The 57,671-nt window shown below is 41.3% G+C and carries 65 protein-coding genes (2 of these 65 running past the window's edge); all 65 read left to right on the top strand.

Annotation, left to right across the window (positions count from 1 at the left end; translation table 11 throughout):
- A protein-coding gene (gene smc / locus AC25Y5_RS05085) for a chromosome segregation protein SMC (RefSeq protein ID WP_488139385.1) crosses the window boundary here: on the top strand, positions 1-457 show its end. Its footprint begins 3,101 nt before the window's first position; the window shows 457 of its 3,558 coding nt (coding positions 3,102-3,558); its start codon lies beyond the left edge, outside the window; the stop codon is at positions 455-457.
- A 14-nt stretch (positions 458-471) separates the two neighbouring features.
- Positions 472-1,473, top strand: a complete 1,002-nt coding sequence (gene ftsY / locus AC25Y5_RS05080; RefSeq protein WP_488139384.1) for a signal recognition particle-docking protein FtsY — start codon at positions 472-474, stop codon at positions 1,471-1,473.
- A gap of 67 nt (positions 1,474-1,540) precedes the next feature.
- A complete protein-coding gene (locus AC25Y5_RS05075) occupies positions 1,541-1,879 on the top strand; it encodes a putative DNA-binding protein (protein WP_482100415.1) in 339 nt (112 codons plus the stop codon).
- Between the two features lie 12 nt (positions 1,880-1,891).
- Positions 1,892-3,247 (top strand): signal recognition particle protein, encoded by a 1,356-nt coding sequence (gene ffh, locus AC25Y5_RS05070; RefSeq protein WP_488139383.1) that lies wholly within the window; start codon positions 1,892-1,894, stop codon positions 3,245-3,247.
- Between the two features lie 92 nt (positions 3,248-3,339).
- Positions 3,340-3,612, top strand: a complete 273-nt coding sequence (gene rpsP, locus AC25Y5_RS05065; protein WP_482100417.1) for a 30S ribosomal protein S16 — start codon at positions 3,340-3,342, stop codon at positions 3,610-3,612.
- Between the two features lie 15 nt (positions 3,613-3,627).
- Positions 3,628-3,861 carry a KH domain-containing protein gene (locus tag AC25Y5_RS05060; protein ID WP_179391376.1) on the top strand — a complete coding sequence of 78 codons (234 nt, stop codon included), beginning with the start codon at positions 3,628-3,630 and terminating at the stop codon, positions 3,859-3,861.
- 262 nt (positions 3,862-4,123) lie between these two features.
- Entirely contained in the window at positions 4,124-4,639 is a 516-nt protein-coding gene (gene rimM / locus AC25Y5_RS05055; RefSeq protein ID WP_482100418.1) for a ribosome maturation factor RimM, read from the top strand.
- Positions 4,639-5,382, top strand: coding sequence for a tRNA (guanosine(37)-N1)-methyltransferase TrmD (gene trmD, locus AC25Y5_RS05050; RefSeq protein WP_488139557.1), 744 nt, complete (start codon positions 4,639-4,641; stop codon positions 5,380-5,382). Before rimM ends, trmD begins: the two co-directional genes overlap by 1 nt.
- A 125-nt stretch (positions 5,383-5,507) precedes the next feature.
- On the top strand, positions 5,508-5,852 hold the full coding sequence (gene rplS / locus AC25Y5_RS05045; protein WP_482100419.1) for a 50S ribosomal protein L19: 345 nt from the start codon (positions 5,508-5,510) through the stop codon (positions 5,850-5,852).
- A 104-nt stretch (positions 5,853-5,956) separates the two neighbouring features.
- A complete protein-coding gene (gene lepB, locus AC25Y5_RS05040) occupies positions 5,957-6,520 on the top strand; it encodes a signal peptidase I (protein ID WP_488139382.1) in 564 nt (187 codons plus the stop codon).
- Between the two features lie 17 nt (positions 6,521-6,537).
- Positions 6,538-7,401 (top strand): ribosome biogenesis GTPase YlqF, encoded by an 864-nt coding sequence (ylqF, locus tag AC25Y5_RS05035; protein ID WP_488139381.1) that lies wholly within the window; start codon positions 6,538-6,540, stop codon positions 7,399-7,401.
- Positions 7,402-7,737: 336 nt separating this feature from the next.
- Positions 7,738-8,529, top strand: a complete 792-nt coding sequence (gene rnhB / locus AC25Y5_RS05030; RefSeq protein WP_488139380.1) for a ribonuclease HII — start codon at positions 7,738-7,740, stop codon at positions 8,527-8,529.
- Positions 8,526-10,493 carry a hypothetical protein gene (locus tag AC25Y5_RS05025; protein ID WP_488139379.1) on the top strand — a complete coding sequence of 656 codons (1,968 nt, stop codon included), beginning with the start codon at positions 8,526-8,528 and terminating at the stop codon, positions 10,491-10,493. Before rnhB ends, AC25Y5_RS05025 begins: the two co-directional genes overlap by 4 nt.
- Positions 10,490-10,774, top strand: coding sequence for an EscU/YscU/HrcU family type III secretion system export apparatus switch protein (locus AC25Y5_RS05020; RefSeq protein WP_488139378.1), 285 nt, complete (start codon positions 10,490-10,492; stop codon positions 10,772-10,774). Before AC25Y5_RS05025 ends, AC25Y5_RS05020 begins: the two co-directional genes overlap by 4 nt.
- 122 nt (positions 10,775-10,896) lie before the next feature.
- Complete coding sequence (sucC, locus tag AC25Y5_RS05015) at positions 10,897-12,057, top strand: ADP-forming succinate--CoA ligase subunit beta (RefSeq protein ID WP_482103940.1); 1,161 nt, start codon at positions 10,897-10,899, stop codon at positions 12,055-12,057.
- A gap of 18 nt (positions 12,058-12,075) precedes the next feature.
- Positions 12,076-12,978 carry a succinate--CoA ligase subunit alpha gene (sucD, locus tag AC25Y5_RS05010; protein ID WP_488139377.1) on the top strand — a complete coding sequence of 301 codons (903 nt, stop codon included), beginning with the start codon at positions 12,076-12,078 and terminating at the stop codon, positions 12,976-12,978.
- A 65-nt stretch (positions 12,979-13,043) separates the two neighbouring features.
- Positions 13,044-13,931, top strand: coding sequence for a DNA-processing protein DprA (gene dprA, locus AC25Y5_RS05005; protein ID WP_488139376.1), 888 nt, complete (start codon positions 13,044-13,046; stop codon positions 13,929-13,931).
- Between the two features lie 114 nt (positions 13,932-14,045).
- A complete protein-coding gene (gene topA / locus AC25Y5_RS05000; protein ID WP_488139375.1) occupies positions 14,046-16,118 on the top strand; it encodes a type I DNA topoisomerase in 2,073 nt (690 codons plus the stop codon).
- A 298-nt stretch (positions 16,119-16,416) separates the two neighbouring features.
- Positions 16,417-17,727: an FADH(2)-oxidizing methylenetetrahydrofolate--tRNA-(uracil(54)-C(5))-methyltransferase TrmFO gene (gene trmFO, locus AC25Y5_RS04995; protein ID WP_488139374.1), complete on the top strand. Its 1,311-nt coding sequence runs from the start codon at positions 16,417-16,419 to the stop codon at positions 17,725-17,727.
- 307 nt (positions 17,728-18,034) lie between these two features.
- Entirely contained in the window at positions 18,035-18,934 is a 900-nt protein-coding gene (gene xerC, locus AC25Y5_RS04990; RefSeq protein WP_482100431.1) for a tyrosine recombinase XerC, read from the top strand.
- A gap of 9 nt (positions 18,935-18,943) precedes the next feature.
- Positions 18,944-19,489, top strand: a complete 546-nt coding sequence (gene hslV, locus AC25Y5_RS04985; RefSeq protein ID WP_488139556.1) for an ATP-dependent protease subunit HslV — start codon at positions 18,944-18,946, stop codon at positions 19,487-19,489.
- Positions 19,489-20,886: an ATP-dependent protease ATPase subunit HslU gene (hslU, locus tag AC25Y5_RS04980; protein ID WP_488139555.1), complete on the top strand. Its 1,398-nt coding sequence runs from the start codon at positions 19,489-19,491 to the stop codon at positions 20,884-20,886. The genes hslV and hslU overlap by 1 nt, the downstream gene beginning before the upstream one ends.
- 85 nt (positions 20,887-20,971) lie before the next feature.
- Positions 20,972-21,748, top strand: coding sequence for a GTP-sensing pleiotropic transcriptional regulator CodY (gene codY, locus AC25Y5_RS04975; RefSeq protein WP_482100432.1), 777 nt, complete (start codon positions 20,972-20,974; stop codon positions 21,746-21,748).
- A gap of 299 nt (positions 21,749-22,047) precedes the next feature.
- The gene (gene flgB, locus AC25Y5_RS04970) at positions 22,048-22,440 is read left to right on the top strand and encodes a flagellar basal body rod protein FlgB (protein WP_488139373.1); all 393 of its coding nucleotides are present in this window, start codon (positions 22,048-22,050) and stop codon (positions 22,438-22,440) included.
- A 2-nt stretch (positions 22,441-22,442) separates the two neighbouring features.
- Complete coding sequence (flgC, locus tag AC25Y5_RS04965; RefSeq protein ID WP_488139372.1) at positions 22,443-22,904, top strand: flagellar basal body rod protein FlgC; 462 nt, start codon at positions 22,443-22,445, stop codon at positions 22,902-22,904.
- A 75-nt stretch (positions 22,905-22,979) separates the two neighbouring features.
- Positions 22,980-23,237, top strand: a complete 258-nt coding sequence (gene fliE, locus AC25Y5_RS04960; protein WP_482100612.1) for a flagellar hook-basal body complex protein FliE — start codon at positions 22,980-22,982, stop codon at positions 23,235-23,237.
- A gap of 62 nt (positions 23,238-23,299) precedes the next feature.
- Positions 23,300-24,892, top strand: a complete 1,593-nt coding sequence (fliF, locus tag AC25Y5_RS04955) for a flagellar basal-body MS-ring/collar protein FliF (protein ID WP_488139371.1) — start codon at positions 23,300-23,302, stop codon at positions 24,890-24,892.
- A gap of 14 nt (positions 24,893-24,906) precedes the next feature.
- Positions 24,907-25,920 (top strand): flagellar motor switch protein FliG, encoded by a 1,014-nt coding sequence (gene fliG / locus AC25Y5_RS04950; RefSeq protein ID WP_488139370.1) that lies wholly within the window; start codon positions 24,907-24,909, stop codon positions 25,918-25,920.
- Complete coding sequence (fliH, locus tag AC25Y5_RS04945) at positions 25,904-26,683, top strand: flagellar assembly protein FliH (RefSeq protein ID WP_488139369.1); 780 nt, start codon at positions 25,904-25,906, stop codon at positions 26,681-26,683. Before fliG ends, fliH begins: the two co-directional genes overlap by 17 nt.
- A 2-nt stretch (positions 26,684-26,685) precedes the next feature.
- Complete coding sequence (gene fliI / locus AC25Y5_RS04940) at positions 26,686-28,017, top strand: flagellar protein export ATPase FliI (protein WP_482100613.1); 1,332 nt, start codon at positions 26,686-26,688, stop codon at positions 28,015-28,017.
- The gene (gene fliJ, locus AC25Y5_RS04935) at positions 28,014-28,463 is read left to right on the top strand and encodes a flagellar export protein FliJ (protein WP_488139368.1); all 450 of its coding nucleotides are present in this window, start codon (positions 28,014-28,016) and stop codon (positions 28,461-28,463) included. Before fliI ends, fliJ begins: the two co-directional genes overlap by 4 nt.
- 4 nt (positions 28,464-28,467) lie before the next feature.
- Positions 28,468-29,073 carry a MotE family protein gene (locus tag AC25Y5_RS04930; RefSeq protein WP_488139367.1) on the top strand — a complete coding sequence of 202 codons (606 nt, stop codon included), beginning with the start codon at positions 28,468-28,470 and terminating at the stop codon, positions 29,071-29,073.
- 40 nt (positions 29,074-29,113) lie between these two features.
- On the top strand, positions 29,114-30,304 hold the full coding sequence (locus AC25Y5_RS04925) for a flagellar hook-length control protein FliK (protein ID WP_488139366.1): 1,191 nt from the start codon (positions 29,114-29,116) through the stop codon (positions 30,302-30,304).
- 3 nt (positions 30,305-30,307) lie between these two features.
- Positions 30,308-30,955, top strand: coding sequence for a flagellar hook assembly protein FlgD (gene flgD / locus AC25Y5_RS04920; protein ID WP_488139365.1), 648 nt, complete (start codon positions 30,308-30,310; stop codon positions 30,953-30,955).
- Positions 30,956-30,990: 35 nt separating this feature from the next.
- Complete coding sequence (locus tag AC25Y5_RS04915; protein WP_488139364.1) at positions 30,991-31,371, top strand: TIGR02530 family flagellar biosynthesis protein; 381 nt, start codon at positions 30,991-30,993, stop codon at positions 31,369-31,371.
- A gap of 84 nt (positions 31,372-31,455) precedes the next feature.
- The gene (gene flgG / locus AC25Y5_RS04910; RefSeq protein ID WP_488139363.1) at positions 31,456-32,331 is read left to right on the top strand and encodes a flagellar basal body rod protein FlgG; all 876 of its coding nucleotides are present in this window, start codon (positions 31,456-31,458) and stop codon (positions 32,329-32,331) included.
- Between the two features lie 83 nt (positions 32,332-32,414).
- Positions 32,415-32,636, top strand: coding sequence for a flagellar FlbD family protein (locus AC25Y5_RS04905; RefSeq protein WP_488139362.1), 222 nt, complete (start codon positions 32,415-32,417; stop codon positions 32,634-32,636).
- Positions 32,626-33,051: a flagellar basal body-associated protein FliL gene (gene fliL, locus AC25Y5_RS04900; protein WP_488139361.1), complete on the top strand. Its 426-nt coding sequence runs from the start codon at positions 32,626-32,628 to the stop codon at positions 33,049-33,051. The genes AC25Y5_RS04905 and fliL overlap by 11 nt, the downstream gene beginning before the upstream one ends.
- Positions 33,052-33,097: 46 nt before the next feature.
- Positions 33,098-34,096 (top strand): flagellar motor switch protein FliM, encoded by a 999-nt coding sequence (fliM, locus tag AC25Y5_RS04895; RefSeq protein ID WP_488139360.1) that lies wholly within the window; start codon positions 33,098-33,100, stop codon positions 34,094-34,096.
- Positions 34,089-35,264, top strand: a complete 1,176-nt coding sequence (fliY, locus tag AC25Y5_RS04890; protein ID WP_488139359.1) for a flagellar motor switch phosphatase FliY — start codon at positions 34,089-34,091, stop codon at positions 35,262-35,264. The genes fliM and fliY overlap by 8 nt, the downstream gene beginning before the upstream one ends.
- A gap of 19 nt (positions 35,265-35,283) precedes the next feature.
- Positions 35,284-35,646 (top strand): response regulator, encoded by a 363-nt coding sequence (locus tag AC25Y5_RS04885; RefSeq protein WP_482100448.1) that lies wholly within the window; start codon positions 35,284-35,286, stop codon positions 35,644-35,646.
- A 16-nt stretch (positions 35,647-35,662) separates the two neighbouring features.
- A complete protein-coding gene (locus AC25Y5_RS04880; protein ID WP_488139358.1) occupies positions 35,663-36,358 on the top strand; it encodes a flagellar biosynthetic protein FliO in 696 nt (231 codons plus the stop codon).
- A complete protein-coding gene (gene fliP, locus AC25Y5_RS04875; protein WP_488139357.1) occupies positions 36,351-37,016 on the top strand; it encodes a flagellar type III secretion system pore protein FliP in 666 nt (221 codons plus the stop codon). Before AC25Y5_RS04880 ends, fliP begins: the two co-directional genes overlap by 8 nt.
- Before the next feature lie 12 nt (positions 37,017-37,028).
- On the top strand, positions 37,029-37,298 hold the full coding sequence (gene fliQ, locus AC25Y5_RS04870; protein ID WP_488139356.1) for a flagellar biosynthesis protein FliQ: 270 nt from the start codon (positions 37,029-37,031) through the stop codon (positions 37,296-37,298).
- A gap of 4 nt (positions 37,299-37,302) precedes the next feature.
- A complete protein-coding gene (gene fliR, locus AC25Y5_RS04865; protein ID WP_488139355.1) occupies positions 37,303-38,079 on the top strand; it encodes a flagellar biosynthetic protein FliR in 777 nt (258 codons plus the stop codon).
- Between the two features lies 1 nt (position 38,080).
- Positions 38,081-39,163: a flagellar biosynthesis protein FlhB gene (gene flhB / locus AC25Y5_RS04860; RefSeq protein ID WP_488139354.1), complete on the top strand. Its 1,083-nt coding sequence runs from the start codon at positions 38,081-38,083 to the stop codon at positions 39,161-39,163.
- Between the two features lie 146 nt (positions 39,164-39,309).
- Positions 39,310-41,340 carry a flagellar biosynthesis protein FlhA gene (gene flhA, locus AC25Y5_RS04855; RefSeq protein WP_488139353.1) on the top strand — a complete coding sequence of 677 codons (2,031 nt, stop codon included), beginning with the start codon at positions 39,310-39,312 and terminating at the stop codon, positions 41,338-41,340.
- Positions 41,340-42,446: a flagellar biosynthesis GTPase FlhF gene (gene flhF / locus AC25Y5_RS04850; RefSeq protein ID WP_488139352.1), complete on the top strand. Its 1,107-nt coding sequence runs from the start codon at positions 41,340-41,342 to the stop codon at positions 42,444-42,446. The genes flhA and flhF overlap by 1 nt, the downstream gene beginning before the upstream one ends.
- The gene (locus tag AC25Y5_RS04845) at positions 42,439-43,305 is read left to right on the top strand and encodes a MinD/ParA family protein (protein WP_488139351.1); all 867 of its coding nucleotides are present in this window, start codon (positions 42,439-42,441) and stop codon (positions 43,303-43,305) included. The genes flhF and AC25Y5_RS04845 overlap by 8 nt, the downstream gene beginning before the upstream one ends.
- A 1-nt stretch (position 43,306) precedes the next feature.
- Complete coding sequence (locus tag AC25Y5_RS04840; protein ID WP_488139350.1) at positions 43,307-44,455, top strand: protein-glutamate methylesterase/protein-glutamine glutaminase; 1,149 nt, start codon at positions 43,307-43,309, stop codon at positions 44,453-44,455.
- A 13-nt stretch (positions 44,456-44,468) separates the two neighbouring features.
- Positions 44,469-46,526 carry a chemotaxis protein CheW gene (locus AC25Y5_RS04835; protein ID WP_488139349.1) on the top strand — a complete coding sequence of 686 codons (2,058 nt, stop codon included), beginning with the start codon at positions 44,469-44,471 and terminating at the stop codon, positions 46,524-46,526.
- Between the two features lie 16 nt (positions 46,527-46,542).
- Positions 46,543-47,010: a chemotaxis protein CheW gene (locus AC25Y5_RS04830; protein ID WP_488139348.1), complete on the top strand. Its 468-nt coding sequence runs from the start codon at positions 46,543-46,545 to the stop codon at positions 47,008-47,010.
- Complete coding sequence (locus tag AC25Y5_RS04825) at positions 47,000-47,632, top strand: chemotaxis protein CheC (protein ID WP_482100460.1); 633 nt, start codon at positions 47,000-47,002, stop codon at positions 47,630-47,632. The genes AC25Y5_RS04830 and AC25Y5_RS04825 overlap by 11 nt, the downstream gene beginning before the upstream one ends.
- A gap of 1 nt (position 47,633) precedes the next feature.
- Complete coding sequence (locus AC25Y5_RS04820; protein WP_488139347.1) at positions 47,634-48,128, top strand: chemotaxis protein CheD; 495 nt, start codon at positions 47,634-47,636, stop codon at positions 48,126-48,128.
- Positions 48,129-48,456: 328 nt separating this feature from the next.
- Complete coding sequence (locus AC25Y5_RS04815) at positions 48,457-49,239, top strand: FliA/WhiG family RNA polymerase sigma factor (RefSeq protein ID WP_488139346.1); 783 nt, start codon at positions 48,457-48,459, stop codon at positions 49,237-49,239.
- Positions 49,236-49,535, top strand: a complete 300-nt coding sequence (locus AC25Y5_RS04810) for an RNA polymerase subunit sigma (protein ID WP_488139345.1) — start codon at positions 49,236-49,238, stop codon at positions 49,533-49,535. The genes AC25Y5_RS04815 and AC25Y5_RS04810 overlap by 4 nt, the downstream gene beginning before the upstream one ends.
- Positions 49,536-49,540: 5 nt before the next feature.
- Positions 49,541-50,053, top strand: a complete 513-nt coding sequence (locus AC25Y5_RS04805; protein WP_488139344.1) for a hypothetical protein — start codon at positions 49,541-49,543, stop codon at positions 50,051-50,053.
- Positions 50,054-50,196: 143 nt separating this feature from the next.
- On the top strand, positions 50,197-50,925 hold the full coding sequence (gene rpsB, locus AC25Y5_RS04800; RefSeq protein WP_488139343.1) for a 30S ribosomal protein S2: 729 nt from the start codon (positions 50,197-50,199) through the stop codon (positions 50,923-50,925).
- Positions 50,926-51,011: 86 nt separating this feature from the next.
- Positions 51,012-51,896, top strand: coding sequence for a translation elongation factor Ts (gene tsf, locus AC25Y5_RS04795; protein ID WP_488139342.1), 885 nt, complete (start codon positions 51,012-51,014; stop codon positions 51,894-51,896).
- 77 nt (positions 51,897-51,973) lie between these two features.
- Positions 51,974-52,699 (top strand): UMP kinase, encoded by a 726-nt coding sequence (gene pyrH / locus AC25Y5_RS04790; RefSeq protein WP_482100467.1) that lies wholly within the window; start codon positions 51,974-51,976, stop codon positions 52,697-52,699.
- The gene (frr, locus tag AC25Y5_RS04785) at positions 52,699-53,256 is read left to right on the top strand and encodes a ribosome recycling factor (RefSeq protein WP_488139341.1); all 558 of its coding nucleotides are present in this window, start codon (positions 52,699-52,701) and stop codon (positions 53,254-53,256) included. The genes pyrH and frr overlap by 1 nt, the downstream gene beginning before the upstream one ends.
- A 404-nt stretch (positions 53,257-53,660) precedes the next feature.
- Positions 53,661-54,455: an undecaprenyl pyrophosphate synthase gene (gene uppS / locus AC25Y5_RS04780; RefSeq protein WP_488139340.1), complete on the top strand. Its 795-nt coding sequence runs from the start codon at positions 53,661-53,663 to the stop codon at positions 54,453-54,455.
- Positions 54,452-55,246 (top strand): phosphatidate cytidylyltransferase, encoded by a 795-nt coding sequence (locus AC25Y5_RS04775; protein ID WP_488139339.1) that lies wholly within the window; start codon positions 54,452-54,454, stop codon positions 55,244-55,246. The genes uppS and AC25Y5_RS04775 overlap by 4 nt, the downstream gene beginning before the upstream one ends.
- Before the next feature lie 18 nt (positions 55,247-55,264).
- Positions 55,265-56,410, top strand: coding sequence for a 1-deoxy-D-xylulose-5-phosphate reductoisomerase (locus tag AC25Y5_RS04770; protein ID WP_488139338.1), 1,146 nt, complete (start codon positions 55,265-55,267; stop codon positions 56,408-56,410).
- Positions 56,411-56,453: 43 nt separating this feature from the next.
- Positions 56,454-57,671: the 5' portion of an RIP metalloprotease RseP gene (gene rseP, locus AC25Y5_RS04765; protein WP_488139337.1), read on the top strand. It continues 48 nt past the right edge of the window; 1,218 of the gene's 1,266 nt are visible here — the first part of the coding sequence; the start codon lies at positions 56,454-56,456; its stop codon lies off the right edge, out of view.

The raw sequence follows: 57,671 nt of genomic DNA, 5'->3' as shown, positions 1-57,671 counted from the left end.
ATTCAATGCAGTACAGAACCGATTCAGACATGTGTTCAAGGAAATGTTTGGCGGCGGGGACGCTGATTTACATCTTACTCAACCTGATAATTTACTGGAAACAGGTGTGGAAATTGTAGCCAGGCCGCCAGGGAAGAAGTTGCAAAATCTAAGTCTGTTATCGGGTGGCGAACGAGCGTTAACAGCGATTGCATTGTTATTTTCAATCATTGAAGTACGACCAGTGCCATTTTGTATTCTCGATGAAGTCGAAGCGGCACTCGACGAAGCGAATGTCTTACGCTACAGTAAATACTTGAAGAAGTTTTCTGAGAAGACACAATTCATCGTAATTACACATCGGAAAGGAACGATGGAAGGTGCCGATGTGCTTTACGGTATTACAATGCAAGAATCAGGAGTATCCAAAGTCATTTCGGTCAAACTTTCCGATGTGCCTGCAGAAGCGATAATGTAAAGGAGAGGCTATAGTTGTCTTTTATAAAAAAAATTAAAGAAAAGATTACAGGTGCGAACGAATCAGTAACAGAAAAGTTTAAGGATGGATTATCTAAAACGCGTAATCAGTTTACATCTAAAGTAAATGACTTAGTTGCCCGATTCCGGGTGGTTGATGAAGAGTTCTTTGAAGAATTGGAAGAGTTGCTATTACAGGCTGACGTTGGATATGAAACTGTTATGGAACTAATTGATTTACTAAGAGTGGAAGTAAAACGTAAGAATATTAAAGATACTGCGGGAATTCAATCGGTTATTTCTGAAAAACTCGTTGAGATTTATCAAGCCGGCGAAGAACTCGACAATCGCTTGAATATACAGGAAGAAGGCTTGACTGTTGTGTTATTAGTAGGTGTCAATGGGGTCGGAAAAACGACCACAATCGGCAAGTTGGCGGCACGTCTAATGGCGGAAGGAAAGACTGTCATGCTTGCTGCTGGTGACACTTTCCGTGCAGGTGCAATCGATCAGCTAGTTGTCTGGGGAGAACGTGCTGGGGTTGAAGTGATTCGCCAATCAGAAGGATCTGACCCAGCTGCAGTCATGTACGACGCTATCCGAGCTGCTAAAAATCGTAAAGTCGATGTCCTTATCTGTGATACTGCTGGTAGACTTCAAAACAAAGTCAATTTGATGAATGAACTTCAGAAAGTACACCGCGTCATTAGCAAAGAGGTTGAAGGGGCTCCACACGAAGTACTGTTGGCTCTGGATGCGACTACAGGGCAAAATGCATTAATACAAGCCGAGACATTCAAGGAAGCGACAGACGTTACTGGAATTGTCTTGACGAAGCTAGATGGTACTGCAAAAGGCGGTATTGTCCTTGCTATTCGAAAGAAATTGAATATCCCAGTTAAATTTGTCGGTCTAGGCGAAGGTGTGGATGATTTACAACCCTTTGATCCGGAAAAGTATGTGTATGGTCTTTTTGCTGACGGCCTTGAACAAGAGGATACTGCAACAGACAAGTAAAATAGCTTGACAGTACTCTGCCATCATATTATGATGGCTTAGGAAGACAAGCGGGGAGGCAGAGCCTATGACGCTTGCAAAAACGACACGCATCAACTTCCTCTTCGATTTTTATCAGTCGCTTTTGACTGATAAACAGAGACTTTATATGCAGCTTTATTATTTGGAAGACCTTTCACTTGGTGAGATTGCGGGGGAATACGGCGTATCACGTCAAGCTGTTTATGACAACGTCCGCCGAACTGAAGCAATGCTCGAAGACTACGAAATGAAGTTGAACTTATTTTCGAAATTCCAGAAGCGAGCAGAAATTGTGGATTCTCTTGAAGAGCTCGTAACCGATGATAATGATGAAAAATCGGAAACAATCAGGGAATTATTAATCGCAATAAAAGATAATGAGTAGGAGGCTCTGTGCATGGCATTTGAAGGATTAGCCCAGCGCCTGCAAGGGACGCTACAGAAGATTAAGGGCAAAGGAAAGATTGATGAAACTGACGTTAAGGAAATGATGCGTGAAGTACGTTTTGCGCTAATTGAAGCTGACGTCAACTTAAAAGTGGTCAAAGAGTTTGTGAAAACCGTCAGCGAACGTGCTGTCGGACAAGACGTTATGAAAAGTCTTACACCCGGTCAGCAAGTTGTCAAAATCGTTAAAGATGAATTGACGAATCTGATGGGTGGCGAACAGAACCCAATCCAATTTGCGAGAAAATCACCGACAGTTATTATGATGGTTGGTTTGCAAGGAGCTGGGAAAACGACCACTACTGGGAAATTGGCGAGTGTTCTTCGAAAGCGTCACAATAAAAAGCCACTTCTTGTTGCGGCAGACGTTTATAGACCGGCTGCAATTCAGCAGTTGGAAACACTCGGAAAACAATTGACGATGCCTGTATTTGCACTTGGAACAGACATTTCACCTGTTGAAATTGTCCGCCAGGCGCTTGCAGAGGCGGAGAAAGAACACCATGATGTCGTTATCATCGATACAGCAGGAAGGCTGCATGTCGATGAAGTTCTGATGCAGGAACTTAAGGATATCCGTGAACTCAGTACTCCGGACGAAGTATTCTTAGTTGTCGATGCGATGACGGGTCAAGATGCTGTCAATGTTGCCAAAAGTTTTGATGATACGGTAGGTATTACAGGTGTTATTTTGACAAAACTTGATGGGGATACCAGAGGCGGAGCTGCGCTTTCAATTCGTGCTGTTACAGAAAAACCGATTAAGTTTGTCGGAATGGGCGAGAAAATGGATGCGCTTGAACCATTTCATCCGGAGCGTATGGCGTCGCGAATTCTCGGTATGGGAGACGTCATGTCTCTCATTGAAAAGGCTCAGGAGAACGTTGACGAAGAGAAGTCGAAGGAACTTGAAGAAAAGTTCAGGACACAGTCATTTACACTGGATGATTTCCTTGATCAACTTCAGCAAGTGAAGAAGATGGGGCCACTCGACGAACTATTGAAAATGATGCCTGGCGCCAATAAAATCAAAGGTCTAGAAAATGCCAAAGTAGATGAAGGTCAAATGGGACGCGTTGAAGCGGTCATTCAATCGATGACGAAAAATGAGCGCAATACACCTGAAATCATTAATGCAAATCGCCGCAAGCGAATTGCAAAAGGTTCAGGAACAAGCATTCAAGACGTCAATCGGCTATTAAAGCAATTCGAAGACATGAAAAAAATGGTGAAACAAATGTCCGGCATGCAACAAAAAGGTAAAAAGAAGATGAAAATGCCTGGATTAGATTCGTTTTTCAAATAAAATTCAAGGTGTTAAGAAAAAACACTTTACAAACAACAGAAAGCTTGATAATATACTATCTTGTGTGAAACTATTCGGAGGTGCAAGTAAAAATGTCAGTAAAAATTCGTCTTAAACGTATGGGAGCAAAGAAAACTCCTTTCTATCGTATTGTTGTAGCAGATTCACGTTCACCACGTGATGGTCGTCAAATCGAAACAGTTGGTACTTACAACCCGCTTACAAAACCGGCTGAAGTACTAATCAACGAAGAGCTAGCTCTTCAATGGTTACAGAATGGTGCTAAACCTTCTGATACAGTCCGTAACCTGTTTTCCGATAAAGGCATCATGGAAAAATACCATAACGCTAAACACGGTAAATAATCAGGAGGGGTGCACATGAAGCAGCTGATTGAAACAATCGTCAAACCGTTAGTCGATTATCCTGGAGATGTCCGGGTAGCGATGGATGAACATGATAACCGTGTCATTTATAAACTATCCGTCAACCCCGAAGATATGGGAAAAGTTATCGGAAAGCAGGGACGTGTTGCGAAAGCGATACGCACCATTGTTTATTCAGCAGCAGGCAGTCACCACGGCAAAAAGGTTTATATCGATATTATAGATTGATATAGAAAGGGAGGGAGCTCAGGTTCCTTCCTTTTTTGTCTAAGTTATTAATTGAATAATTATAAATTGTTAGGAAATAGTAGTTTGTAGACACAAAGTTTTTTTAGGCTAGGTGTCAAAAGCGCAGTTCATATGTAAGCAAACGTATCTCGCTTAGTTGCGATACGGTTCCGCGAACGTGGACTCTATCCCCTGACCTGTCTAATGCCTGTCGTGTTTGAGCAGGCACTTTTCTCTTCTTATATAAAGGATGGTGCAATATATGCAATGGTTTAATGTTGGTACAATTGTAAATACACACGGTATCCGTGGAGAAGTCCGTGTCGTTTCGCGTACTCATTTTCCGGAGGAGCGTTATACGATCGGAAACAAGCTGGCCTTGTTCATGCCGGACAGCAAAGCACCTATCTATTTGACTGTTGCCAGTCACAGACAACATAAGAACTTCGATCTGTTAACATTTGAAAATCATCCGAATCTTAATGATGTCGAAAAGTATCGTAGCGGTATTTTTAAAATACCTGAAAACGAGCTTGGTGATTTAGATGAAAACGAATTCTACTATCACGAAATTATCGGCTGTTCAGTGTTCACAACTGAAGGTACTGACATCGGTAAAGTGACGGAGATTCTTGAAACCGGTGCGAATGATGTATGGACGGTGATACCTGAAAAAGGGAAGCCACACTATATTCCATACATTGAAGACATCGTCAAAGAAATAGATATAGACAATAAAAAAATCATCATTGATCCAATGGAAGGGCTTCTTTCATGATGAAAATAGATGTCCTTTCACTGTTTCCGGAAATGTTTGAAGGCGTTCTCCATTCCTCAATCATGAAAAAGGCTCAGTCAAATGATGCAGTAACCTTTGGTGTAACCGATTTTCGGGACTATTCTACAAACAAGCACCATAAAGTTGATGATTATCCATATGGTGGAGGAGCGGGGATGGTCCTTAAACCGGAACCGCTCTTTGCCGCAGTCGAAGCGATTTCAGAAGGCCTTGAAAAGCCTCCCCGTGTTATTCTGATGTGTCCTCAGGGAGAACGATTTACACAGAAGAAAGCGGAAGAACTATCAGCTGAAGAGCATATTGTGTTCATATGCGGGCATTATGAGGGGTATGATGAGCGGATACGCCAGCATCTTGTGACGGACGAGTTATCCATCGGAGACTTCGTTCTGACAGGCGGCGAGATTGCTGCAATGGCTGTGATTGATAGTGTAGTGCGCCTGTTACCGAATGTCCTTGGCAATGTGGATTCTCCTGTGCTGGATTCGTTTTCAACAGGTTTGCTTGAACATCCTCAATATACAAGACCCTCTAATTTTAATGGCATGGAAGTACCGGCAGTATTGTTATCCGGAAACCATGCAGAAATCGATAAATGGCGTGAACAGCAGTCACTTATTCGCACGTTTGAGCGGAGAAAAGATTTGCTCAAAGACGCGCCACTTACAGACAATCAGCGCAAGTTCCTCAACCAACTTAATCGAGAAAAAGTAGACAGATGACCTTGCATCGATTTGACCTTTGTGGTATTATCTACTATGTGCTTCTATGTAAGTACATAATTACTGATGTTCCGCTGCAAAGGCAAGAAGTGCAAGAACTTCTGTGGATAGGGAGAGGTTAAATTATGCAACATATTATTTCAGAAATTACTAAAGATCAGCTTCGTACTGATCATCCATCATTCCGTGCAGGAGATACAGTTCGTTTGCACGTGAAAATTGTAGAGGGAACGCGTGAGCGTATTCAGCTATTCGAAGGAATTGTTATCAAACGTCGTGGAGGCGGAATCAGTGAAACTTTCACAGTCCGTAAAATCTCCAATGGTGTAGGTGTTGAACGTACATTCCCTGTAAACACACCTAAAATTGCTATACTTGAAGTAACACGCCGTGGTAAAGTACGCCGTGCGAAGTTGTATTACCTTCGCAGTCTGCGCGGAAAAGCTGCACGTATCAAAGAACTTCGATAAACAAAAGCGAAAACCCAGGAGGCCAACAAACGGCCTCCTTTCTTTTTGCCTCAAAATTGAATAGACTGTACAATAAGGACAGAAATACGCAGGAGGCTCAGCCGATGAATGAAGAGAAAAAGAAGAAGAATGAAACGTGGGAATGGGCGAAAGCGCTTTTAATCGCATTCGGACTTGCAGCAATTATCAGGGTGTTCCTCTTTACGCCGATTGTTGTTGATGGGGTATCGATGATGCCGACGCTCGAAAATGGTGATCGGATGATTGTAAATAAGATTGGATACACAATTGGTGAACCGAAGCGTTTTGATATCGTGGTGTTCCATGCGCCTGAAGAAAAAGATTATATAAAAAGAGTAATCGGACTTCCTGGTGATGAAGTGGAATATCAGGACGACATTTTATATATTAATGGAGAGCCTATTGAAGAGCCGTATCTCGATCAATACAAGGCGGAAGTCCCGGACAGTCCATTGACTGGAGATTTCACGCTTGAAGAGACGCCAGTCGGCAGTATAACGGTTCCTGCAGACCATGTATTTGTCATGGGGGACAACAGAAGAAAAAGTAAAGACTCCAGACATATTGGAGCTGTTTCAATCGATGAAATTATCGGTAGTACAAAAATTGTCTTCTGGCCGGTTAAAGATTTCGGAATTATCAACTGACAGGAGGAACTTACAGCATGACAATTCAATGGTTTCCCGGACATATGGCAAAAGCACGACGCGAAGTAACTGAAAAATTGAAGCTGGTCGACATCGTCTTTGAGTTAATCGACGCTAGGCTTCCGCTCTCTTCAAGAAATCCGATGATTGACGAGGTTATTCATCAAAAGCCGAGGTTGTTAATTTTGAATAAGATGGACCTCGCAGACGAAAAGGAGACCGCACGCTGGATTCACTATTTCGAAACGCGCGGATTACGTACCGTTGCCATCAATTCGTTTGAAGGAAAAGGGCTTCAGACTGTTATTAAAGCTGCTAAAGAGATATTGGAACCGAAACTTGCAAGATTGCGTTCTAGGGGTATTCGTCCAGGCGCCATGCGAGCGATGATTGTTGGGATTCCGAATGTCGGAAAGTCGACCCTTATCAATCGACTTGCAAAGAAAAACATTGCCAAAACGGGCAATACACCAGGCGTTACGAAAGCGCAGCAATGGATTAAATACGAAAAAGAACTGGAACTTCTGGATACACCCGGTATTCTTTGGCCGAAATTCGAAGATAAAGAAGTTGGCTACAAACTTGCGCTGACAGGAGCTATTAAAGATACAATCGTCAATATGGAAGATTTGGCTGTATACGGCCTACGTTTTCTTGAAGCAAATTACCCCGATCGGCTGTCAGCTAGATATGGTTTGACAATGATAGGAGAAGAAATTCTTCCGGTCTTTGAGCAGATCGGATCTCTTCGTAAAGTTTATACAACTGGTGGAGAAATAGATCTTGATAAGGTAGCGGAGTTAATCGTGCGCGATATCCGAAATGAATACCTTGGAAAACTGACATTCGATTTTACATCACTTCAACCGCAAATGGATTAAGCCGATGCCGGCACGGAATTTACTTCCGCGGCAATCGGTTTTTTCTTTGTTTGGAATACTTATCTTTATTCAGCAGAAGACTCTCACCTCCATAGGAGGGAGATGAATGCGGTTTTGTTTTCCTGTACAGTGGGTGTTCAAACGCCTGCTGAAAAAAGATAAAGCCTCCGGCGGATTTCACAGATTTTGAAAGGAGTCAATCGAGCAAGCTCGATTCAAAATCTGGACGCAATTACGCCGAGGCGTAATTGATATATACTTGACCTGTGGATAACCATCACTAGCAACCGATATAATACAAAAGGAATGAATCGATAAAACGCTTATGAATGAAAGGTGATCACGTTGAAAACCATAAAGGATATTACAGAACTGCTAAAAACGGTTGGAGAACCGGAATTGTGGATGGAAGAACTGGAACTGGATTCAAGAATGGGTGTGCAAAATGCACTTAATCGTTGGAAGCGTCGTTATGAAAAAAGAAAAGTGATAGAGCAAGCGCATGCAGAGAAAAAAGCATTTGACATGTCTTACGCGCCGTTTGAGGGTGCTATGGTTGCAGGGGTGGATGAAGCGGGAAGAGGACCGTTAGCGGGTCCTGTGGTCACTGCAGCGGTCATTTTACCTCGAGAAACGCCTGAACTCATCGGGTTGGATGATTCAAAGGCCATTCCGAAGGCGGAACGGGAACGACTTGCGGAAAAGATTCGAAGTGTCGCTATCTCCTATTCAGCACATATTCAATCAGCTAAAACCATCGATGAAACAAATATTTACGCTGCGACAAGGGACTCCATGGAACGGGCTGTAAAAGGGTTGTCAATCAAACCTGATTTTGTCATTGCGGATGCAATGTCACTCGCTGTAAATTGTCCGACAGAGTCTGTTATAAAAGGCGATGCAAAGAGCTTGGCAATTGCGGCCGCTTCGATAATTGCAAAAACGACGAGAGATGCAATCATGGATGAAATACATAACGAATTTCCTATTTATAAATTTAATAAAAATGCCGGATATGGAACAGCAGAACATGTTTTAGCGCTTCAAATACATGGTCCAAGCAAACATCATCGTGCCAGTTTTGAACCTGTGAAATCAATGTTAAAAGACGGGAGGAAGAACGAATGAGTTTTCCAACTGCCGGAGTATCAATGTCGGGACAAGCGATGGTAGGAGATGCATCGAATAGACCATTCGTCTTAAATGAAGGCCAGATGTTTCATGGGCAAATAAAACAACTTTTCCCGGGACAAATGGCAGAAGTACAAATAGGCGGACAAAAGCTGTTCGCAAAACTTGAAGTGCCAATGAAAGCGGGCGATTCCTATTACTTTCAAGTAAATTCGGTAAAGCCTGAGTTACAACTTAAAATTATATCAGGACCCCTACAAGCGACAGAAGGGCAAGCTCGTCAACTTGGTGCACTCATGGACGCAATGCAAGTTCCAAAGACGCAAGAAATGCAATCCCTATTAACGTTTGTCTTGAAAAATAGAATTCCGATGAACAGAGGGAATCTGCTGGAATCGGAAGAATTACTGAAAGGTGTACCGACATCTGCCCGGAATGAGGCGCTGGCATCCATTCAGAAAATGCATGAACTGAAATTACCGTTTACAGAAAATAACTTCAGATCACTTTTAGGCGTTGAGACGAAAGAAGGCCTGCATAGCGTATTGCAGTCATTGAAAAATGCATTGGTTCTAGATAACGCATTAGCGCCTCAAGTTAAAGACGCCATACTCACAGCACTTGAAAAGATGGCTAAGCCTTTTGCACAGGCAACAGGCGGTTCTCTGCTAGGACAATCCATTGTGACGCTACTTGATCATGCCGCACCTGTTGAAAACCGTTTTGCTACACTGCAATTAATGAAAAGTGCAGGTATATTACCAGAACGGACGTCCCTTGCAAATTTACCACAAGTCCTCATTTCACTACTATCAGCTGAAAGAGTTGGCCAAGTTGGAGCGCAGGGTATTCCAACTGCAAATATGGCTGGGCAGGCTGCCACCACACCTCAACCTACCTCGTTGCCGTTACCCATCGTGCAGCAAGTAGTGACACTGCTTAAACAAGTTGAGGAGGCAAAACAACCAAATCAGCAGGTTCCGTTAGCTAGTTTGAAAGCATTGATTTTATCCGATACAGGAATGAATTTACAGCAAAAAAACTTACTTTCGGCAATTATCGACCGTGCTGTAAATGCACAGCCACCAGTCGAGTCAATGACAAAATTCGTTCAGGAATTCAGTCAGGGGTTTATACGTGTAAATGCAGAAAATACAATTGCTAATCCATTCCAATCTAGCACTCCAGCAGAGGACCCTAAAGAAGCACTACTAACATTACTGGGACGGCAAGGAACGGAAAAACTATCTGTACTTTTACGGGCGGCAGAACAGTCCGTCAATCCAGACATTCAAAAAGCGATACAAACAGCTGAAGTTAATGTTGCATCATTGATTGATGGGAAGGCCGTGAAGGACGCTTTGGAAACAGTGATGCGCTCACTCGGACTTAACTACGAAGCCAGGTTGCTCGGAAAAGAACCTGACTTTGGACGTCTTGCTGAATCTTTGAAGCCACAATTGCTTGCGCTTATGCATAATCCCTCTGCATCCGTTGCTCTTCGTGAGGCCGCAGAAACTGTCGTAATGAGGATGAATGGTCCTTTGTTGCAATCCGGGGAAAACGGAATCCAGCATCAGCTCGTTATGCAAGTACCGCTCGATTTTTTTGGTAAGCGTATTGAGGCGACATTACAGTGGAACGGACGCATGAAAGAGGACGGGAAAATTGACCCTGAATTTGCAAGGATCTTGTTTTATCTTGATCTTGCATCAATAAAAAAGACGGTAATCGATATGCATGTTCAAAATCGGATTGTATCGGTAACTATTTTTAATGCGGATGATGCGCTCAAGACAATTGGACCACCTCTTCAGCTAAAGTTGAAGGAAGGACTCGAGTCAGCGGGTTATAAACTATCAGGAGTCTTCTTTAAAAAGTTTACGGAAGAAGAAAAAACTGTACCTAAACAGAAAAGTCCATCAAAAGTTGATGGACAAGGAGTTGACTTTCGCATATGACTGAAGAATTGCATGTACGAAAAGAGGCTGTTGCCCTTTCATATGAACCATTCTCAGAGGGAGCACCAAAAGTGGTTGCGAAAGGGAAGGGTAAAATTGCTGAAAGTATATTGGAAAGGGCACTTGCCAATAACATTCCAATACAGGAGGATCCAAGTTTAGTCGAAATACTAGGACAGTTGAACGTCAATGAATCCATTCCGGAAGAGTTATATAAAGCGGTATCTGAGGTTTTTGCGTATATTTATCAGATTGACCGTAAACATGGAGTTGGTAAATGATTTGAGAAAGTTTCGACAAAATCAAACATTCGACACACAACTATGGACAATGTTTGACAAGTTTACTACAATGGATGAGGCAGTAAATTAAAAGAGTTAGAAGTTCGAATGGAGGATGTAAGATGAATATCCATGAATATCAAGGTAAACAGTTACTAAGAGAATACGGGGTAGCTGTTTCTAATGGCCTTGTTGCTTTCTCTCCTGAGGAAGCGGTAAAAGCTGCGAAGGAACTAGGTACAGACATTATCGTAGTAAAAGCGCAAATCCACGCAGGTGGCCGCGGGAAAGCAGGCGGAGTTAAGATTGCAAAAAATCTTGATGAAGTTCGTGCTTACGCAAAAGAATTGATTGGTAAGACACTTGTTACTCACCAAACAGGTCCTGAAGGTAAAGAGATTAAACGTCTACTTATCGAGGAAGGTTCCGACATTAAGAAAGAATATTATCTTGGACTAGTCCTTGATAGTGCTACAGATCGCGTAACACTTATGGGTTCTGAAGAAGGCGGAGTGGATATCGAGGAGGTTGCGGAAGCGACACCTGAAAAGATATTCAAAGAAGTCATTGACCCAGTTATCGGTTTAACTGGATTCCAAGCACGCCGCATGGCATATAACATGAATATCCCTACACACCTTGTAAACAAAGCTGCGAAATTTATGCTTGGACTTTATCAAGTATTCGTAGAAAAAGACGCATCCATCGTTGAAATTAACCCGCTAGTTGTAACAGCTGGTGACGATGTACTTGCTCTTGACGCGAAGTTCAACTTTGACGACAGTGCGCTATACCGTCACAAAGACATTCAAGAACTACGTGACTTTGATGAAGAGGATCCAAAAGAAATCGAAGCTTCGAAGTATGACCTTAGCTATATTTCCCTAGATGGTAGTATTGGCTGCATGGTTAACGGCGCAGGCCTTGCGATGGCTACAATGGATACAATCAACTACTACGGCGGATCACCTGCTAACTTCCTAGACGTTGGTGGCAGTGCGACAGCTGAAAAAGTTACTGAAGCATTCAAAATCATCCTTTCTGATAAAAATGTTAAAGGGATTTTCGTCAACATTTTCGGTGGTATCATGAAATGTGACGTTATCGCTGAAGGTGTTATTGTTGCGTCAAAAGAAGTTGGTCTTCAAGTACCACTTGTCGTTCGTCTAGAAGGTACAAATGTCGACTTAGGTAAAGCACTTTTGAATGAATCAGGTTTGAACATCATCGCTGCTGATACAATGGCAGACGGTGCTAAAAAGATTGTAGAACTAGTAGGTTAAGAAAGGCAGGGACAAACGATGAGTATTTTTATTAACAAAGATACAAAGGTTATCGTACAAGGAATTACAGGTGCTACGGCACTTTTTCATACAGAACAAATGCTTGAGTACGGAACGAAAATTGTTGGCGGAGTAACGCCTGGTAAAGGCGGAACAGAAGCAGCGGGAGTTCCTGTTTTCAATACAGTTGAAGAAGCTGTAAAAGCGACAGGCGCAAACGTTTCGGTTATTTATGTACCAGCTCCATTTGCTGCAGATGCAATTTTGGAAGCAGTAGAAGCTGAACTAGATATGACAATCTGTATTACAGAGCATATTCCAGTACTCGATATGGCAAAAGTGAAGCGCTACATGGAAGGCAAGAAAACACGTCTTGTCGGTCCAAACTGTCCGGGTGTTATTACGGCAGACGAATGTAAAATCGGTATCATGCCTGGCTACATTAATACAAAAGGTCATGTAGGCGTTGTTTCACGTTCTGGTACACTTACGTATGAAGCAGTACTTCAATTGACGAATGCTGGAATCGGACAGTCAACATCTGTTGGTATCGGCGGAGACCCTATCAATGGAACAAACTTCATCGATGTACTAAAAGAATTCAACGAAGACCCTGAGACATATGCGGTTGTTATGATCGGTGAAATCGGCGGAACTGCTGAAGAAGAAGCAGCCGAGTGGATTAAAGCGAATATGACGAAGCCTGTTGTTGGCTTTATCGGTGGTCAAACAGCTCCTGAAGGAAAACGTATGGGCCATGCTGGTGCCATTATTTCCGGTGGTAAAGGGACAGCTGCAGACAAAATCAAAGCGCTAAATGCTGCTGGGGTTGAAGTTGCGGACACTCCTTCTGTGATCGGTGAAACGTTAATTAAAGTTATTAAAGAAAAAGGTCTGTACGAAAGTTGTAAAACACACTAATATTAAAGATGCAGCGTGATTTATGCGCTGCATCTTTTTTTGTTATTTAATAAGGGAGGAATTCAATGGAACTGACAGATGCTGAAAAGCGATTGCTAGGGCTTCACTATGTATTTCCGGTACCTTTGAACAGATTAAACAGCCTTTACGAGATAGACCCCAATCTCGATAGATTATATGTTTACAAGGCTATTGAATTTGCTCAAATTTTGAATATCACTACGTCAAAAGCAAGCCAATTAAGAGGTAATTTGCTTCAAAATATGTCGACCCCCTACGAAAAGTTATATCAAAGGCATGCAATCACCGCCATTCCATTCTCACACCCCCTTTACCCTGACCAGTTGCGAATACTTATCGATCCCCCAGCAGTACTGTATATTAAAGGTGATCCAACGCTATTTGCCAACGCCCTTAATGTTGCAATTATTGGATCTCGAAAAGCAACAATTTATTCAAAAAGAGCAATGTCATTGATTGTGCCACCACTCGTAGAAAATAAGGCTGTTATTGTATCCGGACTTGCGATGGGTGCTGATACGATGGCTCATGAAGCTGCAATTGAATTTGGTGGAAAAACCATAGCTGTACTAGGCCATGGATTATTGCACCTGTATCCGAAAGAAAATCGATTGCTTGCGGAGAAAATAGCGGCTGAACATCTCCTAGTTACAGAGTATCCACCTTACGTAAGTCCTGAACGTTGGACATTTCCGATGCGGAATCGAATCATAAGCGGTTTAGCTGATGCAGTTGTAGTAACAGAATCCGCAGATAAAAGTGGAACGATGAGCACAGTCGAGCATGCGCTTGATCATGGGAAAGATATCTATGCCGTTCCCGGTCCTATCACATCATCATTATCGGCAGGGCCGAATAAGTTGCTAGATGAGGGCGCAAAACCGGTCTGGAATGGATTTCAAATCGTCGAATCGCTAGTTTTAAAGAATTGAAAAAACACCTTTTCCTCTAAAAAGTTTGCATTAATTCGAAATCTGGTATACATTTTGCAACAGATATTCTTTTGAGGAATAAATATGGAACCTCTTTAAGGAGGCAGACACTTAATGGCAGACTACCTAGTAATTGTAGAGTCACCCGCAAAGGCGAAAACGATCGAGCGTTATCTCGGAAAGAAATATAAAGTGCGTGCATCACTTGGTCACTTACGCGATTTACCGCGCAGCCAGATGGGTGTAGATACCGAAAATAATTATGAACCGAAGTACATTACGATCCGTGGCAAAGGCCCGATTCTTCAAGAATTGAAAAAAGAAGCTAAAAAAGCTAAAAAAATCTTTCTCGCAGCTGACCCAGATAGAGAAGGGGAAGCAATTGCTTGGCACTTAGCAAACCAACTCGGCGTAGATATTGAATCAGATTGCCGTGTTGTATTCAATGAAATAACAAAAGAAGCGATTAAAGAATCCTTTAAAAATCCACGTCCCATCGATATGGATCGCGTAGATGCTCAACAGGCACGTCGTATATTGGACCGCCTGGTAGGCTATAACATAAGTCCGATCCTTTGGAAGAAAGTTAAAAAAGGTCTTTCCGCAGGACGCGTTCAATCTGTAGCGCTTCGTATGATTATCGATAGAGAAAATGAAATCAATGCGTTCGTACCTGAAGAGTATTGGAGTATTTCGGCTCAATTTGAAAAAGATGATACTTCATTTGAAGCGGAGTTTTTTGGCGATTCAAAGAAAAAAGTGAAACTGACAGACAAGAAACAAGTCGATGCCATTCTAAGTCAATTAGAAGGAGATAAATTCGATATTGGGAAAGTCGTGAAAAAAGAACGTAAACGAAATCCGGCACTGCCGTTCACAACTTCGTCCTTGCAACAGGAAGCGGCTAGAAAGCTGAACTTCCGAGCGAAAAAGACAATGATGCTTGCCCAGCAACTATATGAAGGTATCAACCTCGGAAAAGAAGGACAAGTCGGTCTTATAACTTATATGAGAACTGACTCAACTAGAATTGCCGATAGTGCTAAAGAAGAAGCAAAATCATTCATCGAAACAATGTATGGAAAAGAGTTTGTTGCAACATCTAAGCCAGCAGCAAAAAGTACTGCAAAAACGCAGGACGCACACGAGGCGATACGCCCGACGTCAGTCATGCGACCACCAGCTGCGATGAAAACGGTGTTGTCCCGCGATCAACTGCGTCTCTATAAACTGATTTGGGAGCGACTTGTTGCTAGTCAGATGGCTCCAGCGGTACTTGATACAGTCGCTGTTGACCTTGTGAACGGTGAAGTCCGCTTCAGGGCAAATGGATCACAAGTGAAATTCCAAGGATTTATGAAAGTGTATGTTGAAGGTAATGACGATAAAGAAGAGGAGAAAGACCGTATCCTCCCGCCCCTCGAAGAAGGGGAACAAGTGAAGTTTAGTGAAATTGACCCCAAACAGCACTTTACTCAACCGCCTCCGAGGTATTCGGAAGCAAGATTGGTTAAAACGCTCGAGGAGCAGGGAATAGGTCGTCCGTCCACGTACGCACCGACACTCGACACAATTCAAAAACGCGGATATGTGACACTGGATGCGAAGAGATTTATTCCGACAGAGCTTGGCGGGATAGTCCATCAGGCAGTAAATCAATACTTCCCAAATATTATTGACCTTGAATTTACAGCGCAAATGGAAAAAGAACTTGATAACGTTGAACACGGCCAGACAAAATGGGTCGAAGTAATTGATAATTTTTATGGGGATTTTGAAAAGCATGTGCAAGTTGCAGATGCTGAGATGGAAAAAATTGAAATCAAAGACGAGCCTGCAGGTGAAGATTGTGAGAAATGCGGTTCGGCTATGGTATACAAATTAGGCCGTTATGGGAAATTCATGGCATGTTCGAATTTTCCGGAATGCCGTAATACGAAAGCGATTATCAAACCCATCGGCGTCACTTGCCCATCTTGTAAAGAAGGACAAGTCGTCGAACGAAAAAGCAAAACGAAGCGTATATTTTACGGATGCGATCAGTACCCCGAATGTGAATATGTTTCATGGGATAAGCCGGTTTCAAGACCTTGTCCAAAATGTGAAAACACGTTAGTTGAAAAGAAATCGAAAAAAGGCGTTCAGATTCAATGTACAGAATGTGACTACAAAGAAGATACGCAATAATAAAGAAAAGTGGAAGGCGTCGTTTAGATGCGGTAGACATAAGATGGATTGTCCTAGCGGCGTTCTTTGCCGCTTGGGCGAGCCAGCTTATGACCGAGCATATGACGCCTGGAACTAGACAATAAAGAAAAGTGGAAGGCATCGTTTAGATGCGGTAGACATAAGACGGGCTGGCGAAGCAGCGCCCTTTGCTGCACAGCCGGAACGACGACGTACCGGTGAACTTTCCGGTATGCTTATGGCCGAGCATCTGACGCCTGGAACTCAACAATAACAACTTAGAAGAGAAGGTGAAGGTATGACACCCATCGTAAATGTGATAGGCGCAGGCCTCGCTGGGAGTGAGGCTGCATGGCAAATCGCCAGTCGTGGTGTAAATGTACGTTTATATGAAATGCGTCCGGTAAAACAGACGCCAGCGCACCATACAGACAAATTTGCTGAACTGGTGTGCAGTAACTCACTGCGCGCAAACAATCTGACGAATGCAGTAGGTATTATTAAAGAAGAGATGAGAATGCTTGATTCACTGATTATTAGAGCAGCGGATGCTTGCTCGGTTCCTGCAGGGGGAGCATTGGCGGTTGACCGTCATGAATTTGCAGGAAAAGTAACAGAAACGATTCGAAATCATCCGCTCATCGAGGTTATTAATGAAGAAGTGACTGAACTACCAGAAGGCATTACTATCATTGCAACGGGTCCTTTGACGTCACCTGCACTCGCTGAAGAGATACGTAAACTAACAGGCGAAGACTATCTGTATTTCTACGACGCAGCAGCACCTATCATTGAAAAAGATTCAATTGATATGGATAAAGTATATTTGAAATCTAGATATGATAAAGGTGAAGCCGCTTATTTAAATTGTCCGATGAATGAGGAAGAGTTTGAACGATTTTATAATGCGCTTGTCGCAGCGGAAATCGTACCACTTAAGGAATTTGAAAAAGAGATTTATTTCGAAGGGTGTATGCCTGTTGAAGTAATCGCTCAAAGAGGTGCCAAAACACTTTTATTCGGTGCACTTAAACCAGTAGGGCTTGAACATCCGGAAACTGGAGAGCTTGCAAAAGCAGTTGTCCAGCTTCGTCAGGATGATGCGGCAGGTACATTATATAACATCGTGGGCTTTCAAACACATATGAAATGGGGCGCACAAAAGGAAGTTATCAATCTTATTCCTGGCTTGGAAAATGTTGAAATCGTTCGTTATGGTGTTATGCATCGGAACACTTTCATTAACTCACCCCGTGTGTTGGATGCGACTTATCAATTGAAAGCGAATCGTAATCTATTTTTCGCAGGCCAAATGACTGGTGTAGAAGGTTACGTCGAATCGGCAGGTTCGGGACTCATAGCAGGTATGAATGCCGCCAATTTGGCACTTGGAAATGAACCTATCACTTTCCCGCACGAAACAGCACTGGGTAGCATGGCGCGATACGTCACGGAAGCTAACCCGAATAATTTCCAACCGATGAACATTAACTTTGGTCTCTTCCCAGAACTTGATAAACGCGTTAAAACCAAAGTTGAAAGAGCAGAAAAGCATGCAGAGCGCGCTCTGAATGCAATTAGTGAATTTCAGACAGTCACACTAAGTTGATTTTAATTTATTAAGATTAGTGAAGTCATGGATGTGATCCGGGCTTCTTTTTTTTGCGGATATGAACAAATTGTGTCTAAAAGTAGAACAAATCGCAAGAGGTCAGACATCTTGGTGATAGATAGTTGCCGAATTAACGATATTTATTGTATAGTGAATCGTGGATGACTTTTGAATTCCTTAAGAAGTCATTATTTTACGTCTATTCATCAATTTGCTATAGTGTTTTGTGTGATATGTGTTATTATTCAAATGACTCGGAATAGTTTATCGGATTTAGGACTTTTTCATTCGAGGAGTGAAATGTATGACTGTACAACCTTCTATCATTCGTGATGAATACATTTCATATGTACGCCTGGAAAAAAACTATTCTTTTTATACAGTATTAGAGTATGAAAAAGATGTAGATGCCTTTCTGTCCTTTCTAGAAGTTGAGGGGATAGCAGATTTAAATGATGTCACGTATCCCGAAGCAAGGCTTTATGCGACGGAACTTTATGACAAGGGTTTATCGAGAGCATCGATTTCCAGAAAAGTATCTTCAATCCGTTCATTCTTCAAGTTTGCAAATGCCAGATATGAGATTAATGATATTGCATTCCGTTCACTCCACCATCCGAAGAAGGAAGATAGACTTCCGGCTTTTTTTTATGAAGAAGAACTGGAGCTGTTATTTTCGTCTTGTGATGGGCAGGATAAGAAGTCATTGCGTGACTATGCACTCTTGGAATTGCTTTATGCAACAGGCATACGCGTCAGTGAGTTAACTTCCATCAAGATACAGGATATAGATGACCATCTTGGCATCGTTCTGGTCATGGGAAAAGGTCGCAAAGAACGATATGTTCCGTTTGGTAGTTTTGCGCAATCCGCACTCGATGCTTATCGTGAGAAAAGCAGACTGGATTTGATGAAACAAAAAGAACATGACATGTTGTTCGTCAATTTGCGGGGAGATCCTTTGACTGACCGAGGTGTGCGTCATATCTTGAGCATGATGATGGAACGCGCATCACTCCACTCAAAGATTTATCCACATATGATTCGCCACTCTTTTGCAACTCATCTCTTGGCAGGAGGGGCTGACATGAGGACTGTTCAGGAACTTCTGGGACACAGTCACTTATCTTCAACGCAAGTGTATACACACATAACAAAAGAGCACTTAAGGAAAACATATATGAATACGCATCCGCGAGCATAGGAGGATGATCTGATGGAATTCCATGCAACTACAATTTTTGCAATTAATCATAATGGTGTAAGTGCCATGTCGGGTGATGGGCAAGTAACAGTAGGAAATGCAGTCGTTATGAAGCATACGGCAAAAAAAGTACGTAGAATATTTGGCGGTAAAGTGTTGGCAGGTTTTGCGGGATCCGTAGCAGACGCTTTTACACTATTTGAATTATTCGAAGCAAAGCTAACCGAGTACAATGGAAATCTTCAACGGGCCTCAGTAGAACTTGCTAAAGAATGGCGGGGCGACCGGATTCTTCGTAAACTTGAAGCGATGTTGCTTGTCATGGATAGCGAAACATTACTTCTAGTGTCGGGTACTGGTGAAGTGATTGAACCGGATGACGGAATTTTAGCAATCGGTTCTGGTGGTCATTATGCACTTGCTGCCGGAAGAGCATTGAAAAAATATAGCGGTCAATCACTGAACGCTGCTGAAATTGCACAAGCGGCGCTGGAGACGGCTGCAGAAATATGTGTCTTTACGAATGACCATATTATTGTGGAGGTGCTTGAATGATAAATAAAGTAGAGCTGACACCCAAAGAACTAACTGCGCATCTAGATAGATATATTATTGGGCAGGATAATGCGAAGAGGGCAGTGGCTGTTGCAATTCGTAACAGATACAGAAGAAGTCTTTTATTGGATGAAGAGAAAAATGAAATCATTCCAAAAAACATACTAATGATTGGTCCGACCGGTGTTGGGAAGACTGAAATCGCTAGACGCATTGCGAAACTTGTCAACGCGCCGTTCCTAAAAGTTGAAGCTACAAAGTTTACAGAAGTTGGCTATGTCGGACGTGATGTTGAATCGATGATAAGAGATTTAACTGAAGCAGGTGTGCGGATTGTTCGGGAAGAACAACGCGAAGCTGTGAAAGAGAATGCATCTATCCTTGCCGAAGAGCGTCTCATTGAACTTCTCGTTCCTGAAAAAAAGAAAATGGGTAATATACAAAATCCTTTTGAAATGCTGTTCGGGCAAAAAACAGAACTAGAAGAGCCGGATTATGCAGAAATGGCCGATGTGAAGCGTAAACGTTCTGATATCGCCGCGAGCCTTAAAGCGGGTGAACTTGAAGAGCAAATGGTTACGATTGAAATTTCTGCTCAGCAGCCATCCATGTTTGACAGCTTGCAAGGCTCGGGTATGGAACAAATGGGTGCAAATATGCAAGATGCTCTTTCTTCACTTATGCCGAAAAAGACAGTGAAGCGGAATTTGAAAGTAAAAGACGCTCGTATTGCACTCGAAGCGGAAGAGGCGGACAAACTCATTGATACTGATGAAATCGCTCGGCGTGCTATTGAATTGACAGAGCAGTCAGGGATCATCTTCATTGATGAGATGGACAAAATCGCAAGTCGGGGTGGAGGTAGTTCTTCAGCTGATGTTTCACGAGAAGGTGTACAACGAGATATTTTACCAATCGTTGAAGGGTCATCCGTCACTACTAAGTACGGAACTGTAAAAACGGACTTTATCCTATTCATTGCTGCGGGAGCTTTCCACATGTCAAAGCCCTCTGATATCATTCCAGAGCTGCAAGGCCGATTTCCAATCCGGGTTGAACTTGAAAAACTAACTAAAGATGATTTTATCCGTATTTTAAAAGAGCCAGACTTTTCATTAATCCGACAATACGAAAAACTACTTAATACAGAAGATGTCGTTTTAGACTTTACGGATGAAGCAATCAGTAGGCTTGCTGAAATCGCATTTGAAGTGAATGATTCGACAGAAAATATCGGAGCTAGACGCTTACATACGATTTTGGAGAAGTTACTTGAAGAATTATCGTTTGAAGCATCTGATATTGGACCTGCAACAATAAAAATAACACCTGCATATGTCGACGAAAAGTTGAAAGATATCGCAAAAAACAAAGATTTGTCACAATTTATCCTATAACGAAACATATTAGTTTATTTAATGATTGAAAACCTTTAGAATATTCTTTAAACGACAGCAATTACTTTGAGGAGGAAATATAAAAATGAATTTATTATCAAAAACACGCGAAATTAACGCAATGCTACAAGAATCAGCAGGAAAACCGGTAAACTTTAAAGAAATGGCTGAAAAACTCAGCTTTGTAATCGAATGTAACGCTTTTATCGTTAGTAGAAAAGGGAAATTGCTAGGTCTAGAAATTCATCATAAAATTGACAACGAACGCATGAAACAAATGTTCATCGATCGCAAATTTCCTGAAGAATATACGAATCGCTTGTTTGACGTGAGAGAGACATCTTCTAACCTTGATGTCCACAATACTCATTCAGTATTCCCAAATGAAAACCGAGAATTATTCAAAGACGGTTTGACGACAATTGTTCCTATCGTCGGTGGTGGTGAACGCCTTGGTACGCTTATCCTCGCAAGACTTAAAGATGACTTCCAAGATGACGACTTGATTCTTGCGGAGTATGGAGCAACTGTCGTAGGTATGGAAATTTTACGTGAAAAATCTGAGAAAATCGAAATTGAAGCACGCAGTAAAGCAGTCGTTCAAATGGCTATCAGTTCACTTTCTTACAGTGAACACGAAGCTATCGAACACATCTTCCATGAGCTTGACGGTAACGAAGGTTTGCTAGTGGCATCTAAAATTGCAGATCGCGTGGGGATTACTCGCTCGGTTATCGTAAATGCTTTGCGTAAACTTGAAAGTGCCGGCGTCATCGAATCTCGTTCACTTGGTATGAAAGGAACTTATATTAAAGTTCTTAACAATAAATTCCTAGAAGAACTCGAAAAACAAAAATCATAATTAACAATTAAATTCCAAGCACTTCTTTTGAAAAAGAGAAGTGCTTTTTTATTTGCACAAACAGGGTGCCGAAAGTGAGTATTGAAATTCAGATAAGGAAATGAATACATAGTAAATTATTTGAACTATTATTAAATTTATATATTGTAAATAGGGTTAAATGAACTACATATAGTGATGGCAAGAATCGACAAAATCCGATACAATAGTAGTAGCTATATTTATACTAAAATATAATCCAAATTATATAGATTTAGTATCACACTATTAGGGAATATATAGATTAAGAGGTGAGAAGATTGAATTTATTTGGAACGATGATTTCGCAATTGGAGCGGGGGTTGGAGTATTCTGCTACAAAAGGGAAAGTAATCTCGCAAAATATAGCAAATGTTGACACTCCAAATTACAAAGCGAAAGACGTCAGTTTTAAAGAAGTTTTCGATAAAGCGAGGGGTAATTCTCTAGAAGCCTACAGAACGGATAAAAGGCATATCGCTTTTAATACACCTACGACTCACCCTGGTGTTTTCAATTACTCAAATCTCCGCTATCGTCAAGATGGAAACGGTGTAGACATGGATAAAGAACAAGCAAATTTAGCATCGAATCAAATTTACTACAACGCAGTCGTCGATCGGATTAATGGAAAGTTTAGTACGTTACAAAACGTCATTAAAGGAGGTCGTTAACAATGACTATATTTCATAGTTTAAACACCTCTGCATCTGCATTAACTGCTCAACGTCTTAGGATGGATGTTATATCCTCGAATATGGCGAATGTAGATACAACACGCGGGAGAATGGTTGAGGGTGAATGGCAGCCCTACCGCCGTAAATCTGTTTCGTTTCAACCCCGGGAAGGACAGTTTTCATCAATGTTGAATGCGGCAATGGGAAAACAGGTAAAAGGATCAGCGGGATATGGTGTTACGGTTTCAACTATTAAAGAAGATACCGAAACGCCATTTAAGCTTGTTTTTGATCCTTCTCACCCTGATGCGAATGAAGACGGATATGTTTCGATGCCAAATGTTGACCCGTTACGTGAAATGATTGACCTAATGTCTGCGACACGTTCTTATGAAGCAAATGTAACGGTTATTAATGCAAATAAATCTATGCTCATGAAAGCACTTGAAATCGGTAAATGATAGTTTAGGAAGGATGATAAAAGAATGGCGATACAATCTGTTTTCAATCCAGTGCAGTCAGCAGGACTTTTAAAAATGGATACACAAATGAAGCCGACACCCAGTGAGGCGCAACAAAGCTTCGGGACTTTCTTGAAAGAGGCAATCCAAGAAGTAAATACGAAACAATATGAATCAGATTTGATGACAGAAAAACTTGTGCGTGGCGGAGATATTGAACTTCATGACGTCATGATAGCATCGCAGAAAGCATCGATTGCCTTAAATGCAACAATGGAAGTGCGGAATAAAGTAGTGGAAGCATATCAGGAAATTATCCGTATGCCTGTATGAATAAGTGACTCAGTCAAATTAAGTTGGATGTTCAAATTCCGTAAGCTGACCGGAGGAATACAATGAATGAAAGATTGGCGAAAATCAGAGCTGATATTCAGACGTTCTGGTTAAGTCGTACAAAAAAACAAAAAATAACCTATTTCGGTTCTGCTGCTGCAGTTATTATAATCGCTGCTATACTGACTTTCTTCCTATCAAGGACAGAATTTGTACCTCTGTATTCTGAAGTATCCCAATCTGAAATAGGACGGATAAAGGAACAGTTGGATAGCCAAGGCGTGCCAAGTGAAATTGCACCAGGTGGAACTTCAATACTCGTACCAAAAGAGCGTGTAGATGATTTACTGGTGTCGCTTGCCGCGGAAGGATTTCCAAACTCAGGAATGATAGATTATTCCTTTTTCGCGGAAAATGCAGGATTTGGAACAACGGACAATGAGTTTAATATGATTAAACTCGCTTCGATGCAAACGGAACTAGCTAACCTGATTAAAGGAATAGCAGGCGTTAAAGATGCTAAAGTCATGATTACCTTGCCAACGGAAAGTGTTTTCTTGAATGAAAGCACTCAACAGGCTAGTGCATCGATTGTTCTTAATACGGATGCTGGCCATCAGTTTAGCGAACCGCAGATCACTGCGTTATATAATCTCGTCTCGAAGAGTCTCCCAAATCTATCAACGGACGATATTGTTATAACAAACCAGTATTTCGAATACTTCGACTTGAAGACTACCGATAATCCATCCGGACCAAGTATTGCAGATCAAATGTCGGTCAAAAAGACAATAGAACGTGATTTACAACGACAAGTGCAGATGATGCTCGGAACAATGATGGGACAGGATAAAATTGTCGTCTCCGTAACAACGGATATTGATTTTCAAATTGAAAATAGGGAAGAGAATCTTGTGACACCTGTCGATGAAGAGAGTATGGAAGGAATCGCGCTCAGCGTCCAGCGTCTCACGGAGTCATTTACAGGGAATGGGCCAGTTGCAGGTGGCACTCCTGAAGCAGAAGATCCAACAGATAACGGTACTGGATTTGTGGAAGGTACATTTTCAAATGGAGATTATGAAAAGATAGAAGAAACGGTAAATAATGAAGTGAACCGAATTCGTAAAGAAATTGTTGAAAGTCCTTATAAAATTCGTGATATAGGAATTCAGGTCATGGTAGAACCGCCAGTAGCAGATGATGCAACATCCATGCCACCGGGTTTGCAAGAAGATGTCCAACGGATTCTTGAAACGATTATTAGAACGTCGATTGATAAAGAAGCGTCTGGAGATTTAACTGATGCAGAGTTGAATGACAAAATCGTTGTTTCTGTCCAACCCTTCAATGGCAAGATTACGGACTTCTCAGAGCCGAAATCTGTAATCCCTTGGTGGGTATATGTGATTGGTGTGTCATTGCTTGTTGTCATCGCAATTCTAGTCTTTGCCTTCTTCCAAAAACGGAGAAGAGCCGAAGAAATGGAAGATGAAATAATTATCGAAGAACAACTTGTATCATTTGATGTAAATGACATAAACACAGAGCTTGAAACAGAAGGAACTGTCCGTAGAAAACAACTGGAGAAGATGGCAAAAGAAAAACCGGAAGAGTTTGCCAAACTATTGCGAACATGGATAGCCGAGGAATGACGGAGGGATAAATTGTGGTAAAAAAAGGCAAAGGGATGACGGGTAAGCAAAAAGCAGCACTCCTACTCATTTCCCTCGGTCCAGAAGTTTCAGCATCAATCTATAAGCATCTAAATGAAGATGAAATTGAACGGCTGACACTAGAAATTTCAGGGGTTAAAAAAGTTGAATCATCGGTGAAGGAAGAAATTATCGAAGAGTTTCATAATATTGCTCTTGCACAGGATTATATTTCACAAGGTGGTATTGGTTATGCGAAGACAGTACTTGAAAAAGCGCTCGGCAAGGAACATGCACAAGCGATTATTAATCGTCTAACATCATCTTTGCAAGTACGACCTTTTGATTTTGCCAGACGTGCCGATCCTTCACAGATATTAAATTTCATCCAAAACGAGCATCCACAAACAATCGCGCTCATTTTGTCTTATTTGGAGGCAGAACAAGCTGGAATGATTTTATCGTCATTACCGCAAGAAATGCAAGCAGATATAGCAAAGAGAATTGCGACGATGGATTCCACATCACCAGAAGTCATCAGTGAAATCGAAGCAGTACTTGAACGTAAGCTCTCTTCAACTGTAACGCAGGATTATACGGAAACAGGTGGCATTGATGCCGTTGTTGAAGTATTGAATGGTGTTGACAGAACGACGGAGAAAACGATTCTGGATGCACTTGAAATTCAAGATCCGGAACTAGCCGAAGAAATTCGTAAACGGATGTTTGTCTTTGAAGATATTGTTACACTGGATAACCGTTCGATTCAGCGTATCGTACGTGATTGTGAAAATGAAGATCTAATCCTATCATTGAAAGTTTCAAGTGAAGAAGTGAAAGATATTCTCTTCAGGAATATGTCACAACGGATGGCGGAATCATTCCAAGAAGAAATGGAAGTCATGGGACCTGTCCGTTTGAAAGATGTGGAAGAAGCACAATCACGTATTGTTGGCATTATACGTAGGCTCGAGGAGTCAGGTGAAATCATTATCGCGCGTGGTGGAGGAGATGACATCATTGTCTAATGTATTTCGATCGTTCAATACGAAACTGGAAGATGGAAAGATGAAAGAAATTTCCATACGCAGTCTGACTATTTCGCAGGAAGCCAGCACGATAGTAGAACTATCATTAGATGAAGTGTTAGCTGAACGTGACCGCTTGTTAAGAGAAGCAAGTAAAGCGAATGAGGTTGAAAAAGCGTCGATTGAACAATTTAGACAATCCGCCACTGAAGATATAGCATCTATGCAAAAAGCATGGCAGAACGAGAAAACCGAGCTGCAGCAACAAGCATATGAAGTAGGTTTCCAAGTTGGATATGAGGAAGGGCACAACAAATCTATATCAGATATAGCTGCCTCTATTCAGACCGCAAATCGAGTGACGGAGTTATCAGATGATAACGCGCGCCAATACCTAGATAGCCAGGAACGTGTCATTCTCGATTTAGCAATGCTGTCCGCCGAAAGAATTATCGGGCAGTCGCTTGAGGATGATAAGGAAAAGTATTTATCGGTTATTAAGAGAGCTTTGAAAGAGACACGGGAAATGAAAGAAATTAAATTATACGTTTCTCTTGACTATTTTGAACTTGTTTCGGAGAATCGTTCTGAACTTGCATCTATATTTCCGCCCAATGTGCCTTTTCTTATTTTTTCAAATGAGGATTTTGAATCTGCAGATTGCTATATTGAAACAAACCACGGACGGATTGTTGTAAGCATTGATGCACAATTGAACGAACTAAGGGAAAAACTCATCGAAATCCTAGAAAGTGGTGTTTGATGATGAAAAAAGCGGAGGAACTAATTGAATTCATTCCAAATGTGAAGACCTTCAAGAAACTTGGTCGCGTTGTCCGGGTAGTCGGTTTAATGATTGAGTCACAAGGACCTGAAAGCTCGATTGGTGATGTTTGCCATATTCATTTGAACACTTCTGGTAAAGATACTTCAATTATTAAAGCAGAAGTTGTCGGATTCAAGGAAGAAATCGTCATCCTAATGCCTTATACAAACATACGTGATATTTCAAGCGGCTGTCTTGTTGAAAGCTTTGGAAAACCACTCGAAATCAAGGTTGGGATGAATCTTGTAGGGAAAGTGCTTGATTCTATGGGGAATCCGATTGACAATAGCATTCTTCCAAAAGGGCTGACAACTGTTAGAACAGAACAGGATCCACCGAATGCGTTAACTCGTCCCCCTATTAATGAAAAGCTTGCTGTTGGTGTCAAAGCGATTGATGGTATGTTAACAGTGGGAAAAGGGCAACGTGTCGGAATTTTTGCAGGTTCCGGCGTTGGTAAAAGTACTCTGCTTGGTATGATTGCCCGCAATACGACAGCTGACCTAAACGTCATTGCACTCATCGGTGAACGGGGACGTGAAGTGCGGGAATTCATTGAACGTGACCTAGGACCTGAAGGAATGAGCCGATCTATTGTTGTAGCGACAACTTCTGATCAGCCTGCACTAATGCGTATTAAAGGAGCGTTCACAGCTACCGCAATCGCCGAGTATTTCCGTGACAAAGGGATGAACGTCATGCTTATGATGGATTCCGTAACACGGGTTGCAATGGCGCAGCGGGAAATAGGACTTGCTGTAGGTGAACCACCCGCTACACGCGGTTACACCCCTTCTGTTTTTGCGATACTACCAAAATTATTAGAGCGAACGGGTACGAATGAGTTCGGTTCTATAACTGCGTTCTATACAGTTCTCGTCGATGGCGATGATATGAATGAGCCTATTGCTGATGCGGTACGGGGAATTCTTGATGGTCATATTGTGCTTGACAGAACGCTCGCCAATAAGGGGCAATATCCTGCTATCAATGTCTTAAAAAGCGTAAGCCGGCTTATGAACCATATTGCAGATGAAGAACATGTCAAAGCAGCGGAAAAACTACGTGATCTTTATTATACATACGATAAATCCGAGGATTTGATCAATATCGGTGCCTATAAACGGGGAACATCGAATGAAATCGATCGAGCAATTGAATTTGAGCCACTTATTACGAACTTTTTAAAACAAGGTTATAAAGATAATATTTCAATGGAAGACAGCATAGCGGAACTCGTTTCACTTGGCACTGGAGGTGGGAATGTATGAAACCCTATCTCTATCGATTCGAAAAGGTATTAACGTTCCGTGAACAGGAAAAAACAGAGACTGAAGTAGAATTTAAAGGTGCAGTTGAGGCATTTGAAACAGTTGCTACTAAATTATACGATCTACTGAAAAAGAAAGAAGATATTCTCGCCGAGCAGCAGATAAAGATGGCGGTTGGATTTTCAATTAATGAAATTCATCACTATTCGAGGTTCATTTCCAGTTTAGAGAAAAGGACAGCAGAAATGCAGCAGCAAGTTATGCAAGCCCGCTCAAAAATGAACTGGTATGAGAATAAACTTTTAGAAAAAACGCTCGAGGTGCGAAAGTTTGAAAAAATGAAAGAAAAAGATCGTGAACATCATCGCGCTGAAATGGAACAGCTAGAAGCGGTTCAGCTTGATGAATTGTCGACGCTGAAGTTCCGGAGAAGAGAAAACAGGTGATAATATGGTAAAAAAAACGAAGCCAGAAATAGAACAATCTAACGTTGAAAAAGAAAATAGTACCGGGATATTTCAAGTGCTCTTGCTATGGGTGCTCATCCCGCTACTGTTTGCTACGGCTGTGGGCTTAATCATAGCAACTGTTTTTGACGTAAATCTGTTTGACAAGGCAAAAGGATTGTCGGAAAACCTTCCCTTTATTGCTGAAAAGAAAAATGAGAATCTAGACACTGGGGATTTAGTTCTTGAAGAGCGGGTTGTCACAATGCAAGCGGAAATTCAAGAGAAAGAAGCACAACTATTCAAAGTCCAGACAGATTTGGATACATCATCTGATGAAATTGAGAAATTACTGATTGAACAGGAGAAACTGCTTGATGAAATAGCCGTACTCGTTCGTGAAAAAGATGATTCCAAACGAAATTTTAAAGAGATTTTGACAACTTTTGAACAGATGTCGTCAAAATCTGCAGCCCCTGTCATTACAAAAATGAGTGATGCAGAAGCTATTCGAATTTTAATCGGCTTAAAACCGGATACCCTGGCTGGCATTCTTGAAAAAATGTCACCTGATGATGCTGCAAAATATACCACAATGATGACTAAATAGTAGACGTTTTTCACCGATAGTATTGAAGGGAGGTGAATAAGTGAACATCGCATCACTACAAGCAATGAATGGAATGAAGCTCCAAACAGTGTCGAATAATGCACAATCAGGAAAGTCGGCAACCAACTCATTTGGTTCGATTTTTAGCAGTATTGCTGGAAAAGTCCCATTAACTGAAGGTATAGACTCTGAAGCAATTGACAGTAACGTACCGGCCGAATCAATAATGGCGATTTTTGACGCTACATCACTTAAGGAGCTTGATACAGCTGCAAAGGGTTTAATAGATGATGGAAATGCAGATTCGACCAGTAAACTAGACTCAATTACCAATGCGGGTAATTTGGAAGAGCTTGCAAAAATGCTCGATTTAGATCCTAAACAGCTAATGAAAAGTATGCTTTCACTATTAGAAAAAGCAGGACTTAGCGAAGCTGATTTGTCAGCAGTGTCCAGTACGACTGATTTATGGGCAATAGTAAATGCCGTTGACATTGTGGCTCCACAGTTTTTCAACCAATTGACGGACGCACTTGAAGGAAAAGGTAGTATACCGCAAAGACAGGCGGTTGAACTTTTAACGTTGTTAAAAACAGTAGAAATCGCCGCACCAAAAATCGATTTGCTCATGAAGCAAGAACAGCTTGTTTTCTCCTTGCAAGGCTACTTGGGAACAGCAAATAAGCATTTCGAAGAAAATGAAAACTCTGCAATAAATGCGAAAAACGGCATAGCACAGTTGATGGAATCCAAGCATATCGGACAATTTGTCATTCATGCAGAAAAAGGGGAACTTTTAACTACTGAGGAAAGCCGCAATAACTTGAAAAATGAGACCTTACTACGAGAAATGCAAAATATATTTAAACGTTCAAACTTTGGTCAGACAGGTGGAACGAATCGTTTACTCATCAAACTGTATCCTGAGCACCTTGGACAAGTCCGAATTGAGTTGCTTCAGACGAACGGTGTCATGACAGCAAGAATACTTGCATCAACGGCACTCGGTAAAGAAATGCTGGACAGTCAGTTGCATCAGCTTAGAAGCGCATTCCTACAGCAGAATTTGCAAGTGGAACGTATCGACATATCCCAGGCGTTGCAAGATACAGCTAAGAATGATCGAGAGCATGCATTCAACCAACAAGAAACTGAAGATGAAGACAAACATGAACAAAACGACGACGAAGTGATGTCATTCCAGGAATATATGATTGAGTTGGAGGTGTAAAGAATGATTGATGAACAACAACCCATTTCAAGTTCGATGTATTTGGTCAATAAGAAACGGGATGAGCGAAAAACCGGTGAAGGTGTTATGGGTAAAGATGACTTCATGAAATTATTAATCGCTCAACTGCAAAATCAAGACCCTACGAATCCCATGAAAGATAATGAGTTTATCGCACAGATGGCCCAGTTTTCTTCACTTGAACAGACAATGAATTTATCGAAGTCCTTTGATAAATTTGCTGAAGCGCAAAATCAATCACAACTGATTCAATACAACAGTTTTGTGGGTAAAAGTATTAAATGGCATGAGATGTCGGATAAGGTCGGTGAAGACGGCAAGCCGATTGTCAATGAAGGGACAGGAATGATTAATTCCGTGAAGTTTGTCAATGGTTCGGCGGTCTTTACGATGCAGGATGGAAAAGAACTGACGCCAGGAAATATATCCGAAGTGCTCGCGGGATCAGGAAGTTCAAATAGTCTTGTCGAAGCTAGCATGTTAATCGGTAAAACGGTCGGTTATTCGGCTGGTGATGAAGAGAAGACAGGTACAGTCCTATCCGTTTCCAATAAAGAAGGGAAACTGCAATATATTTTGAACGATGGCAACAGGATTGACGGTAATAGTTTTACGTCGATAAGTCAATAAGTCAATAAGCCAATTAGATAGAACGGAGCGATTGTATGGACAATATGAACATTCATCGCATTCCATCGCAGCCACTCATACGCCAAGGACAACCGCTACCAACTGTGCAAAGCCCGAAACAATCGTTTTTAGAACATCTGAACAAAGCGGTACAACCTGCTGAACTTAAAATCAGCAAACACGCATCAGATCGTCTAGCGGAACGAAATATTCATATTTCTGATGCTGAATGGGCACATGTCACTGAAAAGGTGAACGAAGCGAAGATGAAGGGAATCAAAGAATCGCTTGTATTGATGGATCAGGCAGCACTTATTGTCAGTGCTAAAAATTCAACAGTCATAACAGCGATGGATCGCATGGAAGCGAAAGATCAACTATTTACAAATATCGACGGTACAATCGTACTTAGTTAATATCGGCAGGACCTTAATGGATGCCAATTGCCGCTGACTGATAGACGCGGCTACACTTTTTACAAACGAGAGGGGAAAATATAAATGTTACGTTCAATGTACTCAGGAATTTCAGGTCTACGAAACTTTCAAACAAAGCTAGATGTAATTGGTAACAATATCGCGAATGTCAATACGTATGGGTTTAAAAAAGGACGGACGGTTTTTAAGGATTTGATTTCACAGACAGTTGCGGGGGCTTCAGGACCTGGAGATACACGAGGGGGAGTTAACCCAAAACAAGTAGGACTTGGATCACAAATAGCTACTATTGATACACTTCATACACCGGGTTCGACACAGTTTACTGGAAACACATTGGATTTAGCGATGTCTGGAGACGGATTTTTCCAAGTAGGCCAAAAAAATGCTTCAAACGGTATTGATAATATTCAATATACAAGAGCAGGAAACTTTTATATGGATGAGGTAGGGGCTTTAGTAAACTCGGATGGTCAATACGTTGTTGGAATCCCTGCTGTAAATGGCCAAGACCCCGTGATCAGTACTACGGGAACACCACCATCTGTTGCAGAAACTACCTTAGGAACGATTACTATTCCCACAATGGCTAAAAGCATGAGTGTTGGTCAAGATGGAAAAGTCTCATATGTAGACGATACTGGTGCACTGAAATATGCGGGAACTTTGATATTAGCAAAATTCCCTAACCCAGGTGGATTGGACAAAAATGGTGGGAATAACTTCAATAATTCTCCAAACTCCGGGACAGCCATTTTAAATACGGCCAGTTCTTCAGGTATTGGAACAATCAACTCAGGTTTCCTAGAAATGTCTAACGTCGATCTTGCCGAAGAATTCACTGAAATGATTGTCGCACAACGTGGCTTCCAAGCAAACACGCGTATCATTACAACTTCCGATGAAATTCTGCAGGAACTCGTTAACTTGAAACGATAATTAACGTTATTACTCAGTTAACCTAACATAGCTATATTAGAAAAGGAGGGTCGGGCCGGCTCTTACAGCCCGGCCCCTTACATATGATACAAGTTACTCGACTAAATGGAAGTGCGTTCACATTGAACGCGCTGTACATAGAAAGAATTGAGTCGTTTCCAGACACGACAATCACCCTAACGACAGGGGCAAAGTATGTGGTACTCGATGCGGCTGATGAAGTAAATAGCCGGATTGTCGAATTTTATAAGGCGGTCCAGTTGTTATCAAATCCGCATATACGAGGTGAAGAAAATGAAGAATAAATTACTGACAGTATCCTTAATCATATTAGTTTGTATTACATTAATCGGCGTTGTCGCTCTCATACTAGTTATGCAGCTAAATAAAGTTGATGAAGTGAAAGAGCCCACCATTGATGAGGTTATTGAATCATCGGTCGATGTTGAAGAAATTACAACAAATCTGGGTGACCGACAATTTATCCGTCTCACTTTAAAAATTCAAACAGAAAATAAAGATGCAGCAGAGGAGCTTGCTAAAAGGGATTTTCAAGTGAAAAACATTGTCATCCAAGAACTTTCTGAAATGACGGAGAAAGACCTTGAGGGAAAAATAGGAAAAATGTCGTTTGAGGACGCATTGAAATCCCAACTTAATCCCCTTATGCAAGAGGGGAAAGTTGTGAAAGTCTATATTGTTTCTTATATCATTCAATAACGAATGACGATTAGTCCACTAAATTTAGAGGCCGGGAGGTGACCGTATGTCCGGGGATATATTATCCCAAAACGAGATCGATGCTTTATTATCCGCGATTTCGACAGGGGAAATGTCTGCAGAAGACATGAAGAAGGATGATGAGACTCGTAAAGTCAAAGTCTATGATTTTAAACGTGCCCTGAGATTTTCCAAAGATCAGATTCGCAGTTTAACTAGGATTCACGAAAACTTTGCTAGACTTTTGACGACTTACTTTTCAGCACAATTGCGAACGTATGTCCAAATAAATGTCGCTTCGGTCGATCAGATTCCATTTGAGGAATTTATTCGTTCAATCCCGAATATGACATTAATTAATATTTTTGAAGTTCCACCCCTGGATGGCAATATTCTAATGGAAGTGAATCCAAACATTGCCTATACGATGCTAGACCGCCTGATGGGAGGAGTTGGAGCTAGCCCAGGAAAGGTTGATAATCTGACTGAAATTGAGTTGAAGATTATGACGAACCTTTTTGAACGTTCTTTTGATAACTTACGTGAAGCGTGGTCCGGAATCATTGATATCGATCCCTTTCTTACAGAGATTGAAGTGAATCCACAATTCCTCCAAATGATATCGCCAAACGAAACGGTCGTTGTCATTTCCTTTAATATTATTATTGGAGAATCCAGCGGTATGATTAACATTTGTATACCACATGTTGTTTTGGAGCCAATCGTTCCACAATTATCAGTTCGTTATTTTATGCAGTCCAATAAAAAAGAGCCGACCCCAGAGCAAAGTGTAGTCCTCGAAAAAAGATTGAAAAAGGCTCCGCTGTCCGTTATTGCTGAGCTTGGGGTTGGTGAAATGTCAGTTGAAGATTTTCTATATCTCCAATTAGGGGATGTCATTAAGTTAGATAGTAAGATTGATGATCCGCTCATCATCAAAATCGGTGAAGTACCCAAATTCACAGCACAGCCAGGGCATCTGAAAAACCGTATGGCTGTTCAGATAATTGATATGAAGATTAGAGGGGATGAAGATGATGGGTGATAATATTCTTTCGCAGGAAGAAATTGAAGCGTTGTTACGAGGGGAACCATTACCGAATAGTGAGTCTGTGGTTGAACCAGAAAAAGATGTGATAACCGAAGACTATCTGGATGCAATGGAGCAGGATGCGCTTGGTGAAATTGGTAATATCTCCTTCGGAAGTTCAGCAACGGCATTATCTGCATTACTTGGACAAAAAGTTGAAATTACGACACCAACTATTTCAGTAGTTAGTAAGGAAGAATTAGAAGCGGAGTTCATCCATCCGTATGTTGCCGTCAAAGTGGACTATACAGTAGGGCTTAGTGGGATGAACCTGCTTGTTATTAAACTGAGTGATGCAGCTATTATCGCAGATCTGATGTTGGGAGGCGACGGTTCCGAGCCAAATATGGATCTTGGTGAAATCCATTTAAGTGCCGTCCAAGAAGCCATGAATCAGATGATGGGTTCAGCTGCAACATCGATGTCTACCTTGTTTAATAAAAAAGTTGATATTTCTCCCCCGTCAATTGATTTGATGAATGTCTTGGAAAACAAGGGCCGAGAATTAATACCGGAAGACGATTTATTGATAAAAGTATCCTTTGCACTTAAAGTAGGCACGTTAATCGATTCGAAAATCATGCAATTACTTCCACTAGAATTTGGAAAGAATTTAGTTGCCTCGCTCATGGGCGGGGATGCTGAGGAAGAAACCGCTGCAGTTGCAGAAATGGCTCCTCCTAAACTGCAACAACCTTCTTCCTCTATTCAGCAAAAGTCATATCAAAGCATGGAACAACCCGGCTATGAAGCACAAGCTGTACCACAACAACAAATGCCTATGCGGGAACAACCACCTCAAGTGCAAGTTCAGCAGGCACAGTTTGCTAGTTTCGATAATCCCACTTTAAAAAGTTCGGAAACGAATAACTTAAATATGTTATTGGATATTCCGTTACAGGTTACCGTAGAACTGGGAAGAACAAAACGTTCTGTTAAAGAGATATTGGAGATGTCGAGCGGATCTATAATAGAACTAGACAAACTTGCTGGCGAGCCGGTTGATATTTTAGTGAATAATCGCCATATCGCAAAAGGTGAAGTTGTCGTAATCGACGAAAACTTCGGTGTGCGAATTACAGATATTTTAAGCCAAACAGATCGTTTGAATAATTTAAGATAACTAACAGGGGGTCATGGAAATGGGTAAACGTATATTAATAGTAGATGATGCAGCTTTCATGCGTATGATGATAAAAGATATTTTGACAAAAAATAACTTTGAGGTTGTTGGAGAAGCGGCGGATGGTGCACAAGCGGTTGAAAAGTATTTAGAATTAAAGCCTGATCTCGTTACGATGGACATCACAATGCCTGAAATGGACGGAATAACAGCTCTGAAAGCGATTAAAGAGAAAGACCCATCTGCACTGGTCATTATGTGCTCAGCAATGGGACAACAAGGTATGGTTATCGATGCGATTCAAGCAGGAGCGAAAGACTTCATTGTCAAACCGTTCCAGGCAGACCGAGTCGTCGAAGCAATTGAAAAAGCATTAGGATAACCGAAGGATGAAATTAATGAATGTACAAAAGCTTTTTTTAGCTCTCATTTTTATCGTTATTTTAGTGAATCAATTCTCATTAATAACTGCTAATGCTGACACAGAGCCGGATCCCGATAAGCCTGTGTCAGATTTGTTTACTAAAGACCCGGAAACTGAAACGGAAGACCGTTCAGATTCTGAAGTAGATGTTTCGCCAACTGACGTACCTACAGAAAAAGAATCAGTTGGTACTTCAGCTGGAGATTATATAAAAACAATGTTTGCTTTACTTTTCGTCATCGGTTTATTATTTGGGCTTCTGAAGTTCGTTAATCGGAAAAACAAACTTTACGACAAAAGTCGATTCATGAAAAATATGGGTGGTATCTCACTTGGGCAGCATAAATCAATTCAGCTGGTCGTTATTGGAGAAGCCTACTACCTCATTGGTGTAGGTGATGACATCCGATTATTAAAAGAGATTACTGACCCTGAAGAAATTGACAAGCTTGTTGAGTTCTACAATACAGATACTACTGATTTGCCGACTGGAATGCTCAATCAATTACTAGTTAGAGTAGCAGGGAAATCAAAAAAATCACCTTATGAAAGTTCGGAAGAGTCCACTGATTTTAGCAATCTCTTTAAATCGAGGATTGAGGAGATGAAAGAGGAAAGGAAACGGCATATCGGCCGCTTGACAGAAAAGGAGCGCGACCGAGATGAATGATATCACTCAATTTTTTTCGGATAGTGACCCATCCAACGTATCGACATCCATTAAGATGATGTTGTTGCTGACCGTTTTATCACTTGCTCCGGCGATTTTAATTTTGATGACTTCTTTTGCGAGAATCATAATTGTTCTATCATTCGTCAGAACAGCACTCGCTACAAACCAAATGCCTCCAAACCAAGTACTCGTGGGGCTCGCGCTTTTTCTAACATTTTTTATCATGGCACCGACATTTCAGCAAGTGAACGAAGAAGCACTTACACCTTTATTTGAAGAAGAGATAACACTCGAAGAAGCCTATGAGTTGGCCAGTATGCCATTTAAAGAATTCATGAGTAAACATACCAGGCAGAAAGATTTAGAGTTATTCCTCCGATACAATAAAGCAGATCGACCTGAATCACTTGAAGATATTCCGCTAACGATGCTTGTACCGGCGTTCGCGCTGAGTGAAATAAAAACAGCTTTCCAAATGGGCTTCATGATTTTCATCCCATTTCTAGTCATTGACATGATTGTGGCAAGTATTTTAATGTCAATGGGGATGATGATGTTGCCACCAGTTATGATATCTTTACCGTTTAAAATACTGCTTTTCGTCCTGGTAGATGGATGGTACCTCATCATCAAATCATTGCTGCAAAGTTTTTAGGAGGAGTTTTGAATGACACAAGAAATGGTTATATCAATAGCTGAGCGTGCAATCTGGGTCATTCTATTGACTTCAGGACCACTTCTAATTCTTGCACTCGTTTCGGGACTTGCTGTCAGTATATTTCAGGCTACAACCCAAATTCAAGAACAGACATTGGCATTTGTTCCTAAAATAGTTGCTGTCCTCGTGGGAGTCGTTTTTTTCGGTCCATGGATGCTTGCGAAGGTTACTTCGTTTACGGCTGATATTTTTGAGAATCTTGGTCGGTATATCGGATGATTAGATGGAAGAACTAGTACCTTCATTCGCAGCATATTTACTCGTATTAACACGGGTCACGGCTTTTTTTGTAACACTTCCACTGTTCTCTTATAAGGCAATCCCCGCGACGCATCGCATTATTTTCGGAGTGGTGCTTGCTTGGATAATGGTCTATACGATTGATATTCCTGATTTAGAGATAAATGGAGCTTATTTTCTCTTGATTATGAAAGAAGCAATGACTGGATTATTTATTGGGGTCATAGCCTTCATCGTCATGTCTGCAATACAGATTGCTGGCGGCTTCATCGATTTTCAGATGGGCTTCGCCATTGCGAACGTCATTGATCCTCAAACGGGGGCACAATCTCCGTTGTTAGGACAGTTTTTCAACTCGCTTGCAATTCTTCTATTGCTCGCATTGAACGGACATCATTTGTTGTTGGATGGTATTTATTACAGCTATCAATTCATTCCAGCGGATCAACTTTGGCCAGCTTTTGGTGAAGAGCGGCTGGTTGAGTTCGTTATAAAAACGTTTGCGACTACATTTGCAATTGCTTTTCAAATGTCAATACCGATAGTGGCAACCTTATTCCTAGTCGATTTGGCACTTGGAATTACAGCAAGGGCAGTACCGCAATTAAACATTTTCGTCGTTGGATTTCCAATCAAAATTGGCGTCAGTTTCATCGTTCTATTTATTATGATGGGCGTTATGATTCAGGTAATGAAGAAATTGTTTGAAGTGATGATTTTGAGTATGAGGGACTTGATGATTATTCTTGGAGGTGGTTAATATGTTATTGCGGCTAAATCTGCAATTTTTTGCAGGAGAAAAAACCGAAAAAGCCACTCCAAAAAAGCGCCAAGATTCTCGGAAGAAAGGGCAAGTACTTAAAAGTCAGGACGTTACAAGTGCAATTCTTCTACTTTCCGTGTTCCTTTTCCTGTTTTTTTCAGCGGGAATGATGAGGGACCGCTTTTTCGTGTTTTTCCATCAGGCGTTTAATGAATTCATCACAATACCTAAATTGGATGAAGCCCAGGCAATGATTATTTACAGTGATGTATTGATTCAAATGGCTTTTATCCTGTTGCCTGTTATGCTCATTGCTGTCGTTGCGGGCATAGCGGGGAATGTGTTCCAATTCGGCTTACTTATTACAGGTGAACCGTTAAAAATGGATTTAAAGAAAATTGACCCTATCAAAGGATTCAAACGTATTTTTTCCATTCGTGCGATTGTGGAATTAATGAAATCCATATTGAAAATTTCATTTATCGGTACAACTACAACCCTTATCGTCATGGCAAATATCGACAAAGTACTTGGATTGGCGTTCAAAAGTCCATGGGATACGTTAACGACTGTAGCCCAACTGACGGCGTTAATGGGAATCGTAGCTGCATTAGTATTGTTATTCATTTCCTTATTAGATTTTATTTATCAGAAATTTGACTATGAAAAAAATCTCCGGATGTCTAAACAGGATATCAAGGATGAATATAAAAACTCTGAAGGTGATCCTATCATCAAATCACGTATTAAGCAGCTTCAACGTGAAATGTCGATGAGGCGCATGATGCAGGAGGTACCAAATGCAGATGTCGTCATTACAAATCCTACCCATTATGCGATTGCGTTAAAGTATAAGGATGGAGATATGGATGCGCCAATTGTTGTTGCAAAAGGCGTTGACTTCATTGCTCAAAAGATTAAATTGATTGCTAAAGAACATGACGTCGTAATGGTCGAGAATCGCCCGCTTGCCAGATCACTTTATGATGATGTTGAAATTGGCGGGAGGATCCCGGAAGAGTTCTTTAAAGTAATTGCTGAAGTACTTGCGTACGTGTACAGAATTCAGCGCAAAATTTAACTTAGTTACAAGGGAAGGATTGAACCGCATCCTTTAAGGAAGGATCGAACTATATCCTTCCTACTATGACTAGCTCAATTCAAAATCTGAAAATAAATATGCTTTGGCTTATTTGATTACATTACATACAAGAAAGTAGGGATGACATGCAATTCAGAGATATAGGAGTGCTCGCGGCGGTCATCATGATCGTTACGATGCTTGTCATCCCGCTTCCACCATGGCTTTTAAGTTTCTTAATTATTATAAATATTACACTCGGACTTTTAGTTCTTTTAACAGCCATGAATATGCAGGAAGCGTTACAGTTTTCAATTTTTCCTACATTAGTACTTCTTCTTACGCTTTTCCGTCTTGGCCTCAACGTTTCAACGACGCGTGCAATTTTAGCGAACGGTGATGCAGGGAGTGTCGTTGAGACATTTGGGACATTCGTTACAGGCGGGAATATCGTTGTTGGTCTCGTCGTTTTTAGCATTCTTGTGATTATCCAGTTCATCGTCATTACAAAAGGGGCGGAGCGGGTAGCTGAAGTAGCTGCCCGTTTCACACTCGATGCAATGCCGGGGAAACAGATGAGTATTGACGCCGATTTGAACGCGGGAATGATTTCGGAAACAGAAGCACGTACTAGACGTGAAAAAGTTAGTAATGAGGCCGACTTCTACGGTGCAATGGACGGAGCAACAAAATTCGTCAAAGGGGACGCAATCGCTGGAATTATCATTGTTATTATAAACTTACTCGTTGGTATGATAATCGGTGTTGCCCAAATGGGACTGCCATTCGGGGAAGCGGCATTACTCTTTTCACAATTGACAGTCGGTGACGGGATTGTTTCCCAAATACCTGCCTTACTCACATCCACAGCGACCGGTATTGTCGTCACTCGCGCCGCATCTAAAGGTAATCTGGGTGCGGATATTACTTCACAGCTACTAGGACAGCCAAAACTGCTTTATGTTGTTGCTGCTACAGTATTATTGCTTGGTCTCTTTACGCCGATTAATGACATTTTTACGCTGCCAATTGCACTTGCGTTAGCGGCGGGAGCCTATATAATGTCTAAAAAAGTTTTAGAAGATCCCAAAGAATTGCTGGAAATGGAAGAGGATATAGAAACAGAAGGTCTGAAAAGTCCTGAAAACGTTGTTAATCTACTCAATATCGATCCGATTGAATTTGAATTCGGTTATGGACTTATCCCGCTCGTTGATGCAACTCAAGGCGGAGATCTACTTGACCGTGTTGTCATGATCCGTAGGCAACTTGCAATTGAGTTGGGGCTTGTTATCCCTGTTGTTCGTATCCGAGATAATATCCAGCTACAACCAAATGAGTATAGGATCAAAATTAAAGGCAGTGAATTGGCGAGAGGTGAACTGCTTCTGGATCATTATCTTGCAATGAGCCCAGGTGGCGATGATTCAATAGAAGGCATTGATACAATCGAGCCTTCGTTCGGACTTCCAGCTAAGTGGATTACTGAAGAGGTGAAAGAAGATGCTGAAATTCTTGGCTATACAGTTGTTGATCCGCCAAGTGTAGTTTCGACGCATCTGACCGAAGTGATTCGTGCGAATGCTGCAGATTTGATTGGTCGTCAAGAAACAAAACAACTTGTCGATCATGTCCGTGAAACGTTCCCGATTCTTGTAGATGAGTTGACACCTACACCATTATCGATTGGTGAAATTCAAAAAGTACTTGCAAAATTACTTAATGAGCACGTTTCAGTGCGGAATTTACCTATTATTTTTGAAACACTCGCGGATTATTCTAAATTCACGTCTGATGTTGATGTCTTAACGGAGTATGTCAGGCAAGCACTTGCTAGGCAAATTACGAATCAGTATGCAGCAGCCGGTCAATCACTTAAAGTACTGACGGTGTCTGGAAAAGTGGAGAAAATGATTGCTGACAATATCCAACAGACTGAACAAGGTAATTATTTATCAATTGACCCGCAACATTCACAGGAAATTCTCGAATCAATCGCAGGCGAAGTAGAGCGTGTTGCATTGATGGATCAATCTCCAGTTGTTCTTTGTACTCCGGCAATCCGAATGTACTTGAGACAAATAACTGAGCGGTATTTCCCGCAAATTCCAGTGTTATCATACAATGAACTCGAATCTTCAATTGAAGTCCAAAGTGTCGGGGTGGTGGATATCTGATGAAAATGAAAAAGTATTCGGCTGATTCGATGGTGGATGCCATGAAAAAAGTACGCATGGATTTTGGGGATGATGCGATCATTCTAAGTTCATCTGTCGTTAAATCGAAAGGTTTTCTAGGGCTATTTAAAAAGAAATCCGTGGAAGTAGTCGCAGGGTTCGATGAACCAGTAATGAATGTAGCAGAAACTGTAGTTCCATTTATTGCATCAGACGTGGATAGAGTCGAGTCTGTTGAATTGAAGAAAGAAATGACCGAAGTGAAAAAAATGTTGAGGGATATGCAGCAATCTGCATCTCATTCTCGGTTTCCTGATGAAATCAAACCGTTGCTCGCGCATCTCCATAAACAGGGGTTGTCGGAGAACACTATTCATCAAATAGGTGAAAATCTTTTTAATCGGATGAAAGCTGATAAAAAAGATTTTACTGTGGAAGAGCAACTTCAGATTGTTAAGCAATTTCTGGACCAAGAAATTGGAAGCTTACCGTTCGGCGGTATATCTTTCAACAAAAAATACATTAACGTGCTGGGACCTACAGGGGTAGGGAAAACGACTACAATCGCTAAAATTGCTGCAAGAGCGCTACTTGAAAAAAAGAAGAAAATCGGTTTTATTACTACTGACACATACAGAATCGCGGCAATCGAGCAGCTACGTACATATGCGAACTTATTACAAGCACCGGTGGAAGTCGCATACAACAGCAATGATTTTGAAAAGGCGATTGAGAAACTGAAAGACTTGGATTTGATTTTTATCGATACGGCTGGCCGGAATTACAAGGAGGCTAAGTTCGTAGAAGATTTGACACGCCTCATCGATTTTTCACTGGATATGGAATCATATCTGGTATTATCTGTGACTTCAAAGGAAGAAGATATGAGGGTAATTGTAGAACAGTTCAATGCATTTCCAATCGAGAAATTCATTTTCACGAAAATGGACGAAACAGGCTCAATGGGTCCCGTCATTAATTTGATGAAGGATTATGGAATTGGAACCGCATATTACACCGACGGTCAAGAAGTGCCGGAAGATATCATTGAAGCAGATAGCATGAAACTTATCACTTTATTATTAAATGGTGCTTATGATGCGTGATCAGGCTGAAACGCTCAGACTTAAGATGATGAAGTCCCAAGGTGAAATATCAAAATCGATTGCAATAGTAAGTGGAAAAGGCGGAGTCGGAAAATCAAACTTCTCAACAAATTTTGCCTATGCGCTTATTTCAAAAGGGAAGAAAGTACTCATTATCGATATGGATATCGGAATGGGTAACATTCATATCCTTCTCGGTATGACACCACAATATAGTTTGAGAGATTATTTGTTAGGAACACAGGAATTGGACGTAGTGATTAATGAGGCGCCTGGGGGTCTGTCTTTCATATCAGGAGGTTCTGGCCTTGATACGGTGATGGAGTGGTCATCGGAAATGTTCGAGAGACTCATTCAAGCATTTGAGTATCTGCAAAAACAATATGATTTCATATTGTTTGACATGGGAGCCGGTGCGACTCAAAATTCGATTGAATTGATTGTTGCGGTCGATGAAATCATTGTGATTTCGACATCCGAACCGACTTCCATCACAGATGCATACTCTATGATGAAATTCATCTGTCTTCAAGATTCTGAAAAAGTGTTCAGCATTGTAAGCAATAGGGTTACAAAAGGAGATGATGGAAACGATGCCATTACAAGACTACAGTATGCAATGCGTAAGTTTCTTGGTAAAGAGACGAGAATTCTAGGTTTCCTTCCTGAAGACCCGGTTGTTCATAAAGCGGTTATTGCACAAGAACCATTTTTGCTTCTATTTCCAAACGCCCCTATTTCCAAGAGAATATTTGCAATTGCAGAAACTTTTATTAGCCCTAGCTCTACTGAAGCGGTCAAAATAGAAGAAAGGTTCCTTGGAAAACTTAGGAGCCTATTTACGAAAGGGCGTGGATAATTTGAATAGAGACAACCGTAAGAAAGTGCTTGTCGTGGATGATTCAGCGTTTATGCGTAAGCTCATATCAGATTTCCTTTCGGGGCATCCTGAAATCGAAGTGATTGGGACCGCTCGCAATGGTAAGGATGCGGTTGAAAAAGTGCTGTCTTTGAAACCTGACGTAGTTACGCTAGATATTGAAATGCCAATTATGAATGGCCTCGAAGCACTTAAAAAAATGATGACTGATCACCCGGTACCAGTCGTCATGCTTTCCAGCACAACAAAAATTGGAGCGGAAAATACGATGCTGGCTATGGAATACGGAGCAATTGACTTCATCGCTAAGCCAGGTGGTGCAATTTCCTTAAATCTTCACGAGGTGAAGGAAGAAATAATTGAAAAAGTCATTGCGGCCGCAGAGGTTGATATATCTAAAGTAACAAAGAAATTCACTAATCTGCGGTTAATCGAGCCGGCACCATCAAAATTGACTAATCAACCAATCAGAACTACATCTGAGATTGCTTTGACTTCTAATGATCAGAAAGAGTCGATAAATGTTTCCAGAATAAATAGTAAGATAACAACTAAAACATTTGTTATAATAGGTACATCGACCGGGGGACCTAGGGCATTGCAAGAAGTGCTTACGGGTTTGCCCGCATCCATATCCGCGCCCATACTTATTGTTCAACATATGCCACCAGGTTTTACAAAGTCTTTGGCAGATAGACTGGACGGTCTTTGTGATATCCATGTCAAAGAGGCAGAAGATGCCGAGTTGCTTGAAAACGGGACAGCGTATATTGCACCAGGGGGAAAGCATTTAAAAATTAAAAAAATAGGCATGAATTACTACGCTCATCTGGATGCAGTGGAACTACCACGTATGGGACATCGTCCATCCGTCGACGTACTTCTTGAGTCAGCAGCAAAAAGTAATCAATTAAACTATTTGACCGTTATCATGACAGGAATGGGGTTTGACGGAAGAAATGGAATGGTGCTTCTTCGGGAAAGCTGCAGGACAATCACTATAGCCGAATCAGCAAAGTCATCAGTCGTTTACGGTATGCCAAAAGCCATAAAAGAAGCTGGACTGGCTGATCAAGTTGCAGACTTGGAAAATATAGCAGGACTGATAGTGCAAAATTTAAAGTATTGAAGGGGGTGGCATGATGGATACAAGTCAATACTTGGAAATGTTTATTGAAGAAAGTAAGGAACATCTTCAATCATGCAACGAACATCTGTTAGAACTCGAAAAGAATCCGCAAGATCTTGGCATAGTAAATGAAATTTTCCGATCCGCCCATACATTGAAAGGGATGTCGGCAACGATGGGATATGAAGACATCGCCGCACTGACCCATATGATGGAAAATGTGTTGGATGCAATCCGTAACTCAAAGATACGTGTTACAACTGAAATTTTGGACGTTGTACTTAGGGCTGTTGACTATCTTGAAGAGATGGTCTTGGATATTGCAACGGGTGGGACCGGTAAGAAAGATGTACAGGACCTCGTTCAATCACTCAACAGAATTGAAGCTGGAAAAGATCCAGTCAGCAAGGCTACATCAGAAACCGCAGCAACTGCTGAAGCGTCTGTTATAAATGGTAAAGATGAAGGAAATCCCCTTCATTATGATGGATATGAAATGACTGTCATCAGCCAATCTTTTGAACAAGGATTTAATGCGTTTGAAATTACCGTTCAGCTGCGTGAGGACTGCTTATTAAAAGCAGCGAGGGTTTTTATGGTATTTGAAATACTTGAGAAGTCCGGAGAAATTATCAAGTCCGAACCGAAAGTGGAACAACTTGAGAATGAAAACTTTGAAGAAATCTTTACTGTTGCATTAATTACAAAAGAAAATGCGGATGCATTAAAGACTAAAGTAATGAAAGTATCTGAAATCCAAAATGTTACTGTGACGCAAATTACAAATGATTACCTGAAGCAGGATAATGACGATCAGGTAGAAGAAGTTTTGGAAAACAAAAAGGCTATTTCAAATGTCCCTGACGTGAGTAAAAGTCCAGATGAACAAAAGGGTAAACGAAATACAGGTGTGCAATCAGGCAACAAAACGATTCGAGTGAATATTGATCGACTGGATGTCTTAATGAACTTGTTTGAAGAGTTGGTTATAGACCGAGGCAGACTCCAATCAATTGCTAGCGAAATCCATAATTCGGAACTGAATGAAACTGTCGAAAGGATTACACGAATATCAGGTGATTTGCAAACAATTATCTTAAATATGCGTATGATACCCATTGAGACAGTTTTTAATCGTTTTCCTAAAATGGTAAGACAGCTAGCGCGTGATTTGAATAAGAAAATCAATCTCGAAATTATTGGAGCAGAAACTGAGCTGGACCGGACAGTTATTGATGAAATCGGCGATCCTCTTGTCCATTTAATCCGTAATGCATTGGATCATGGAATTGAAAGTCCGGCCGAACGGCTAGCACAAGGCAAGCCTGAAGAAGGTACAGTAACACTACGCGCATATCATTCCGGGAATCATGTCTTTATTGAACTTGAGGACGACGGTGCAGGTGTTAATCGTCAACGTGTTCTGGAAAAAGCAATAAAGAGCGGCATCATTTCGGAGGAAATGTCTGAGACATTGACGGACCGTCAAGTAGCAGAACTCATTCTTGCATCCGGTTTCTCGACAGCTGAAAAAATTTCGGATGTCTCGGGCAGAGGAGTTGGTCTGGATGTAGTGAAAAACACAATTGAGTCTCTCGGTGGCTTCATTTCGATTGAATCGAAAGAAGGTCAAGGTTCTTTATTCCAAGTACAGCTCCCGTTAACACTTTCTATTATTTCTGTCATGCTTGTGGAATTGGGAGATGAAGTATTCGCAATTCCATTGTCATCAATCATTGAAACGGCAATTATTCAAACAACGGAAATTATGAATGCCCACAACCAAAGAGTAATTGATTTCCGTGGCAATATTATACCACTTGTCAACTTAATGGAAATTTTTGAAATGCCGGAAACAACTAGTGTTACTGACGGACATCAATCAATTGTTATCGTACGAAAAGGTGATAAGTTAGCAGGACTTGTTGTCGGTGGCTTTATCGGGCAGCAGGAAATTGTGTTGAAGTCGCTGGGGAATTATTTACAAAGCGTATTCGCGATATCTGGCGCAACGATTCTAGGAAATGGACAAGTTGCGTTAATAGTCGATTGTAACGCATTGATTAAATAGGCGGGAGGGAACTAGAATGACTGACAAGTTAAATCAGAAAGAAATAAAAGTCATCGTTTTCCAACTAATGGATATGGAGTATGCCATTAATGTTGATGCCGTCCAATCCATCGAGAAAGTATTATCAATTACACGTATACCGAAGACGCCTCTGTATGTCAAAGGTGTCATTAATCTTAGAGGGCTCGTTACACCCGTTGTAGACTTGCGTGAAAGGTTTGGACTGGCTACTAGTGAGTTGGACGACAGCACAAGGATAATTATCGTCACATTGGAAGATTATGAAGTCGGACTTATTGTTGACGCCGCAAACGATGTCTTGGATATTCCTGTGGATTCAATCGAACCGCAACCGGAAGTCGTCGGCTCCATTGAATCAGACTTCATATCGGGTGTTGCTAAGGTAGGTAAACACCTTCTAATAATGTTAAACCTAGATAAGGTCCTAGAACCTATTAAGCGGGTGACAACTGATGAACTCTGAAATCCCGATCACTGATATGCATCTAGATGTATTGAAAGAAGTCGGAAATATCGGTGCAGCACATGCAGCAACTTCATTGTCGCAGTTGCTTGATCGCAAAATAGACATGCGTGTTCCGAATGTCGAACTGGTTTCATTTGATGAGATGTTTGAACTCGCCGGAGGCGCAGAAACGATTGTAGCTGGAATATATCTACGGATTGAAGGGGATTTGTCCGGAAGCATGTTTTTTGTATTACAATTGGATTCCGCTAACCACTTCATAAAGAAACTGATTCAGGACGAAACATTTGATTTTACGTCACCCGAAGTATCGGAAATAGGACTATCTGCAATGCAGGAACTTGGCAATATCCTTTCAGGTTCTTATTTGTCTGCACTCTCTGACTTAACAGGTTTAAAAATTTACCCAACCGTTCCTTCTTTGAGTGTTGACATGGTTGGTGCAATTGTCAGCTTTGGCTTAATCGAAGTATCCCAATACAGCGATGAAGTCATTGTCATTGATACGCAAATTCGTGAGGAAGGCATTAATGGAGCCTCGAGCGTTAACGGTCATTTTTTCCTACTCCCTGACCCTTCTTCTTATGGAACGATTTTTCGCTCGTTGGGTGTTTTGTGACATGATTATATTGAAAGAAGTCGTCAGAGTTGGAATTGCAGATTTGAATGTTGTCAGGGTACCGAATACAATCCGGACATCTGGACTTGGCTCTTGTGTAGGGGTAGTGTTGTATGATGATAAAAAGAAAATTGCGGGTATGGTACATATAATGCTTCCAGATTCCAGTCTGGGAAAATTAAATAAACAGAACGCTGCTAAATTTGCAGATACGGGCATTTATGCATTGATGGAATTGCTGAAAATGGAAGGGGTCCGCCCGATGGCTTTGAAAGCAAAAATTGCCGGCGGTTCACAAATGTTTCAATTCGGATCAAGCGATACAATTCGAATTGGACCGCGAAATGTCGAGGCTGTCAAAAAAGAATTAAAACGGTTGTCGATTCCAATTACAGGGGAAGACACAGGTGGTTCATGTGGCAGAACGATTGAATTTGACCCTGCACAAACAATTCTTAGCGTCCGAACAGTCAATAAAGATACTAAAGAGATTTAACAAGGAGATATTAAGTTCCATTCCTCCTTGTTAAAGCCTCCGGCGGATGTCACAGATTTTGAAGGGAGATATTTGGGAGGCAGTCTAAGTTCGCGACGTCCAGTCGCAACAAGGAAGGATGCAGTTCAATCCTTCCCCCCTGTAGGCCTCAAGCTCAATTCGAAATCTTGACGCAATCACACCGAGGCGTGATTGATTAATAAAAGCGGAACCGTCTGACCGCTTGGGAATTAGGATTGCGGCTGATCGCTTCAGTCGCCTTTTTTTGCGCTAGTTTGCTATAATAGCAGTAATTATGACAGAATCATCATGGAAAGTGAGGGATTCGATGTCGAAACAGGATTTAATGGAAGAGAATATAGGTTGGGACCTGTGGATTCGTAATCGTGATCCCGAAGCAGGAGACTTACTTGTCCGAAAATACACTCCACTTGTTACCTATCATGTGCAGCGAATCAGCTCGGGATTACCCCGAAATATTTCACGCGATGATATTATGAGTCTCGGACTTCATGGTTTATTTGATGCATTGACGAAATTCGATCCTGGTAGGGATTTGAAATTTGAAACGTATGCCTCTTTTCGAATTCGCGGGACCATTATTGATGGCTTGCGGAAAGAGGATTGGTTACCGCGTTCTTCTAGGGAGAAATCTAAAAAACAAGAAGAAGAGATTACAAAACTTGAGCAGAAACTGCAACGCCATGCCACTGTAGAAGAAATTGCTAGCCATATGGGAATAAGTGTTGACCAGGTATATCAAACTGTCCATGAACATTACTTTTCAAATGTTTTATCAATCGATGAAAAAATGAATGAAGATGATGATGACGGACACAAATCCTTCGTTATTGTAGATCAGGAATCCAAAACACCGGAGCAAAAAACAATGATGAGTGAATTAATCGGTGACTTGGCAACGAAAATCACCGAACTGAATAAGAATGAGCAGTTAGTATTGGATTTTTTTTATACGGAAGAAATGACACTGACGGAGATTGGAGAGATTCTGAGTTTATCCACATCACGTATTTCTCAAATTCATTCGAAAGCGTTGTTTAAACTTCGCAAACTATTATCATCTGAAATAGTCGATGGAGGGATACTATGAGTTTGAAGGGTATTGAACTGCAAATTGCCATACCAAAAACATTTGATGCTGGTAAGCTAGCAGAACAAAAACACCAGCAAACCCAATTGAACATAGACCATGCCAACTCCCTTACAGAAAGGCAGACTTTAAAGGGAAGAGAGTCCGTGACTGAGTTGGAGAATAGCATGAAGACGTCAGCGGATGGTCAATCCCAGGACCAAAGTCAATTGCTGGACGGGGACCGCCAACAAAACGAAGAGGAAGAGAAGACAGTGCACCCGTATAAAGGTTCATTCGTTGACTTTACAGGTTGATTTAGATGACTACAATTTTCTTAGTGTTTTTATTCATCATACAAATAATAAGCTTTTATTTTCTAGCTTTGCTATATACCAAAGTGACTAAGTTCGATGATCTTGAAAAAAAACAGCAAAAGCTTATGGCGGAGATGGACAATACAATTGGAGCATATTTATCAGAATTGAAAGATGAGAATGAACGTTTAATAGAACGTCTTTCCGAAAGCGATAGACCGTCTAAGTTTGAAAAGGTTGACAAGAGTACATTTTCAGCAGAAAAAACCGCTGAATCAGAAGAAGTCAATCCTACTTTGCTTGTAAAAAGGCCCAAAATGCCAGTGAATCTTGCATTGAAGTCATATGCTGCGTCAACCGCACAGAATGTTAAACAGACCGATGTGATTGAAACGGTAGTGGAGGATGACAGGACGAGGACATTCATCCTGCATGACGCCGGTCATTCTGATGAGGAAATTGCAAAGAAACTAGGTAAAGGGCTTACGGAAATAGAACTTATCTTGAAATTCCGATGAACTTGTTGCAAATGTAAAAGCCTTATGTTATATTAGCAAGTGGTATTACTACACACGTGCACGGACGTCAGAAATGGTGCCGAGAGGTCGTTCTGTCGGATGAAGTACACGGAGGGAATCAAACCAAACAGGAGGAATAACAAATGTCAGTAATCTCAATGAAACAACTGCTTGAAGCAGGGGTGCACTTCGGTCACCAAACACGTCGCTGGAACCCGAAAATGAAGAAATATATCTTCGTAGAACGTAACGGTATCTACATCATCGATCTTCAAAAAACGGTGAAGAAATTAGAAGAAGCTTACGCATTCATGCGTCAAGTTGGTGCTGATGGCGGGAAAGTCCTATTCGTCGGTACTAAGAAACAAGCACAAGATGCAATTAAAGAAGAAGCTGAACGCGCTGGAATGTTTTATATTAACCAACGCTGGCTTGGTGGAACACTTACAAACTTTGGTACAATCCAAAAACGTGTTGCACGCATGAAACAAATCGAGAAAATGGAAGAAGACGGTACATTCGACGTACTTCCTAAAAAAGAAGTTGGACAACTTAAAAAACAACACGAACGTCTTGTGAAATTCCTTGGCGGAATCCGTGATATGAAAGCAATTCCAGATGTTATGTTTGTTGTTGACCCACGCAAAGAGCGCATCGCGGTTGCTGAAGCAATTAAATTAAAAATTCCACTAGTCGGAATTGTTGACACGAACTGTGATCCGGATGAAATCGACTACATCATTCCTGCGAATGATGATGCGATTCGTGCGGTACGTCTGTTAACAAGTAAAATGGCTGACGCTTTGCTCGAATCTAGACAAGGCGAAGACGAAGAAGCGACTCAAGAGGAAACTGTAGTAGCTGCAGAGTAAATCCAGTAAATGAAAAGACGATAAGCGGCTTATACCCTTATCGTCTTTTTTCGGAATTGACGGCTTAATATAGGAGGAATGGAAAAATGAAAATTACAGCACAAATGGTTAAGGAATTGCGTGAAAAAACAGGTACAGGTATGATGGATTGTAAAAAAGCGTTAACTGAAACAAATGGTGATATGGAAGCAGCAATTGACTTCCTACGTGAAAAAGGTCTTTCTAGTTCAGCTAAAAAAGCGGACCGTATTGCAGCAGATGGTACAACATACATCCTTGTTGACGGCAACGAAGCGATTATTTTAGAAGTGAATGCTGAAACTGACTTTGTAGCTAAAAACGAAGGTTTCCAAACACTTGTAAATGAACTTGCTGAGCACATTCTTGCTACAAAACCTGCAACAGTTGAGGAAGCGATTGAATCGAAATTACCAAACGGATTAACAGTAGCAGATCACATTTCTAATGCTGTTGCTAAAATTGGTGAGAAGATTTCACTACGCCGTTATGAAATCCGTACGAAAACAGACAACGATGCATTTGGTCCATACTTGCACATGGGTGGTCGTATCAGTGTTCTTGTTCTCTTAGAAGGTTCAACTGATTCAGATGCTGCAAAAGATGTTGCGATGCATATTGCTGCATTAAATCCTAAATACGTTTCACGTGACGAAGTTTCTGCTGAGGAAGTTGAACACGAACGTAAAATCCTTACAGAACAAGCACTTAATGAAGGTAAACCTGAAAATATCGTAGCGAAAATGGTCGAAGGCCGCATCGGAAAATATTTCGAAGAGATCTGTGTACTTGACCAGCCATTCGTCAAAAATTCCGATCAAAAAGTTGGGGACTTCGTAAAATCAACTGGCGGAACATTGAAAGAGTTTATTCGTTACGCTGTTGGTGAAGGAATCGAAAAACCTGAAGATAACTTCGCTGACGAAGTTATGAATCAAGTTAAAGGTAACTGATCCATTATAAAGTAAAAATGAGGAACACACGCGTGTGTTCCTCATTTTTTAAGAAAAATAGTAGATGGAGGGTACAAATGAGCATCCCAAAATATAAACGTATCGTCTTGAAATTAAGCGGAGAAGCGCTTGCAGGTGATAAAGGTTTCGGTCTATCGCCAGAAGTTATCAAAACTGTTGCAACGCAAGTGAAAGAAGTTGTCGATCTCGATGTCGAAGTTGCTGTTGTTGTCGGTGGCGGAAATATTTGGCGTGGTAAAGTTGGCAGCGAAATGGGGATGGACCGCGCAACGGCGGATTACATGGGCATGCTTGCTACAGTCATGAATTCCCTCGCTCTACAGGATTCACTAGAAAAAATCGGTGTTGAAACGCGCGTATCGTCATCTATTGAAATGAGACAGGTTGCGGAACCATACATACGCCGGAAAGCTATTCGACATCTCGAAAAAAAACGGGTCGTTATTTTTGCCGCGGGTACAGGGAATCCTTACTTTTCTACAGATACGACAGCAGCACTACGTGCGGCTGAAATTGAAGCAGATGTTATCCTTATGGCAAAAAACAATGTGGATGGTGTCTATTCCGCTGATCCAGCGAAAGATAAAAATGCAGTAAAATACCTAGAACTATCATTTTTGGATGTCATTAACCAAGGACTTGAAGTTATGGATTCAACAGCTTCAACCCTATGTATGGACAACGATATCCCGCTCGTAGTATTCTCTATTATGGAAAATGGAAATATTAAGAGAGCTGTCCTTGGTGAGCCAATCGGGACGGTCGTCAGGAGGAATATATAATGGCAAACGAAGTTATGAACGAAGCGAAAGACCGTATGGAAAAAGCAATTGGTGGATATACAAGAGAACTGGCATCAATTCGTGCAGGGCGTGCAAGCGCTTCTATGCTGGATAGATTAACGGTTGAGTATTATGGTGCACCTACTCCGGTATCACAGATGGCTGGGATTTCAGTACCTGAGGCGCGCCTTCTTGTCATTCAACCATATGACAAAACAATATTGGCTGATATTGAAAAGGCAATCATGAAATCAGATATCGGAATTACACCTTCGAATGACGGGACTGTCATTCGCCTTGCGGTTCCAGCATTGACGGAAGATCGTCGTAAAGAACTGGTGAAGTCTGTGAAAAAAGAAGCTGAAGAAGCAAAAGTTGCAATACGTAATGTTCGTCGTGACGCAAATGAAGGCTTCAAGAAGCTTGAAAAAAGCAGTGAAATTACTGAAGATGAATTACACAGATATGGTGATGAAATTCAGAAGCTGACGGATTCACAAATTTTGCGAATCGATGAAATCGCGAAAGATAAAGAGAATGAAATCATGGAAATCTGATAGAAGAACTTTCTATATTTCTGGACGTCCTAATTTCAGGACGTCTTTTTCTTTTGCTAAGGAAACTATAAAGTTCACGGACCGTGGAAAACCTTAAATAGGCGATATTCCACGTCTAGATTCCAACATCTAGAGGAGAGGATTAGGTTATGAGTCAGTCCAGGCTTATGGCAAAGGACGCCGCGATTGCCTGCAGTACGCAGGTTATGGAGTGGAAAGATTGAACTTTATCACTCCTTGTCGCGAACTTAGACAGCCTTCCTAAAGTCGCCTCTTGGCTATAATCTCAGAATAGGTATTTCCGCGTTTGTTCTTTGAACAGCAATAAAAAATGAAATTAACCGTCTAATTTGTTACGATAGAGTATGAACTTGCTCTGACAGTAGCTGAGTGGAGGAAACAATATGCTGGATAAACTTTTTCGGAAAAAGACAGTGGTGCCAGAGGACTTGATATTGGACAAAATTGCCAAAATTCAAAGTAGGCCTATCCCTGCCCATGTAGCAATTATTATGGACGGAAATGGAAGATGGGCAAAACAACGTAATTTACCAAGAGTTGCAGGTCACCATGAAGGTATGAAAAAAGTTCGTATAATAACGCGTATTGCAAATGATCTGGGCATTAAAGTACTTACACTCTACGCATTCTCCACAGAAAACTGGAAACGACCGAAACTCGAAATAGATTTCTTAATGAAACTTCCTGGTGAGTTTTTAAGCACATATCTCCCAGAACTAATCGAGCAAAACGTGAAAGTTGAAATGATTGGGAACTTTGATATGTTGCCGACACATACAAAAGATGCAATTAGCAAAGCGATTGAAGAAACGAAACACAACGACGGTTTGACTTTAAATTTTGCCATGAACTACGGAAGCAGACTTGAGCTAGTTGAATCTGTAAAAGAAATTGCTGAACTCATTGCGGACGGTTCTATTAAACCTGAAGATATTGATGAAACACTCATCGGTTCCCATCTAATGACTGCCCATTTACCGGAACCAGACCTGCTAATCCGAACTAGCGGTGAAGTAAGATTGTCTAATTTCATGTTATGGCAGTTGGCATATGCTGAGTTTTCTTTCACTGATGTGTTATGGCCAGATTTTGATGACATATGCATGTTGAATGCAATCGAAGAATTCCAACTGAGAAATAGGCGGTTTGGAAGTGTGGAAGGGAATGGGGACGTTTGAAACAAAGGATACTGACTGCAATCATTGCGTTAATTTTATTCGTTCCGCTAGTCATCATGGGAGGAATACCATTCACAATTGCGGTATATGTAATTGCAACAATTGGACTATATGAGCTATTGCGAATGAAAGACATACGTCTATTTTCGATTGAAGGTTTTTTGACATGGATAGCGCTAGCAGTATTATTAATGCCTGCAGTTACCAGTGACAATCTATTTGAAATGATTGGCTATACAAAAATCGAATTGACATTCGCAATTGTACTTATTTTATTAATCTATACTGTCATTGTTAAAAATCGGTTTACGTTCGACCATGCAGCGTTTTCTGTTTTGGGCGCATTATATGTTGGAATCGGGTTTTATTATTTGATTGAAACGCGGGTTTATGGAATCGAATATGTCGTATATGCACTTATGGTGATTTGGACAACTGATTCGGGTGCTTATTTCATAGGCAGAAAAATAGGGAAGCGTAAGCTATGGCCAGAAATATCCCCGAATAAGACCGTTGAGGGTTTTATTGGCGGAGTATTGTCCGCAGTTGTCTTCGCATTCATCTTTCAATACTTCTTCCCGGTAGCTTCAACTTACATAATACTTATTGTAGTGACAATTATAGCCTCAATTATTGGACAACTGGGTGACCTTGTCGAATCAGCACTAAAGAGGCATTTCGAGGTGAAAGACTCAGGACAACTTCTGCCTGGTCATGGTGGGATCCTAGACAGGTTCGACAGTCTCCTTTTCGTTTTGCCATTGCTTCATTTCTTACACTTCGTGGGTTAACGGAAAGGATGTCTTATGATGAAGAATATTAGTTTATTAGGTGCTACAGGATCCATTGGTTTACAGACGCTCGATATCATCGGTTCGAACCCTGAGAAATTTAAGCTCGTATCTTTTTCGGCTGGTTTGAATATTGATAAGGTACGGGAAATTGTTTCTGCGTTTCAACCGAAAACGGTATCGGTAATAAGACGAGAAGATGCTGAGAAGTTGCAAGCAGAATTTCCGAGTAGTCACTTTTTATACGGCGAAGCGGGTTTGATTGAAATCGCAGGGCACACAGGGGCTGACATTTTGGTTAACTCAGTTATTGGAAGTGTGGGACTCAAACCTACACTTGAAGCAATACGTGCGGGAATTACAATTGCTATCGCCAACAAGGAAACGCTTGTAGCAGCCGGGGATGTCGTTATGAATGAAGCTCGTAAACATGGTGTACCCATTTTACCGGTAGATAGTGAACATTCAGCGCTTTTCCAAGCATTGAATGGAGAAAATTCTAAACGTGTCTCTCGGCTTATTTTGACAGCGTCAGGAGGGAGTTTCAGAGATCTTACAAGAGATGAACTTACAAATGTGACCTTAGAACAGGCACTTGCTCATCCGAATTGGTCTATGGGGAACAAATTAACAATAGATTCAGCGACAATGATGAACAAAGGTCTTGAAGTAATCGAAGCCCATCATCTTTTTGGAATGCCTTATGAAAGAATAGATTGTTTGCTTCATAAGGAAAGTATTATCCATTCCATGGTTGAGTTCGAAGATACAAGTATTATGGCTCAACTGGGGTCACCAGATATGCGAGTTCCTATTCAGTACGCCTTAACGTTTCCAGATCGAATCCCAATGCAAAACGCAAAACCGCTTCGTCTTGAGGAGATTGGCAAGCTCCATTTCGAAAAAATGGATTTGGTCCGTTTCAAAGCATTGGCGCTTGCCTATGCAGCCGGTAAAGAGGGTGGGACAATGCCAGCAGCCATGAATGCAGCGAATGAAGTAGCGGTATCGCTGTTCATGAATGGACGCATACCTTTTGTACAGATTGAAGACATTATTGAACGAGTGATGGACACGCATCGAACAAGTTCTGCTCTGGAACTAGAATCGATTTTAGAAACGGATTCACTGACTCGAAAAATGGTGTATGCTATGATAGAATAAGTTTTTTAGAAAAGGCCAATAAGGTCAGTGAAGGTGGTTTTTCATGGAAACCGTTATAGCGTTTATCATCATATTCGGTTCTTTGGTCTTTTTTCATGAACTAGGACATTTCCTGTTTGCGAAAAAGGCGGGAATCATGGTGCGTGAATTTGCAATTGGATTCGGCCCTAAAATTATTGGAATTCAAAAAGGTGAAACTTTATATACAATCCGACTTCTGCCGCTTGGCGGTTATGTCAGAATGGCAGGAGAAGATTTCGATACGGTTGAATTACAACCGGGTTATCGCGTTGGTCTTCTGATTAATGCTTCTAATGAAGTTGAGAAAATTTATTTGAACCGTAATGTTGCAAATCCAGATGTTCTGTTTCTGGAAACAGAATCCTCAGATTTGGAAAAAGAACTATTCATTGAAGGATATGATGATGAAGGGCAGCTAGTACGTTATAACGTATCTAGAAAGGCTATCATTTTTGAGAAGGGGCAGAAGACACTTATTGCCCCATACGACCGCCAATTTGAATCGAAATCTGTTGGCGCTCGGGCGATGGCAATATTTGCAGGTCCTATGTTTAACTTTATTTTATCTTTCTTCATATTCCTTGCAATCGGTTTGTTACAAGGCGTTCCAACATATGAACCTATTATTTCGGACGTCATGAGTGAGGGGTCCGCGCAAAAAGCTGGAATGCAAGATGGAGATTTTGTCAAAGCAGTTGACGGCAATCCAATTAGCACATGGCAGGAGTTTGCTGCTATCATTCAAAAGAGTGCCGGCGTGCCTCTCCAATTTGAAGTGGATCGAAGCGGCGATTTGCTGACGCTGGATGTTGTGCCAGACACAGTTAAAGTTAAAGAGTCAGGAGAAGAAATCGGCCAAATTGGTGTGCGCTATACAAGCCCGGTGATTAAAAATCCGCTGAAAGCAGTTCAATATGGAGCGGAAGAAACGGTAACCTGGTTTGTCAGGATATTTGAATTACTGGGTATGCTTGTAACAGGTAAGTTCACAATTGATGCTTTATCGGGTCCGGTCGGCATTTACAAAGCGACGGAGGAAGTCGCGCAATACGGCGTATACCAACTCATGAACTGGGCAGCAATCTTAAGCATCAACCTTGGAATTATGAACCTACTACCATTACCAGCACTTGACGGTGGAAGGTTGTTGTTCTTCTTACTGGAAGCCATTCGCGGCAAGCCAGTCGACAAACAAAAAGAAGGAATGGTACATTTTGTCGGGATTATGCTCCTGATGGTA

This window comes from Sporosarcina sp. Y1011 (genome assembly GCF_057669885.1).
This window is presented reverse-complemented; position numbering and strand designations above follow the sequence as displayed.

Coding starts and splice junctions, on each gene's coding strand:
- AC25Y5_RS04930 (WP_488139367.1), top strand. CDS start 28,468: ATGGTAAAAAAAACGAAGCCAGAAATAGAACAATCTAACGTTGAAAAA.
- AC25Y5_RS05060 (WP_179391376.1), top strand. CDS start 3,628: ATGAAGCAGCTGATTGAAACAATCGTCAAACCGTTAGTCGATTATCCT.
- AC25Y5_RS04905 (WP_488139362.1), top strand. CDS start 32,415: ATGATACAAGTTACTCGACTAAATGGAAGTGCGTTCACATTGAACGCG.
- AC25Y5_RS04820 (WP_488139347.1), top strand. CDS start 47,634: ATGATTATATTGAAAGAAGTCGTCAGAGTTGGAATTGCAGATTTGAAT.
- flhA (WP_488139353.1), top strand. CDS start 39,310: ATGCAATTCAGAGATATAGGAGTGCTCGCGGCGGTCATCATGATCGTT.
- AC25Y5_RS04915 (WP_488139364.1), top strand. CDS start 30,991: ATGGACAATATGAACATTCATCGCATTCCATCGCAGCCACTCATACGC.
- fliM (WP_488139360.1), top strand. CDS start 33,098: ATGTCCGGGGATATATTATCCCAAAACGAGATCGATGCTTTATTATCC.
- AC25Y5_RS04880 (WP_488139358.1), top strand. CDS start 35,663: ATGAATGTACAAAAGCTTTTTTTAGCTCTCATTTTTATCGTTATTTTA.
- dprA (WP_488139376.1), top strand. CDS start 13,044: ATGGAACTGACAGATGCTGAAAAGCGATTGCTAGGGCTTCACTATGTA.
- tsf (WP_488139342.1), top strand. CDS start 51,012: ATGAAAATTACAGCACAAATGGTTAAGGAATTGCGTGAAAAAACAGGT.
- AC25Y5_RS05020 (WP_488139378.1), top strand. CDS start 10,490: ATGACTGAAGAATTGCATGTACGAAAAGAGGCTGTTGCCCTTTCATAT.
- lepB (WP_488139382.1), top strand. CDS start 5,957: ATGAATGAAGAGAAAAAGAAGAAGAATGAAACGTGGGAATGGGCGAAA.
- ffh (WP_488139383.1), top strand. CDS start 1,892: ATGGCATTTGAAGGATTAGCCCAGCGCCTGCAAGGGACGCTACAGAAG.
- pyrH (WP_482100467.1), top strand. CDS start 51,974: ATGAGCATCCCAAAATATAAACGTATCGTCTTGAAATTAAGCGGAGAA.
- uppS (WP_488139340.1), top strand. CDS start 53,661: ATGCTGGATAAACTTTTTCGGAAAAAGACAGTGGTGCCAGAGGACTTG.
- AC25Y5_RS04810 (WP_488139345.1), top strand. CDS start 49,236: ATGAGTTTGAAGGGTATTGAACTGCAAATTGCCATACCAAAAACATTT.
- fliL (WP_488139361.1), top strand. CDS start 32,626: ATGAAGAATAAATTACTGACAGTATCCTTAATCATATTAGTTTGTATT.
- AC25Y5_RS04825 (WP_482100460.1), top strand. CDS start 47,000: ATGAACTCTGAAATCCCGATCACTGATATGCATCTAGATGTATTGAAA.
- AC25Y5_RS04830 (WP_488139348.1), top strand. CDS start 46,543: ATGACTGACAAGTTAAATCAGAAAGAAATAAAAGTCATCGTTTTCCAA.
- fliP (WP_488139357.1), top strand. CDS start 36,351: ATGAATGATATCACTCAATTTTTTTCGGATAGTGACCCATCCAACGTA.
- AC25Y5_RS04835 (WP_488139349.1), top strand. CDS start 44,469: ATGGATACAAGTCAATACTTGGAAATGTTTATTGAAGAAAGTAAGGAA.
- fliQ (WP_488139356.1), top strand. CDS start 37,029: ATGACACAAGAAATGGTTATATCAATAGCTGAGCGTGCAATCTGGGTC.
- rpsP (WP_482100417.1), top strand. CDS start 3,340: ATGTCAGTAAAAATTCGTCTTAAACGTATGGGAGCAAAGAAAACTCCT.
- sucC (WP_482103940.1), top strand. CDS start 10,897: ATGAATATCCATGAATATCAAGGTAAACAGTTACTAAGAGAATACGGG.
- ylqF (WP_488139381.1), top strand. CDS start 6,538: ATGACAATTCAATGGTTTCCCGGACATATGGCAAAAGCACGACGCGAA.
- AC25Y5_RS04885 (WP_482100448.1), top strand. CDS start 35,284: ATGGGTAAACGTATATTAATAGTAGATGATGCAGCTTTCATGCGTATG.
- AC25Y5_RS04815 (WP_488139346.1), top strand. CDS start 48,457: ATGTCGAAACAGGATTTAATGGAAGAGAATATAGGTTGGGACCTGTGG.
- fliJ (WP_488139368.1), top strand. CDS start 28,014: ATGAAACCCTATCTCTATCGATTCGAAAAGGTATTAACGTTCCGTGAA.
- AC25Y5_RS05075 (WP_482100415.1), top strand. CDS start 1,541: ATGACGCTTGCAAAAACGACACGCATCAACTTCCTCTTCGATTTTTAT.
- fliR (WP_488139355.1), top strand. CDS start 37,303: ATGGAAGAACTAGTACCTTCATTCGCAGCATATTTACTCGTATTAACA.
- xerC (WP_482100431.1), top strand. CDS start 18,035: ATGACTGTACAACCTTCTATCATTCGTGATGAATACATTTCATATGTA.
- rimM (WP_482100418.1), top strand. CDS start 4,124: ATGCAATGGTTTAATGTTGGTACAATTGTAAATACACACGGTATCCGT.
- fliF (WP_488139371.1), top strand. CDS start 23,300: ATGAATGAAAGATTGGCGAAAATCAGAGCTGATATTCAGACGTTCTGG.
- flgC (WP_488139372.1), top strand. CDS start 22,443: ATGACTATATTTCATAGTTTAAACACCTCTGCATCTGCATTAACTGCT.
- sucD (WP_488139377.1), top strand. CDS start 12,076: ATGAGTATTTTTATTAACAAAGATACAAAGGTTATCGTACAAGGAATT.
- flhB (WP_488139354.1), top strand. CDS start 38,081: ATGTTATTGCGGCTAAATCTGCAATTTTTTGCAGGAGAAAAAACCGAA.
- AC25Y5_RS05025 (WP_488139379.1), top strand. CDS start 8,526: ATGAGTTTTCCAACTGCCGGAGTATCAATGTCGGGACAAGCGATGGTA.
- AC25Y5_RS04770 (WP_488139338.1), top strand. CDS start 55,265: ATGAAGAATATTAGTTTATTAGGTGCTACAGGATCCATTGGTTTACAG.
- AC25Y5_RS04845 (WP_488139351.1), top strand. CDS start 42,439: ATGCGTGATCAGGCTGAAACGCTCAGACTTAAGATGATGAAGTCCCAA.
- flgD (WP_488139365.1), top strand. CDS start 30,308: ATGATTGATGAACAACAACCCATTTCAAGTTCGATGTATTTGGTCAAT.
- trmFO (WP_488139374.1), top strand. CDS start 16,417: ATGACACCCATCGTAAATGTGATAGGCGCAGGCCTCGCTGGGAGTGAG.
- trmD (WP_488139557.1), top strand. CDS start 4,639: ATGAAAATAGATGTCCTTTCACTGTTTCCGGAAATGTTTGAAGGCGTT.
- flhF (WP_488139352.1), top strand. CDS start 41,340: ATGAAAATGAAAAAGTATTCGGCTGATTCGATGGTGGATGCCATGAAA.
- AC25Y5_RS04805 (WP_488139344.1), top strand. CDS start 49,541: ATGACTACAATTTTCTTAGTGTTTTTATTCATCATACAAATAATAAGC.
- fliI (WP_482100613.1), top strand. CDS start 26,686: ATGAAAAAAGCGGAGGAACTAATTGAATTCATTCCAAATGTGAAGACC.
- fliH (WP_488139369.1), top strand. CDS start 25,904: ATGACATCATTGTCTAATGTATTTCGATCGTTCAATACGAAACTGGAA.
- rplS (WP_482100419.1), top strand. CDS start 5,508: ATGCAACATATTATTTCAGAAATTACTAAAGATCAGCTTCGTACTGAT.
- fliE (WP_482100612.1), top strand. CDS start 22,980: ATGGATACACAAATGAAGCCGACACCCAGTGAGGCGCAACAAAGCTTC.
- flgG (WP_488139363.1), top strand. CDS start 31,456: ATGTTACGTTCAATGTACTCAGGAATTTCAGGTCTACGAAACTTTCAA.
- topA (WP_488139375.1), top strand. CDS start 14,046: ATGGCAGACTACCTAGTAATTGTAGAGTCACCCGCAAAGGCGAAAACG.
- rpsB (WP_488139343.1), top strand. CDS start 50,197: ATGTCAGTAATCTCAATGAAACAACTGCTTGAAGCAGGGGTGCACTTC.
- codY (WP_482100432.1), top strand. CDS start 20,972: ATGAATTTATTATCAAAAACACGCGAAATTAACGCAATGCTACAAGAA.
- fliY (WP_488139359.1), top strand. CDS start 34,089: ATGGGTGATAATATTCTTTCGCAGGAAGAAATTGAAGCGTTGTTACGA.
- frr (WP_488139341.1), top strand. CDS start 52,699: ATGGCAAACGAAGTTATGAACGAAGCGAAAGACCGTATGGAAAAAGCA.